At 63.3% G+C, this 52,689-nt stretch carries 63 protein-coding genes (1 of these 63 running past the window's edge); 36 read left to right on the forward strand and 27 right to left on the reverse strand.

The features are described from left to right. Together FN060_RS14240 and FN060_RS14245 are read right to left on the reverse strand one after the other, a co-directional pair. On the reverse strand, nucleotides 1-693 hold a 693-nt coding region (locus tag FN060_RS14240), incomplete at its 3' end, for a CHASE3 domain-containing protein (protein ID WP_185929048.1). 309 nt (nucleotides 694-1,002) lie between these two features. Beyond that, on the reverse strand, nucleotides 1,003-2,961 hold the full coding sequence (locus tag FN060_RS14245) for a methyl-accepting chemotaxis protein (protein ID WP_142588686.1): 1,959 nt from the start codon (nucleotides 2,959-2,961) through the stop codon (nucleotides 1,003-1,005). Nucleotides 2,962-3,246: 285 nt separating this feature from the next. On the opposite strand from FN060_RS14245, the gene FN060_RS14250 reads away from it, so the two are divergent. Both FN060_RS14250 and FN060_RS14255 read left to right on the forward strand, forming a co-directional pair. Then, on the forward strand, nucleotides 3,247-4,077 hold the full coding sequence (locus FN060_RS14250; protein ID WP_142588687.1) for a L,D-transpeptidase: 831 nt from the start codon (nucleotides 3,247-3,249) through the stop codon (nucleotides 4,075-4,077). Nucleotides 4,078-4,222: 145 nt separating this feature from the next. Continuing rightward, nucleotides 4,223-4,948: a L,D-transpeptidase gene (locus FN060_RS14255; RefSeq protein ID WP_142588688.1), complete on the forward strand. Its 726-nt coding sequence runs from the start codon at nucleotides 4,223-4,225 to the stop codon at nucleotides 4,946-4,948. Between the two features lie 14 nt (nucleotides 4,949-4,962). Here the strand turns inward: FN060_RS14255 and FN060_RS14260 are convergent, their stop codons facing one another. Then, complete coding sequence (locus FN060_RS14260; protein WP_142588689.1) at nucleotides 4,963-5,427, reverse strand: MarR family winged helix-turn-helix transcriptional regulator; 465 nt, start codon at nucleotides 5,425-5,427, stop codon at nucleotides 4,963-4,965. 142 nt (nucleotides 5,428-5,569) lie between these two features. Here FN060_RS14260 and FN060_RS14265 point away from each other — a divergent pair, with 142 nt between their 5' ends. From FN060_RS14265 to FN060_RS14275, 3 genes are all read left to right on the forward strand, one after another. Continuing rightward, nucleotides 5,570-5,992 (forward strand): organic hydroperoxide resistance protein, encoded by a 423-nt coding sequence (locus FN060_RS14265; protein ID WP_142588690.1) that lies wholly within the window; start codon nucleotides 5,570-5,572, stop codon nucleotides 5,990-5,992. Between the two features lie 84 nt (nucleotides 5,993-6,076). After that, nucleotides 6,077-6,463, forward strand: coding sequence for an MbcA/ParS/Xre antitoxin family protein (locus tag FN060_RS14270; protein WP_142588691.1), 387 nt, complete (start codon nucleotides 6,077-6,079; stop codon nucleotides 6,461-6,463). Further along, nucleotides 6,423-7,184, forward strand: coding sequence for an RES family NAD+ phosphorylase (locus FN060_RS14275; protein WP_142588692.1), 762 nt, complete (start codon nucleotides 6,423-6,425; stop codon nucleotides 7,182-7,184). The genes FN060_RS14270 and FN060_RS14275 overlap by 41 nt, the downstream gene beginning before the upstream one ends. Here the strand turns inward: FN060_RS14275 and FN060_RS14280 are convergent. Continuing rightward, nucleotides 7,177-7,620, reverse strand: a complete 444-nt coding sequence (locus tag FN060_RS14280) for a MarR family winged helix-turn-helix transcriptional regulator (RefSeq protein ID WP_142588693.1) — start codon at nucleotides 7,618-7,620, stop codon at nucleotides 7,177-7,179. The two genes, FN060_RS14275 and FN060_RS14280, sit on opposite strands and share 8 nt — an antisense overlap. A gap of 51 nt (nucleotides 7,621-7,671) precedes the next feature. Between FN060_RS14280 and FN060_RS14285 the strand changes: the two genes are divergently transcribed. From FN060_RS14285 to FN060_RS14320, 8 genes are all read left to right on the forward strand, one after another. Further along, nucleotides 7,672-8,418, forward strand: coding sequence for a DUF899 domain-containing protein (locus tag FN060_RS14285; protein WP_142588694.1), 747 nt, complete (start codon nucleotides 7,672-7,674; stop codon nucleotides 8,416-8,418). A gap of 45 nt (nucleotides 8,419-8,463) precedes the next feature. Further along, on the forward strand, nucleotides 8,464-8,925 hold the full coding sequence (locus tag FN060_RS14290) for a DUF1579 domain-containing protein (RefSeq protein WP_142588869.1): 462 nt from the start codon (nucleotides 8,464-8,466) through the stop codon (nucleotides 8,923-8,925). Nucleotides 8,926-8,968: 43 nt separating this feature from the next. Further along, nucleotides 8,969-9,781, forward strand: a complete 813-nt coding sequence (locus FN060_RS14295; protein ID WP_142588695.1) for a VOC family protein — start codon at nucleotides 8,969-8,971, stop codon at nucleotides 9,779-9,781. Nucleotides 9,782-9,926: 145 nt separating this feature from the next. Beyond that, nucleotides 9,927-10,256, forward strand: coding sequence for a hypothetical protein (locus tag FN060_RS14300; protein WP_142588696.1), 330 nt, complete (start codon nucleotides 9,927-9,929; stop codon nucleotides 10,254-10,256). 100 nt (nucleotides 10,257-10,356) lie between these two features. Then, a complete protein-coding gene (locus tag FN060_RS14305) occupies nucleotides 10,357-10,596 on the forward strand; it encodes a hypothetical protein (RefSeq protein ID WP_142588697.1) in 240 nt (79 codons plus the stop codon). A gap of 76 nt (nucleotides 10,597-10,672) precedes the next feature. Further along, nucleotides 10,673-11,197: a sigma-70 family RNA polymerase sigma factor gene (locus FN060_RS14310; RefSeq protein WP_142588698.1), complete on the forward strand. Its 525-nt coding sequence runs from the start codon at nucleotides 10,673-10,675 to the stop codon at nucleotides 11,195-11,197. A 54-nt stretch (nucleotides 11,198-11,251) separates the two neighbouring features. Further along, nucleotides 11,252-12,049, forward strand: coding sequence for a potassium channel family protein (locus FN060_RS14315; protein ID WP_142588699.1), 798 nt, complete (start codon nucleotides 11,252-11,254; stop codon nucleotides 12,047-12,049). 80 nt (nucleotides 12,050-12,129) lie between these two features. Further along, a complete protein-coding gene (locus FN060_RS14320) occupies nucleotides 12,130-12,432 on the forward strand; it encodes an alkylphosphonate utilization protein (RefSeq protein WP_052637448.1) in 303 nt (100 codons plus the stop codon). 31 nt (nucleotides 12,433-12,463) lie between these two features. On the opposite strand, the gene FN060_RS14325 is transcribed toward FN060_RS14320, so the two are convergent. After that, complete coding sequence (locus FN060_RS14325) at nucleotides 12,464-14,011, reverse strand: helicase HerA-like C-terminal domain-containing protein (protein ID WP_142588700.1); 1,548 nt, start codon at nucleotides 14,009-14,011, stop codon at nucleotides 12,464-12,466. A gap of 116 nt (nucleotides 14,012-14,127) precedes the next feature. Here FN060_RS14325 and FN060_RS14330 point away from each other — a divergent pair, with 116 nt between their 5' ends. Further along, nucleotides 14,128-15,108, forward strand: a complete 981-nt coding sequence (locus FN060_RS14330; RefSeq protein ID WP_142588701.1) for a YihY/virulence factor BrkB family protein — start codon at nucleotides 14,128-14,130, stop codon at nucleotides 15,106-15,108. A 106-nt stretch (nucleotides 15,109-15,214) separates the two neighbouring features. Further along, on the forward strand, nucleotides 15,215-15,604 hold the full coding sequence (locus tag FN060_RS14335; RefSeq protein WP_052637455.1) for a DUF2780 domain-containing protein: 390 nt from the start codon (nucleotides 15,215-15,217) through the stop codon (nucleotides 15,602-15,604). A gap of 60 nt (nucleotides 15,605-15,664) precedes the next feature. Here FN060_RS14335 and FN060_RS14340 read toward each other — a convergent pair whose 3' ends face one another. Beyond that, entirely contained in the window at nucleotides 15,665-16,489 is an 825-nt protein-coding gene (locus FN060_RS14340; protein WP_142588702.1) for an aldo/keto reductase, read from the reverse strand. A gap of 262 nt (nucleotides 16,490-16,751) precedes the next feature. Between FN060_RS14340 and FN060_RS14345 the strand changes: the two genes are divergently transcribed. Then, a complete protein-coding gene (locus tag FN060_RS14345) occupies nucleotides 16,752-17,081 on the forward strand; it encodes a coiled-coil domain-containing protein (protein WP_142588703.1) in 330 nt (109 codons plus the stop codon). Between the two features lie 19 nt (nucleotides 17,082-17,100). Here FN060_RS14345 and FN060_RS14350 read toward each other — a convergent pair whose 3' ends face one another. Both FN060_RS14350 and FN060_RS14355 read right to left on the reverse strand, forming a co-directional pair. Next, nucleotides 17,101-17,736 carry an exopolysaccharide biosynthesis protein gene (locus FN060_RS14350; RefSeq protein WP_142588704.1) on the reverse strand — a complete coding sequence of 212 codons (636 nt, stop codon included), beginning with the start codon at nucleotides 17,734-17,736 and terminating at the stop codon, nucleotides 17,101-17,103. Then, a complete protein-coding gene (locus FN060_RS14355; protein ID WP_142588705.1) occupies nucleotides 17,733-19,220 on the reverse strand; it encodes a phospholipase D-like domain-containing protein in 1,488 nt (495 codons plus the stop codon). The genes FN060_RS14350 and FN060_RS14355 overlap by 4 nt, the downstream gene beginning before the upstream one ends. A 113-nt stretch (nucleotides 19,221-19,333) precedes the next feature. Between FN060_RS14355 and FN060_RS14360 the strand changes: the two genes are divergently transcribed. From FN060_RS14360 to FN060_RS14370, 3 genes are all read left to right on the forward strand, one after another. Next, complete coding sequence (locus FN060_RS14360) at nucleotides 19,334-19,486, forward strand: hypothetical protein (RefSeq protein ID WP_183949917.1); 153 nt, start codon at nucleotides 19,334-19,336, stop codon at nucleotides 19,484-19,486. A gap of 136 nt (nucleotides 19,487-19,622) precedes the next feature. Next, on the forward strand, nucleotides 19,623-19,781 hold the full coding sequence (locus FN060_RS14365) for a hypothetical protein (protein ID WP_183949919.1): 159 nt from the start codon (nucleotides 19,623-19,625) through the stop codon (nucleotides 19,779-19,781). A gap of 193 nt (nucleotides 19,782-19,974) precedes the next feature. Next, on the forward strand, nucleotides 19,975-20,853 hold the full coding sequence (locus tag FN060_RS14370) for a branched-chain amino acid aminotransferase (protein ID WP_142588706.1): 879 nt from the start codon (nucleotides 19,975-19,977) through the stop codon (nucleotides 20,851-20,853). Nucleotides 20,854-20,881: 28 nt separating this feature from the next. On the opposite strand, the gene FN060_RS14375 is transcribed toward FN060_RS14370, so the two are convergent. Continuing rightward, nucleotides 20,882-21,625 (reverse strand): sulfite exporter TauE/SafE family protein, encoded by a 744-nt coding sequence (locus FN060_RS14375; RefSeq protein ID WP_425312171.1) that lies wholly within the window; start codon nucleotides 21,623-21,625, stop codon nucleotides 20,882-20,884. Between the two features lie 295 nt (nucleotides 21,626-21,920). On the opposite strand from FN060_RS14375, the gene FN060_RS14380 reads away from it, so the two are divergent. Further along, nucleotides 21,921-22,523: a superoxide dismutase gene (locus FN060_RS14380; protein WP_142588707.1), complete on the forward strand. Its 603-nt coding sequence runs from the start codon at nucleotides 21,921-21,923 to the stop codon at nucleotides 22,521-22,523. A 57-nt stretch (nucleotides 22,524-22,580) separates the two neighbouring features. Here FN060_RS14380 and FN060_RS14385 read toward each other — a convergent pair whose 3' ends face one another. Both FN060_RS14385 and FN060_RS14390 read right to left on the reverse strand, forming a co-directional pair. Next, on the reverse strand, nucleotides 22,581-23,195 hold the full coding sequence (locus tag FN060_RS14385; RefSeq protein ID WP_142588708.1) for a DUF2799 domain-containing protein: 615 nt from the start codon (nucleotides 23,193-23,195) through the stop codon (nucleotides 22,581-22,583). Nucleotides 23,196-23,282: 87 nt separating this feature from the next. After that, nucleotides 23,283-23,984: a helix-turn-helix transcriptional regulator gene (locus FN060_RS14390; RefSeq protein ID WP_142588871.1), complete on the reverse strand. Its 702-nt coding sequence runs from the start codon at nucleotides 23,982-23,984 to the stop codon at nucleotides 23,283-23,285. Nucleotides 23,985-24,108: 124 nt separating this feature from the next. Between FN060_RS14390 and FN060_RS14395 the strand changes: the two genes are divergently transcribed. Then, complete coding sequence (locus FN060_RS14395) at nucleotides 24,109-24,738, forward strand: LysE family translocator (RefSeq protein WP_142588709.1); 630 nt, start codon at nucleotides 24,109-24,111, stop codon at nucleotides 24,736-24,738. Here FN060_RS14395 and FN060_RS14400 read toward each other — a convergent pair. Next, nucleotides 24,713-25,918, reverse strand: coding sequence for a glycosyltransferase family 87 protein (locus tag FN060_RS14400; RefSeq protein WP_142588710.1), 1,206 nt, complete (start codon nucleotides 25,916-25,918; stop codon nucleotides 24,713-24,715). The genes FN060_RS14395 and FN060_RS14400 overlap by 26 nt on opposite strands. A 200-nt stretch (nucleotides 25,919-26,118) precedes the next feature. Here FN060_RS14400 and FN060_RS14405 point away from each other — a divergent pair, with 200 nt between their 5' ends. The 3 genes from FN060_RS14405 (at nucleotide 26,119) to FN060_RS14415 (ending at nucleotide 28,161) form a co-directional block, all read left to right on the forward strand. Then, nucleotides 26,119-26,559, forward strand: coding sequence for a c-type cytochrome (locus tag FN060_RS14405; RefSeq protein WP_142588711.1), 441 nt, complete (start codon nucleotides 26,119-26,121; stop codon nucleotides 26,557-26,559). Nucleotides 26,560-26,731: 172 nt separating this feature from the next. Beyond that, nucleotides 26,732-27,175, forward strand: coding sequence for a c-type cytochrome (locus FN060_RS14410; protein WP_077547680.1), 444 nt, complete (start codon nucleotides 26,732-26,734; stop codon nucleotides 27,173-27,175). 68 nt (nucleotides 27,176-27,243) lie between these two features. Further along, entirely contained in the window at nucleotides 27,244-28,161 is a 918-nt protein-coding gene (locus tag FN060_RS14415) for a cytochrome c (protein WP_142588712.1), read from the forward strand. A gap of 19 nt (nucleotides 28,162-28,180) precedes the next feature. Here the strand turns inward: FN060_RS14415 and FN060_RS14420 are convergent, their stop codons facing one another. Next, on the reverse strand, nucleotides 28,181-28,798 hold the full coding sequence (locus tag FN060_RS14420) for a hypothetical protein (RefSeq protein ID WP_142588713.1): 618 nt from the start codon (nucleotides 28,796-28,798) through the stop codon (nucleotides 28,181-28,183). An 87-nt stretch (nucleotides 28,799-28,885) separates the two neighbouring features. After that, nucleotides 28,886-29,725, reverse strand: coding sequence for a universal stress protein (locus FN060_RS14425; protein WP_052637491.1), 840 nt, complete (start codon nucleotides 29,723-29,725; stop codon nucleotides 28,886-28,888). A gap of 127 nt (nucleotides 29,726-29,852) precedes the next feature. On the opposite strand from FN060_RS14425, the gene FN060_RS14430 reads away from it, so the two are divergent. The 3 genes from FN060_RS14430 (at nucleotide 29,853) to FN060_RS14440 (ending at nucleotide 33,843) form a co-directional block, all read left to right on the forward strand. Further along, nucleotides 29,853-30,137, forward strand: coding sequence for a helix-turn-helix domain-containing protein (locus FN060_RS14430; protein WP_142588714.1), 285 nt, complete (start codon nucleotides 29,853-29,855; stop codon nucleotides 30,135-30,137). 13 nt (nucleotides 30,138-30,150) lie between these two features. After that, nucleotides 30,151-32,805, forward strand: coding sequence for a cation-transporting P-type ATPase (locus FN060_RS14435; protein ID WP_142588715.1), 2,655 nt, complete (start codon nucleotides 30,151-30,153; stop codon nucleotides 32,803-32,805). Nucleotides 32,806-32,886: 81 nt separating this feature from the next. After that, nucleotides 32,887-33,843: a cation diffusion facilitator family transporter gene (locus FN060_RS14440; RefSeq protein ID WP_142588716.1), complete on the forward strand. Its 957-nt coding sequence runs from the start codon at nucleotides 32,887-32,889 to the stop codon at nucleotides 33,841-33,843. A gap of 15 nt (nucleotides 33,844-33,858) precedes the next feature. On the opposite strand, the gene FN060_RS14445 is transcribed toward FN060_RS14440, so the two are convergent. After that, nucleotides 33,859-34,428, reverse strand: coding sequence for a DJ-1/PfpI family protein (locus FN060_RS14445; protein ID WP_142588717.1), 570 nt, complete (start codon nucleotides 34,426-34,428; stop codon nucleotides 33,859-33,861). 16 nt (nucleotides 34,429-34,444) lie between these two features. After that, nucleotides 34,445-34,933 (reverse strand): GNAT family N-acetyltransferase, encoded by a 489-nt coding sequence (locus tag FN060_RS14450; RefSeq protein ID WP_142588718.1) that lies wholly within the window; start codon nucleotides 34,931-34,933, stop codon nucleotides 34,445-34,447. Between the two features lie 342 nt (nucleotides 34,934-35,275). Between FN060_RS14450 and FN060_RS23145 the strand changes: the two genes are divergently transcribed. After that, nucleotides 35,276-35,485: a toxin-antitoxin system TumE family protein gene (locus FN060_RS23145; protein ID WP_425312172.1), complete on the forward strand. Its 210-nt coding sequence runs from the start codon at nucleotides 35,276-35,278 to the stop codon at nucleotides 35,483-35,485. Further along, a complete protein-coding gene (locus tag FN060_RS14455; protein WP_142588719.1) occupies nucleotides 35,466-35,825 on the forward strand; it encodes an HVO_A0114 family putative DNA-binding protein in 360 nt (119 codons plus the stop codon). Before FN060_RS23145 ends, FN060_RS14455 begins: the two co-directional genes overlap by 20 nt. Before the next feature lie 7 nt (nucleotides 35,826-35,832). Here FN060_RS14455 and FN060_RS14460 read toward each other — a convergent pair whose 3' ends face one another. After that, a complete protein-coding gene (locus tag FN060_RS14460) occupies nucleotides 35,833-36,246 on the reverse strand; it encodes a MerR family transcriptional regulator (RefSeq protein WP_142588720.1) in 414 nt (137 codons plus the stop codon). Between the two features lie 82 nt (nucleotides 36,247-36,328). Between FN060_RS14460 and FN060_RS14465 the strand changes: the two genes are divergently transcribed. Beyond that, nucleotides 36,329-37,081, forward strand: a complete 753-nt coding sequence (locus FN060_RS14465; RefSeq protein ID WP_142588721.1) for a cation efflux transmembrane domain-containing protein — start codon at nucleotides 36,329-36,331, stop codon at nucleotides 37,079-37,081. A 51-nt stretch (nucleotides 37,082-37,132) separates the two neighbouring features. Here the strand turns inward: FN060_RS14465 and FN060_RS14470 are convergent, their stop codons facing one another. From FN060_RS14470 to FN060_RS14490, 5 genes are all read right to left on the reverse strand, one after another. After that, on the reverse strand, nucleotides 37,133-37,423 hold the full coding sequence (locus tag FN060_RS14470; protein ID WP_077547692.1) for a hypothetical protein: 291 nt from the start codon (nucleotides 37,421-37,423) through the stop codon (nucleotides 37,133-37,135). Nucleotides 37,424-37,592: 169 nt separating this feature from the next. Then, nucleotides 37,593-38,852, reverse strand: coding sequence for a DUF2254 domain-containing protein (locus FN060_RS14475; RefSeq protein ID WP_142588722.1), 1,260 nt, complete (start codon nucleotides 38,850-38,852; stop codon nucleotides 37,593-37,595). Between the two features lie 96 nt (nucleotides 38,853-38,948). Then, nucleotides 38,949-41,072 (reverse strand): S9 family peptidase, encoded by a 2,124-nt coding sequence (locus FN060_RS14480; RefSeq protein ID WP_142588723.1) that lies wholly within the window; start codon nucleotides 41,070-41,072, stop codon nucleotides 38,949-38,951. A 94-nt stretch (nucleotides 41,073-41,166) separates the two neighbouring features. Next, on the reverse strand, nucleotides 41,167-42,327 hold the full coding sequence (locus tag FN060_RS14485) for an AI-2E family transporter (RefSeq protein ID WP_142588724.1): 1,161 nt from the start codon (nucleotides 42,325-42,327) through the stop codon (nucleotides 41,167-41,169). A 56-nt stretch (nucleotides 42,328-42,383) separates the two neighbouring features. Beyond that, nucleotides 42,384-43,244: a VOC family protein gene (locus FN060_RS14490; protein WP_142588725.1), complete on the reverse strand. Its 861-nt coding sequence runs from the start codon at nucleotides 43,242-43,244 to the stop codon at nucleotides 42,384-42,386. 198 nt (nucleotides 43,245-43,442) lie between these two features. Between FN060_RS14490 and FN060_RS14495 the strand changes: the two genes are divergently transcribed. From FN060_RS14495 to trhA, 3 genes are all read left to right on the forward strand, one after another. Further along, nucleotides 43,443-43,853 (forward strand): universal stress protein, encoded by a 411-nt coding sequence (locus FN060_RS14495; RefSeq protein ID WP_142588726.1) that lies wholly within the window; start codon nucleotides 43,443-43,445, stop codon nucleotides 43,851-43,853. 38 nt (nucleotides 43,854-43,891) lie between these two features. Then, nucleotides 43,892-44,212 carry a TraR/DksA family transcriptional regulator gene (locus tag FN060_RS14500; RefSeq protein WP_077547697.1) on the forward strand — a complete coding sequence of 107 codons (321 nt, stop codon included), beginning with the start codon at nucleotides 43,892-43,894 and terminating at the stop codon, nucleotides 44,210-44,212. An 87-nt stretch (nucleotides 44,213-44,299) separates the two neighbouring features. After that, nucleotides 44,300-44,968, forward strand: coding sequence for a PAQR family membrane homeostasis protein TrhA (trhA, locus tag FN060_RS14505; RefSeq protein WP_142588727.1), 669 nt, complete (start codon nucleotides 44,300-44,302; stop codon nucleotides 44,966-44,968). Here the strand turns inward: trhA and FN060_RS14510 are convergent. After that, complete coding sequence (locus tag FN060_RS14510; RefSeq protein ID WP_142588728.1) at nucleotides 44,943-45,449, reverse strand: hypothetical protein; 507 nt, start codon at nucleotides 45,447-45,449, stop codon at nucleotides 44,943-44,945. The two genes, trhA and FN060_RS14510, sit on opposite strands and share 26 nt — an antisense overlap. A 76-nt stretch (nucleotides 45,450-45,525) precedes the next feature. Between FN060_RS14510 and FN060_RS14515 the strand changes: the two genes are divergently transcribed. After that, nucleotides 45,526-46,029, forward strand: a complete 504-nt coding sequence (locus FN060_RS14515; protein ID WP_142588872.1) for a GNAT family N-acetyltransferase — start codon at nucleotides 45,526-45,528, stop codon at nucleotides 46,027-46,029. Between the two features lie 11 nt (nucleotides 46,030-46,040). Here FN060_RS14515 and FN060_RS14520 read toward each other — a convergent pair whose 3' ends face one another. After that, nucleotides 46,041-46,196 (reverse strand): hypothetical protein, encoded by a 156-nt coding sequence (locus tag FN060_RS14520; RefSeq protein ID WP_183949921.1) that lies wholly within the window; start codon nucleotides 46,194-46,196, stop codon nucleotides 46,041-46,043. A gap of 181 nt (nucleotides 46,197-46,377) precedes the next feature. Here FN060_RS14520 and corA point away from each other — a divergent pair, with 181 nt between their 5' ends. Then, nucleotides 46,378-47,343, forward strand: a complete 966-nt coding sequence (gene corA / locus FN060_RS14525; protein ID WP_142588729.1) for a magnesium/cobalt transporter CorA — start codon at nucleotides 46,378-46,380, stop codon at nucleotides 47,341-47,343. 94 nt (nucleotides 47,344-47,437) lie between these two features. Further along, a complete protein-coding gene (locus tag FN060_RS14530; protein ID WP_142588730.1) occupies nucleotides 47,438-49,123 on the forward strand; it encodes an FAD/NAD(P)-binding protein in 1,686 nt (561 codons plus the stop codon). On the opposite strand, the gene FN060_RS14535 is transcribed toward FN060_RS14530, so the two are convergent. The 3 genes from FN060_RS14535 to FN060_RS14545 form a co-directional block, all read right to left on the reverse strand. Next, the gene (locus tag FN060_RS14535) at nucleotides 49,108-49,848 is read right to left on the reverse strand and encodes an MOSC domain-containing protein (RefSeq protein WP_142588731.1); all 741 of its coding nucleotides are present in this window, start codon (nucleotides 49,846-49,848) and stop codon (nucleotides 49,108-49,110) included. The genes FN060_RS14530 and FN060_RS14535 overlap by 16 nt on opposite strands. Before the next feature lie 117 nt (nucleotides 49,849-49,965). Continuing rightward, a complete protein-coding gene (locus FN060_RS14540; protein ID WP_142588732.1) occupies nucleotides 49,966-50,661 on the reverse strand; it encodes an Ntn hydrolase family protein in 696 nt (231 codons plus the stop codon). A 273-nt stretch (nucleotides 50,662-50,934) separates the two neighbouring features. After that, a protein-coding gene (locus FN060_RS14545; RefSeq protein ID WP_142588873.1) for a putative bifunctional diguanylate cyclase/phosphodiesterase crosses the window boundary here: on the reverse strand, nucleotides 50,935-52,689 show its 3' portion. It continues 228 nt past the right edge of the window; 1,755 of the gene's 1,983 nt are visible here — the last part of the coding sequence; its start codon lies beyond the right edge, outside the window; it ends in the stop codon at nucleotides 50,935-50,937.

Here is a 52,689-nt window from a genome sequence, read left to right on the forward strand (position 1 = left end):
ACCAGCAAGCCGCTTCATGGAAGCAGTGATCGCCTGGATTGGGCGGATCATCGTTGCGGACAGCAGGACGAGCGAAGTTGCGATGATCACTACGGTCGCGCCGAGGCCGATGATAATGCTCCAGAAGGTGCGATTAGCGGCGTCGGACGAGGCGGTTGCACGAGCGTCCAGCAATGAAGTTTCTTCATCGGAGATCTGCTTCGCGATCGCGCGGATGGAGTCCATGTACTTCTTGCCTGCGCCAGCGATTTCCATCGCACGAGCCTGCTCGACAGTCGTGGGATCGCGCATCAAGGCGATCTCCTTGCCAAGTACCTCCGTGCCCCAACCCTTGACCAGTGCTTCGAGGTCCGAGAACCGCTTCTGTTGAACGGCGTTGTCGGAGGTGAGGCTCTTGCCGAGTTCGAAGGCCTTCTTGAACTGGAGTTCTCCCGCCTTCTGTGGCTCCAAGAAGGCCTCGTCCCCAGCAAGAAGATAACCGCGCAAGCCGGTTTCCTGGTTCACCATCCCGGCGATCATGTCGTCGACGGCGCGAAGGACCTGGTAAGTATGTTCCGTCCAGCGCGTCGCGTCCTGCTGGGTGTTCGACGAAGTGAGACTGAGAAGGTTCACGATCAATCCTGCGATCAGGATTGAGCTGAAAGCGATGACGAGCTTCGTCATCGTTCGAAGATTTGCTATGAGGCCGAACACCGTATGCTCCTGTGCATGAAGTCAGAGCTTCAGGGAGACGACGGGAGCTTGCTAGGGTCGGCGAGTTGACGTTGCCCAGCTTCTCGGCCCGTCACCTCTGAAGACGAGTTGAACCTTTCCCATTCGCCTTAATTAGACATGAATAATGGAATGGAACTTGTAGCCGGTGATTTCTTGCCGGTGGGAAGGAAAAACGAATCTACGGCGGCATGATCGATGCGAGTACGCCGCAGTCGTAACTTCAAAAGAAGAGGGCGGGCAGCTTGCGCCACCCGCCCTTGTTTTTCATTCAGCTGAGGTCAGCTCGCCTCAGAACTCTTCCCAGCTGTCGTTGCTGACGGCGACGGCAGCGGAGCCTTTGGCAGAGAAGGCGTTGGCGATCTTGCCCATCATGCTGCGGGCGGGTGAGGCGACCGGGGCGGACTTGGCTCCGGCCTTGGCCACCGGTGCCGATGCCCGCTGCGATGCCGGCTGGTAGGAGGCGGCGCCGCCGAGCTGGAACTGGCCGATCAGGCCGCGCAGGCGGCTTGCCTCGTTGGCGAGGGTAGCACCGGCCGCATTGGCTTCTTCCACCATGGCGGCGTTCTGCTGGGTGACCTGATCCATCTGGTTGACGGCGGTGTTGACCTCCGACAAGCCCACCGACTGTTCGCGGGCCGAGGTGGCGATCGCGTCCATGTGCTGGTTGATCGTGACGATATAGCTCTCGATCGTCTTCAGCGCCTCGCCGGTGTCGCTGACCAGCTTCACGCCATTGCCGACCTCGGCAGACGAGTTGCGGATCAGGTCCTTGATCTCCTTGGCAGCGGTTGCCGAACGCTGGGCCAGTTCCCGGACTTCCTGGGCGACGACGGCAAAACCCTTGCCGGCTTCACCAGCACGTGCTGCTTCCACGCCGGCGTTCAGCGCCAGGAGGTTGGTCTGGAAGGCGATGTCGTCGATGACGCCGATGATGTTGGAGATCTGGCTGGAGGACTGCTCGATCTTGCCCATGGCATCGACGGCATTGGCGACGACGGCGCCGGAATGGCGTGCGCTTTCGTTTGCCTGGATCGCCACCGTGCGGGCCTCTTCGGCGCGCTTGGAGGAGTTGGCGACATTGGTGGTGATCTGGTCGAGGGCTGCGGCGGTCTCTTCCAGCGAGGCGGCCTGCTGTTCGGTGCGCTTCGACAGGTCCTCGGCGCTCTGGCTGATCTCGCGCGATCCGCTGTCGATGGAGCTGGTGGATTCCGCCACCGCCGTCATGGTTTCGCGAAGCTGCATGACCGAGCGGTTGAAGTCTTCGCGCAGGCCCTCGAATTCCTCGGCGAAGGACTGCGTCAGCTGGACGCCGAGATTGCCGGCGGACAGCTGCTTCAGGCCATCGGCCAAGCCCGTGGTTGCCTGTGCCATGGCTTCGGCGCGGATGCGCTCCTGCTCGGCCGTGCGGCGGCGCTGTTCTTCCGACTGCGAGCGCTGGGCATTGGCCTCCTGCTCGAGCCGGCGGTTCTCCAGCGCGTTCGCACGGAACACCTCGACGGCCGCCGCCATTTCGCCGATCTCGTCGGTGCGGCCCGCATAGGGGATCGCCGTGTCGGCATCGCCCTTGGCAAGGTTGTTCATGGAGCCGGTGATGGTCTGGATCGGCCGCGCGATGCCGGTAATGGCGAACCAGATGGCGGCGGCGATGACGGTTGCAAGCACGCCGATCGCGATGAAGGAGACAGTCAATGTCGTCGAATAGGCGGATTGTGCGTTGGCATAGGCTTCGGTGGTGTCACTGTTGCTGATCTCCACGAGCCGCGTCGCGCTCTCTGTTGCCTCCGTGGCGCTCTTGACCATCTCATCGCGGAGGATCCGGTTTGCTTCATCGATGTGCCCAGCCAGAGAGGAAGCAAAGACGGTGGCACCGACCCTGTTGTACTCGTCGACGGCTTGCCCGAGCTTCCCAACGATCTCGCTCTCCTCCTTCGACGGGTTGAGCGTGTTGAACTTGGCGATATCTTCCTTAAGCTTGGCAGTCGCTGTTTCGACTGTCTTGGCGGCGGCAGTCTTGCCCTCCGCGTCCGACCGAAGGATATGGCTGCGATAGGCGGTCCGTATGTCGCCGAGCTGAACTTCCATGTCCTTTACCGTGATTGCGGTGGGCATGTTGTCCGTAGCGATCTCCTCGAGATGTGCATTGATCGCGCCGAGCCGGTTGAGGGCAAAGGTCGCGAAGAGCCCGAAGGAAATGCCGATCAGAATCAGGATTCCTGCAAGGGCGGTTTTAACTTTGGGTCGTGTCATGGGAGGTCCATTCAGGGGCGAGAGGGCTCAAGGGCGCTGCGAACGCAGTCAGCCTCGATCGATGCAACTTTAGCGAGCCATGCGTTACGAAAATCAAACGGCGACGCCCTTAGATATCATGGATGAAATTTAGTTAAGGCTGATGTATAGGTAATTCCCTATCTGCCGATCCACCGATCGATGCCGCATCTCGTAACCGATTGCGCGAAAGACTTCCGCCGCCAGCTTCGCACCAGCCGCGGAGGACATGCTCGCCCCGGTCCCATCAGCCGGAATCGAGTCGTCATGTCGCTCCTGCCCCAGTCTCTGCGCCGAATGTTGTCCGCCATCGGCATGTTCGCCACGGCCGCAAGCCTGAGCGGCTGCATCCTGGTCACCGACACGAGCCGCATGAATCCGGATGTCTTCGTGCAGGAGACGGCGCCGGTCTTCCACGTTCCCCCCTATGCGGATCCACCGACAAACCAGCCGCCACCGATGCCGGGCGGCATTCCGCAGAAGCACCAGCTCTATCCGACCTATTTCCACCAGACCTACAGGCCGACCTATGGCATGCCGGTCTCAAACCCGGTGCATCGCACCATGTACGGGGCGTTCAACGATGAGGGCCGGACACTGCCGGCAATCCCCTATTCACGGATCGAGCCGCGCTTCCTGCGCCAGGAAGTCTCCTACCAGACCACCGAGGCGCCCGGCACGATCGTCGTCGACACGAAGCAGCACTATCTCTATCTTGTGCAGCCTGGCGGGAAGGCGATCCGCTATGGCGTCGGCCTTGGCAAGGAGGGCTTCGCCTGGTCGGGCCGCGGCACCATCCAGTGGAAGGCGAAATGGCCGCGCTGGACGCCGCCGGCCGACATGGTCGCCCGCCAGCCGGAACTGCGCCAGTTCGCCGCTGCCGAAGGCGGTGCCAATCCGGGCCTCAACAATCCGCTGGGCGCCCGCGCCCTCTACATCTTCAAGGATGGCAAGGACACGCTCTACCGCGTCCACGGCACGCCCGACTGGCAGTCGGTCGGCAGGGCTACGTCCTCCGGCTGCGTGCGCATGCTGAATCAGGACGTTATCGACCTTTACGATCGCGTACCCGCCTCGGCGCCGATCGTCGTGATCTGATCATCCCGTTCTGGATCGGCTGGTTGGCCTCCCGTAGGGAAGCGTAAACGTTCCCGTGATAGCACAGGCCCATCATGGAACCTTTGCATTCAGGTTGCCGTTGATCGGGCCTAGTCAGAAGAACAAGTCGGGCGGTTTTCCGAACATGAGCATGAATATTACCTATTCCCGCCGGGGCGTCCTGTCGCTTCTTGCGGCGGGCGCGGCCTCGACCCTTGCCGGTTGCGCCTCGAGCGGCTCCGGGTCGTCGGGTGCACGCATCATCTCCGCAACGCCTGCCTCCTTCTCGCCGCCGCCGGTCTCACCCGCGGGTCGTTCGCCCGAGCTGGACGCCATGTATGGCACCGTCGTCGACGGCGGTTACGTCATTCCGGCCGTGCCCTACTGGAACATCAACCCGCGCTACTATCGCCAGCGTGTCCTCGATCCGACCGGCGAACGCCCGGGCACGGTGGTCGTAGACACGGCATCGCGCTTCCTCTACCTCGTCGAGCGTGACGGCAGCGCTATGCGCTACGGCGTCGGCATCGGCCGCGAAGGGTTTGCCTGGGAAGGCGAGGGCGTCATCCAGTGGCGGCAGAAATGGCCGAAGTGGACGCCGCCGGCGGAAATGATCGCGCGCCAGCCGCAGCTTGCAAAATACTCTGCAGAGAACGGCGGCCAGCCACCGGGCCTGGACAATCCGCTCGGCGCCCGCGCGCTCTACATCTTCAAGAACGGCCAGGATACGCTCTACCGCCTGCACGGTTCGCCGGAATGGAACTCGATCGGCAGAGCCGTTTCCTCAGGTTGCGTTCGTCTGATCAACCAGGACGTGATCGACCTCTATGAGCGCGTGCCGCAGAAGGCCCGCATCGTCGTCTGGCAGTAACAGCGAAGGCGCGCCTAGGTGGGCTGCTGCTCCTGCAGCCGGCCCGTCAGGGCGCGCACCCTGTCCCGCAATCCCTCCATCTCCTCCAGGCTGCATTGCGTCGCCTCGGCAATGGCGCGGGTGACGTCGATTGCCTGTGACGCCAGGTCCTGTCCTTTTTGGGTCAGAGAGATGCGCACGAGCCGTTCATCCTGGCTGTCGCGCTTGCGGCTCACGAGGCCGCCCTGTTCCAGCCGTTTTAGGAGCGGTGACAGCGTTCCCGAATCCAGCCCCAACCGGTCGCCGATTGCCCGCACCGACTGGTCGTCCTCCTCCCACAGCACCAGCATGACAAGGTATTGCGGATAGGTGAGGCCGAGCGGCTCCAGCAGCGGCTTGTAGGTGCGGGTCAGTGCATGGGCCGCGCCGTAGATCGCAAAGCACAGCTGCGTCTCCAGCCTGGCTGGCGCCTCGCCTCTGCTCTGTTTCTTTTTCGTCATCGCGTGCCTGATTTTCCGGATCTCTGGCCTATCTCCCAATTATCCACCCAGTCTTGGTGATTATCAATGCGCAAAATTCTATTGCGCGCAATCTAATTGCCTGTTACGGATATTTGTCTCTGAACCTGAAGGAGTGAAGACGATGGCAATTCTCTACACGACCAAAGCTTCTGCCACCGGCGGCCGGTCCGGCCGCGCTGTATCCGAAAATGGCGTCCTCGATGTCACCCTGACTGTCCCCAAGGAACTGGGCGGCGACGGCGCCACCGGCACCAACCCCGAGCAGCTTTTCGCCGCCGGCTATTCCGCCTGCTTCCTCGGCGCATTGAAGAATGTCGCCGGCAAGGAGAAGGTGAAGATACCGGACGATGCCAAGGTCACCGTCTCCGTCGGTATCGGTCCCCGCGATGACGGCACCGGTTTTGGCATTGAGGTCTCCATCACCGTGGACATTCCCGGCATGGACAAGGCGCAGGCCGAGGATTTGGTCGCCAAGGCGCACATCGTCTGCCCCTATAGCCACGCCATGCGCACCTCCACCGAGGTACCCGTTTCGGTGGCCTGACCCTACGGAGGAGGGGGCGGAACATCGCCGCTCCCTTGACCATCCGGCCCAGTGCTACTATCTTTCCTCTGAAAGGATTGCGCCATGGGTTTGCTGGAGAAACAGGTTGGTCGGGTTGAAATCTCGGAGGCGCAGGTGGTCACCAAGGCCACTGTAGTCGCAGCCGAGCGGCTGGGGCTGAATGCTCGCAGCCTCGCCTCGGTTCTCGGCGTGTCTGAAGCTTCCGTCTCGCGCATGAAGCGGCTCGATCATCTCCTGGAGAAGGGAACGAAGCCGTTCGAGCTGGCGCTCTTGCTGATCCGCCTGTTCCGTTCGCTCGATGCCATTACCGGCGGTGACGAAGGGGTAGCCCGCAAGTGGCTGCGCAACACGAACACCGCACTTGGCGGAATACCGGCGGACAGGATCTCCACCATTACCGGCCTCACCGATGTTCTTGCCTATCTGGACGCCCGCCGCGCTCTCGTCTGAGGCGCGACCGGTCGCCGGGGAATTCTGGCGGCTGGTCGAGGCCCAGCATCGCGTCTCGACGATGAAGCTCGTGGAGACGGTGGACGAGCAGGCCCTGCTGGAAAACCTGCTGGAAGAGACGAAGCCGGCCTTCCCGCCCGAATGCGTCGGCCTCGACTACCTGCTCGCCACGCCCTTCCGTTATGGTGCAAGCTATCCGCTCGGATCGCGTTTCCGCCGTGCCGGCCGCACGCTCGGTGTCTTCTATGCAGCAGCGCGGGTCGAGACGGCGATCGCCGAGATGGCCTTCTACCGGATGCTGTTCTTCGCCGAATCGCCGGACACGCCGCTTCCTGCCAATGCCGCCGAATATACCGCCTTCGCGGCATTGGTCGCGACGGAAGCTGGCATCGATCTGACCATCCCGCCGCTCGACAGGGACAGCCATGCCTGGGAGCACCGCACCGATTACGCAGCCTGCCAGGCGCTGGCCGATGCGGCACGCGAGGCGGGCCTAGATGCCATCCTCTACCGATCCGTTCGCGACCCGGCAGGCGGGCTCAACCTGGCGCTTCTGTCCGCCGGGGCATTTGCGGCGCGGGAGCCGGTGGAGCGGCAGACCTGGCGCATGCGGCTGTCGATCACCGGTGTCCAGGCCATTCGCGACTTCCCCCTCCTGCGCATCGGCTTCTCCATGGCAGACTTCGCCGCCGATCCGCGGATTGCCGCACGCCTTACCTGATCGCCGCGAGCGTCTGGCGCAGCGGCGCCATCGAGGACCCCAGCTCACCGTCGAGCTCGCCATGCACCCGCTCCCAGATCGGCAGCGCCTGCGACAGCAGCGCGGTACCCTCCGACGTCAGCCGCATCAGCCGGCTGCGCCGGTCGTCGGGATGGGGAAGGGTCTCCACCAGCCCGCGTCGCTCCAGTATCTTCACGGCCGCCGTCAGCGTCGTCCGGTCCATGGCTAGGACTTCCGCCACCGGCCCCATGGGTGCAGGCTGCGGCCGGTTTAGCGCCATCATCAGCGAGAACTGCCCGTTGTTGAGGCCGAGCGGTTTCAGAGCATTGTCGAAACGGCGGGCAAGCGCTCGGGCCGCGCGCTGTACATGCAGGCACAGGCATGTATCGCGGACGTGGATGGTCGTGGAGAGAGGAATCGGCATGGCGTTTGACATGGATCATATATGTTGATATCAACGTAAATGTCAAGTCAGAGGAGGATGAGCATGAACGCGATCACGTCGCCGGAGAATGCAATCGTGTCCCGGGAGGAGTGGCTGGAAGCCCGCCGCAGGCTCCTTCAGCTGGAGAAGGAGGAAACGCGCCTGCGCGACAAGGTGCGGGCCGAGCGCCGGGCGCTTCCGTGGGTCAGGATGGACAAGGACTATGTCTTCCACGCCCCCGACGGGGAGAAGCGGCTTGCCGACCTCTTCGATGGCCGCAGCCAGCTGATCGTCTACCATTTCATGCTGGGTCCGGACTGGGATGCCGGCTGCACGGGCTGCTCCTTCCACTCAGATCATGTGGACGGTGCGCTTGTCCATCTCAACAACCACGACGTGACCTATGTCGCCGTCTCCCGTGCGCCGATCGAAAAAATCGAGGCCTACAGGAAGCGCATGGGCTGGAAGTTCCCCTGGGTCTCGTCCTTCGGCTCCGACTTCAATTTCGACTTCCACGTCTCGTTTACGCCGGAGGAACTGGGGAGCGGCAGCGTCCGCTACAACTTCACCGAAATCCCGCGCGAACAGGCCCATGACGAACTCCCGGGCCTATCCGCCTTCTACAAGAACGAGAAGGGCGAGATCTTCCACACCTATTCGACCTATGCCCGCGGCGGCGAAGAGCTGATCGGCACGCTGATGATCCTCGATCGGGCGCCGTTCGGCCGAAACGAGGAAACCACGATGAACTTCGTCAAGCGTCATGACGAATACGAGCAGGCGCCCGAAGCTTCATCCTGCTGCCACTAAGCGGGCGCAATATCGGTACCATGCACAGGAGGAATGGCCATGGAAATGGAGATGGCGAAGCCGCAGGCCGAGCACGGTTTCCTGCAGAGGCTCGTCGGCACCTGGGAGGTCAGGGACATGCCCGATGCCGGCACATGGGTCGAGGTGGTCCGGTCGCTGCATGGCATCTGGTTCGTCGCGGAAGGCAATGGCCAGATGCCGGGCGGTGGCGATGCCACCACAGTGCTCACGCTCGGCTACGATCCCGCCAAGGGCAGGTATGTCGGCAGCTGGATCGGGTCCATGATGACCCACATGTGGGTGTACGAAGGCGAGGTGTCTGCCGACGGCAATACCCTCAGCCTCTATACCACCGGGCCTGACTTCGAAAATCCCGGCAGGACCGGGGACTATCGCGAGCAGATCATCATCAAGGATGATGATCATCGCATCTTCAACTCCAGTGCGAAGCAGGCGGACGGAAGCTGGAAGCAGTTCATGGAAGTCAATTACCGGCGCGTGTCCTAGGCGCCCAAATCGCCCGTCGCAAGCCGGGCAGGAGGAGATTGAAATGCTGCAGACTGCATCGGAAACCAGAAGCGAAACCCACGGCAAGTTCATCTGGTGCGAGCTGATGACGTCGGATACGGAGGCGGCCGGCCGCTTCTATTCGTCGGTCCTCGGCTGGTCGCTCAACGCCATGCCGATGGGGGAGGGCGACGCCTACCATCTCTTTCAGATCGGCGAGGGCGACAAATGTCCCGGTATCGGTGGCATGATGAAAATTCCAACTGAGATGGCCGGCAGCATGCCGCCGAACTGGAGCGGCTACGTTGCCGTCGATGACGTCGACCGGACCGCACGGGAGTTCACGGAGAACGGCGGCACCGTGCATCGGCAGCCGGAGGATATTCCGCAGGTGGGTCGCTTCGCCGTGGTCGCCGATCCGCATGGCGCCGTCCTCAACATCATGGCGCCGCTGCCGACGGATGACATGCCGCCGCCCCCGCCGGAGGGTGCGCCGGGCACCGTCGGCTGGCACGAACTCTATGCCGCCGACATGGAAGAGGCCTTCAAGTTCTATAGCCGCATCTTCGGTTGGACGAAGGACAGCGACTTCGACATGGGAGAGATGGGGGCCTACCGGCTCTTCGCCGAACACGGCAAGCAGACCGGCGGGATGATGAAGCGTCCGGAGGAGATCCCCATGCCGTGTTGGGTCTACTACTTCAACGTCGAAAGCGTCGAAGCCGCCATCGGGCGGGTCCGTGCCGGCGGCGGCCAGGTGCTGAACGGGCCGATGGAGGTTCCCGGCGGCAGCTGGATCGCCCAGTGCACCGACCCGCAGGGTGCCTTCTTCTGCCTCGCATCCATGCAGAAATGACTAGAAAGCCGGGGCGAGTTCGCCCCGGCTTTCTCCATCGCTGTTAAAGTTGGGTTCATGGAACTGCTGCTACAGGCGTCGGTTGGACGCTCGTGATAGGATGCAGCTCCCGGACGAAAGGCGATGGATGCGCAGGATCAGGCTGATGGTGATTGGACCGCCACCATATCTTTCTCCGGCCGTCCGCCAGGCGTGGAGCCGCGCCGAGATCGATCTTGAGGGCCCCTATAACTCCAGGGATTTTGCGACCAAGCTTGTCGAGGCATCGTTCGATGGCGCTATCATCGATGTGGAGTACGATGCACCCACTCTCCTGCAGGTGGTTGAGGTCCTGGATGCCTTTGCGGTACCGGCCATCTTCGCCGGCAGCGGCCGTGCGGCCCCAGGAGGAGGCTACTCCCTTTCCGCCAATTCGGAGGCCATGAATGCGATCGTCCGGAGCCTGCTCGGCTCCGAGGCGAGTACAATGCAGTAACATTTGTAATTGCGCCGCATTTCTCGGCTTTTATGGTTGCCTGACAGGCTTTCGGCGCCGGCCATCGGCGGCCGCCCCTCTCGCCTTGCGGAGAATGCCCATGCCGGACCGGTACTTCTATCCCGGGATCCTTGCCTCCGACGACCTCAAGCTGCTTCACGAGACGGTGCGCAACGTGCTGCAGGTCGAAAGTGGCGAAGGCGCGGCGCGGGATCCCGAAGCGGTGGCCAGGATCGTGCTGCGGCTCTACAGGACTGGGCTCACCGAACACGACAAGCTCCTGCAACTCGCTGGGCTGATGGTGGACCGCCAGGCGCTGGTGGGCGGCCCCGTCTTCTGATCACCTTTTCACATCATCACTGTCGGGGAACCAAAGCGCTGTGCGGGGATTGACCCTGGTAACGAGGAGTCAGTCGATGCAGGAAGCAGCAGGTGAAAGCCACCCGCAGACAGAAATCGTGGAATTGATCCCCATGTTGAGGAGTTTCGCGAGGCGCTTCTACAGCAACTCCCATGATGTCGACGATCTGGTGCAGGAAACGGTGCTGCGGGCGCTCGCCAATCTGGACAAGTTCCAGCCGGGCACCAGCCTGAAATCCTGGGCCTTCACCATCATGCGCAATACCTTCTGCACGCGCTACGGCCGCGGCAAGCGGGAATTCGTCGGTGCGGAGGACTGCGCCTCGTTGCAGCGGTCGATCAATGCCCCGCAGGAATGGGCCGTGAGGATCCAGGAATTCGATCGTGCGCTCGCCGGACTTCCGGAGCACTATCGTGACGCTTTCGAGATCGTGTTGATGCGTGGAGAAAGCTATGAATCCGCATCGGCGCTCTGCAACTGCCCCGTCGGGACGATCAAGAGCCGCGTCAACCGCGCCCGCCTCGCCATCCTGAAGACACTGGGGGAGGATGGCGTCAGCGGGACGGTGGACATTCAGTAGCGGCCTCTCTTCGCCAATCTTGATGGAATCATCTCGGCTGCTATGGTCGCGCGTATGACAGCCCATTTATCGGTGACCCGGCCCGCTTACCTGCAGAAATTGCGGCAGTTTCTCGTCAGGGTGGAGCGCGGGCAGGACAGGACGGCGCTACGCCTGCAGGCGGCCTTCGCCGTTGTCGATATCGCGATCCTCGCCTTCTTCCTCTTCGGTCCGTACCTCCGCGCCGGGCCTTCCTACCTCATCATCGACTACATGATCGCGGTCTGGATCAGCATGGAGCTGATTGCGAGGGCACTTGTTGCACCGACTTGGCGCATCTTCTTCCGTCGGTTCATGACCTGGATCGACATCATCATCCTCGCGACGCTGCTTTTTCCCGATGTATTGTTCAACTTCGCCTTCCTCAGAGCCATGCGTCTATGGGCGATCGGGAGTAGTCCGCTGCTGCAGCATGGTCTCCGGCGCGCCGGATATGCACACCTGCTCGATGTCGTCCGGGCGCTGATCAACCTCCTGGTTTTCCTGTTCATCGTGACCGGCTTCGTCTACACGAGCTTCTTCTACAATCGGCCGGGCGAGCAGGGTTTCGTCGATGCTCTCTATTTCACGGTCGCCTCCATTACGACCACCGGCTACGGCGATATCACGCTTCCAGGTACCGCCGGAAAGCTCACCTCGGTGGTGACCATGATCGTCGGAATTTCCCTGTTCGTGCGACTGGCTCAGGCGGTGGTGCGTCCGAACAAGGTCCATTACCCCTGTCCCCAGTGCGGGCTGCAGCGACACGAGCAGGACGCCGTTCACTGCAAGGCCTGTGGGGAAATGCTGAAGATTCCCGACGACGGCGACTGACAGGCGCCTTGGCCATTCAGACTCTGTTTGCTCCTGCTTGGGCAACCGCCTAGAAGCGGTTCAATCAAAGGAGAATGGTCATGGCCGATGCGGATGACGAATATGTTTATGACGAAGCGACCGGCGAGTGGCGCCCCGCGTCCGAAATGGCCGCGGCGGCCGCGCAGGCTGCAGACGTGCGCGACGCCTCCGGCAATGTGCTGAAGGATGGAGATTCCGTCACCCTCATCAAGGACCTGAAGGTCAAGGGTGCCGGCCAGACCCTGAAGCAGGGAACCGTTATCCGCTCGATCCGCCTCACCGATAATCCGGAAGAGATCGACTGCCGCCACGACGCCATCAAGGGCCTCGTGCTGCGCACCGAATTCGTCCGTAAGCGGTGATCGCCATCTCCGCCCGTGCGGCCTGGCGTCGTTAGCGCTTCAGGCTGCCGAGGATGCCACGCACGATTGCGCGGCCGAGCGAACTTGCGACCGAACGGGCAGCACTCTTCATCGCCGCCTCGACGACCGTTTCGCGCTGGCGGGTGGAGGTGCGCCGTCCGGCGGACTTTTTCGTCGGCTCGTCGTCGCCGAAACCGGGCAGGCTCCAGCGGCCCGCGGCGCTCTCGCTCTCCTGCTCCTCGGCTTCGCGTTGCGCGGCCTCTGCTTTTGCCGCCTTTTCCGCGCGCTCCATCAGGATTTCGTAAGCCGACTCCCGATCGATGTCGCGGTCGTACTGGCCGGCGATCGGGCTCCGGTTGATGATGTCCCGCCGCTCGGCATCGGTCAGCGGCCCGATCCGCGACGAGGGCGGCCGGATCAGCGTGCGCTCGACCATGGACGGAGCGCCCTTGCCCTCCAGCGTCGAGACAAGCGCCTCGCCGGTGCCCAGTGCGGTGATCGCCTCCTGCGTGTCGAAGGCCGGATTGGTGCGGAAGGTATCGGCCGCCGTCTTCACAGCCTTCTGCTCGCGCGGCGTATAGGCACGCAGCGCATGCTGTACCCGGTTGCCGAGCTGCGCCAGCACCGCCTCCGGCACGTCGAGCGGGTTCTGCGTCACGAAATAGACCCCGACGCCCTTGGAGCGGATCAGCCGCACCACCTGTTCAACCCGCTCGATCAGAACCTTGGGTGCCTCGTCGAAGAGCAGGTGCGCCTCGTCGAAGAAGAAGACGAGCTTCGGCTTGTCCGGATCGCCGACCTCCGGCAGCTCCTCGAAGAGTTCCGACAGCAGCCACAGCAGGAAGGTCGCGTAGAGCCGCGGATTGTTCATCAGCTTGTCGGCGGCCAGCACCGTGATCATGCCGCGCCCGTCCTGCGTTGTGCGCATCAGGTCGCGGATGTCGAGGGCAGGCTCTCCGAAGAAGTACTCTGCGCCCTGTTGCTCGAGCACCAGGAGAGCCCGCTGCAGCGAGCCCACCGAGGCCTTCGAGACGAAGCCGTAGCGGGTGGAGATCTCCCCGGCATGCTCACCCATGTAGTTGAGGAGCGCCTGCAGGTCCTTGAGATCGAGCAGCGCCATTCCGCCTTCGTCGGCGATCTTGAAGGCGATGTTCAGCACGCCCTCCTGCGCCTCGGTGGCGTTCATCAGGCGAGCCAGAAGGAGCGGCCCCATCTCCGCGACCGTGCTGCGCACGCGATGCCCCTTCTCCCCGTAGAGGTCGAGGAAGATCACAGGCGAGGCGGCGAATTCGTAGTCGGAGAACTGGACTTGCTCGGCGCGCTTCAGGAGGAAGTCCTTCTCTTCGCCGGCTGCGGCGATGCCGGAAAGGTCTCCCTTGATGTCGGAGCAGAATACCGGGATGCCGGCATTGGAGAAGCTCTCGGCGAGAATCTGCAACGTCACCGTCTTGCCCGTTCCCGTCGCCCCGGTGATCAGGCCGTGCCGGTTGCCGAACTTCAGCTCCAGATATTCAGGCTTGTTGAAGGAATCATCGGGATTCCGGCTGCCGCCGAGAAACAGTTTTCCCTCTTCGATCATGCAACTGGCGCTCCCTCGCAGCGTTACGGCTCAAAGGGTTATAGAGGCAGCCGAAGTGCCCGGCAACGGTCGCGCCGGCTGACGTCGGCCAGCCTTGATGTATGTGGAGCGGCTAGATGCAGGAGGACGTGATGGAGGCGGAGAGGCGTGAGCCGGGACGAGGCCGCGAGGCCGAAACGCCCCAACAGATACCCGCCAAGGGCATGAAGGATGTGTTCTGGCGCCTCTATGCTGCCATCAACGAAGATCGCGTCATGCTGGTCGCGGCGGGCGTCACCTACTACCTCCTGCTGGCGCTCTTTCCTGCCATGGCGGCACTGGTCTCGCTCTACGGCTTCTTCGCCAGCCCCAGCCAGATAGCCGAGCGGATCCAGTTCCTGGGCGCCGTCATGCCGGCGGATGCGCTGAACATCTTCCTGGAACAGCTGCGTTCGCTCGCGTCTCAGGACAGCTCCTCCCTCAGCCTGGGCTTGATCGCTGGTCTCGGCATTGCGCTGTGGAGCACCAACAACGGCATGAAGGCGCTGTTTCAGGCGATGAACGTTGCCTATGAGGAGGAGGAGAAGCGCAGCTTCCTGAAGCTCACCGGGATCTCGCTTCTGTTTACGCTCGGGACTCTCATCCTGATCGTGGTGCTGATTGTCGCGGTGGGTGTCGTGCCGGCGGTTCTTTCCTTCCTGTCCCTCGGTAGTTGGGCCGAAACGCTGATCAACACGCTCCGCTGGCCGATCCTGCTTCTCATCATCATGGCCGGCATCACCTTGCTCTACCGCTACGGGCCAAGCCGCGAAGATGCTCGGCTTCGCTGGCTTAGCTGGGGCGTCATCTTTGCGACCGTGTCCTGGCTTCTCGCTGCCGTCGCCGTGTCCTTCTATCTTTCGAACTTTGCCGACTACAACGCCACCTACGGCACTTTGGGCGCCCTGATCGGCTTCATGGTATGGACATGGGTATCGGTCATCATCGTCATCGTCGGTGCGGAACTGAATGCGGAGCTCGAGCATCAGACGGCGCAGGATTCCACGACCGGGCCTGAACAGCCGATGGGTGAGAGAGGCGCCTATATGGCTGACCACGTTGGCAAAGCCTCTTCCTGATCGAGATCGGTTGATCGGCTCCGGGATCTGCGCGATTGGCTCTGGACGCCGATTGCGGTTCCGTATTACCTTGACGTCAACGTCAAACACTTCGAGGAGAAAATTGATGAACGAACTCGTCACGCGCGTGGCCGACAATGTCGGCATCACCCCGGATACGGCCGAGAAGGCCGTCGGCATGATGCTCGGCTTCCTGCAGCGCGAAGCTGATGACGGCGCGGTCGCCCGGATGATTGAAGCTATTCCCGGCGCCCCGGAACTGGTCGCAAAGTTCAACGGCGAGGGGCAGGGCGGCGGTGGTCTGCTCGGCGGCCTGATGGCGAGCTTCGGCGGCGGGGTTATGGCGCTCGGCCAGCAGCTCATGGGACTCGGCCTCGGCATGGGCGAGATCACCTCGCTCGCCAAGGAAACTATCAAGGTCGCCCGCGAACACGCCGGCGACGAGACGGTCGATACCGTGGTCGCCTCCGTCCCGGGGCTCAGCCAGTTCGTCTGATCCGATACTGCTTTCAAACATAGAAAAGCCGCCGGCACCCCCGGCGGCTTTTCTCTTGGCTCAATCCCACTCCGGCGCCAGATGGCCCGGATTGACGATGCGGCCGTCGGGGCGGGCGAGCTTGTGGATCTCCGCCATCTCGCCGTCGCCGAGGGCGAAGTCGAAGATGTCGAAATTCTCGCTGAGCCGGCTCTCCGTCGCAGTCTTCGACAGGGCGATCACGTCCTTCTGCTGCACGGCCCAGCGCAGCGCCACCTGGGCCGCCGTCTTGCCGTGCCGGGCGCCGATGTCGCGCAGCACCGGATCGTGCGGCACCTTGCCGTCCGCCATCAGGTAGTAAGCGGTGATCGACATGCCCGTCTTGCGGGCCTCGCCAATCACCTTGGTCTGGTCGAGATAGGGGTGGTACTCGATCTGGTTGGTGACGATGGGCGCGTCCGAGAGCCGGATCGCCTCGGCCATCAGCGCAGTCGAGAAGTTCGAAATACCGATATTCCTGACTTTGCCGGCCCGGCGCAGCTCGTTCAGTGCGCCGATCCGGTCGGTGAGCGGCATCTCGCTTTGCGGCCAGTGGAGGAGGAGAAGGTCCACATAGTCCGTCTTCAGCTTCGCGAGGCTTTCGTCCACGGAGGTAATGAAGGCGTCGTGCCCCACGCGGTCGACCCAGACCTTCGTTGTCAGGAAGATGTCGGCGCGCGGAATGCCGGAAGAATGGAGCACATCGCCGACGGCCGCCTCGTTCTTGTAGATCTGCGCGGTGTCGACGTGGCGGAAGCCGATCTTCAAGGCTTCCGGCAGGATCCGGTGCACGTCCTCCTCCGGCATGCGGAAGGTCCCGAAGCCGAGGGCGGGGATGTTGGCGCCGTTTGCGCTCACTGAATGCATGGAAGTACTCCTTTGGTGCGCCCGTCGGACCCGGGCGGAAATGCGGCTCCTTCTACATGGGCCGCAGGCGGATCGCTTCAACTGCAGCCGTCCTTCGAGGGGAGGGACATTTGGAGATTTTCCGACAGCAGGAAGGGGTATATAAACCGATTCAAATCATTGCCGGCAGGACGACCCGCCTGCCCATTTCGAATATTGATAAGGACGGCGCCTGCAGTTTGCAGGGATGCCAGTGGCATCGGATCCGTCCGGAGAAAAGCCCATGACGGAAACACCGTTTCAACTGGTTGCCAGCCTGCGCGCGCAAGCCCATTCTGCCAATGCTCCTCCAGCGGCCGATGCGACCGCCGAGATCGACGCCCTGCGGGAGCGATGCGAGGCGCTCGAACGGGAGAATGCGGAACTGCGCCGACAGGCCGCGCGGGGAGACGCCATGCTTCAGGCCGCCTCGTCCTTCCTTGAAGCCTATGGCCGCAAGTACAAGAACCTGGCCGGCGGCGGCATTCGCCCCACCGCGATCCTTCTCAACGAAGTGAAGGTGATGTGGGCGGTCCACAACGACTTCCGCACCTTGACGGAAAGCGAGTTCTGAACCCGGGGGCACTCCGGCCTTAGAGAACGAGCCTGTAGAGCATGTAGACGGTTCCGCCCGCAAGGATTGCGGCCAGGAAGGCCAGCAGGCCGTCGCGTACCATAAGGGCGAGGCCGAACAGGCCGATCGCGCCCATCGGCAGGGTGCTGCCGAAGGGAATGAGTTCCAGCGGCGGGACTGCGGCGGCAAGCGGCAGGCATGCCGCTGCAATGACCTGAATTGCAGGAGGCCGGGTAATCCAGCGCAGGCGCGGCTTCAGCACCTTGTCGATCCACCGCGCAGGCGGCCGCAGGAAGTTCAGCCCGTCCTTCAGCTTGTCTCCCGGTATCTTGCGATTTTCCACGAAGTCCGGCAGCCAGAGGTGCTTCATGCCGAAGGCGATCTGCAGCGAGAACAGGCTGACCACGGCGGCGAGCGCCGTCGGCACACCGGGGATACCCCCGACCGGACTGAGCTCGATCAGCGAGGGGATGACCAGGAACGGGCCGAAGCTGCGTTCGCCGATCTCCTCGCGGATCTGGTGGACGGAGACCTTGTCATGCCGCTTTCCCAGGTGACTGAGGCTCTGCACCAGATCTGAGAGACGTTCGCCGGCCTGTTCGCCTCCGCTGGTGGGACCCGCGTCAGCTTGGTCGGTAGTGGAGCGCGTGCTCATCTCGCCTCCGAATGCTCGGCCTGCAGGAGGGCGGTGCGCGAAAATTTTCGGCGCAGGAGCTTCGGCGTCCGATAGCGCAGACCCGCCGGCCGTTCCGGATCCGCAAGGTCGGATTCGGCCAGCAGTTCCTCGTCGGGCGTTAGCTCCCGCATCGGGACTGGCCGAAGACCGCGCCCATTCTCCCGGTTCAGCATTTCGATGGCCCGGATCAATGAGCCGTCTGCACGTTGCAGGCCTGCCTCCACCTCTTCGAGTGGGCGCCCGAGATGTTCCGCCAGTAGCGCGTTCCGCTCCTCCAGAATGGCAGCGTGAAGATCCGGCTGGTCTTCGCCGGCCTCCAGGATCAGGTCGCATTCCGTATCGTACCCCATGGACCGGTTGTTGAGATTGGCAGAGCCGATCTTCAGGATCCGGTTGTCGGCGATCATCAGCTTCGCATGCACATAGATCGGTGTGCCGGCGGCGTTGACTGGGTGGTAGATGCGGAACCTGTCGTGGATATCCGCCTCGTGGACCAGTTTCATCAGCCGCACTCGCGCTGAATCCATCGCCTTCGCTTCCAGCCAGCCGTCCGCTCCTTTGGGGTTGATGAGAACCACCTCCGGCCCGTTCGGCTCCCTCAGCCGCTTTGCGATCGCCTCTGCGATACGACGGGACGCGAAGTACTGGCTTTCGATGTAGAGGGTTTTGCGGGCCGCGGCGATGATGGCGAGCTTTGCAGTCTCGATCTCGACCACCTGTTTGCGCTCCCCATATTCCGGTGCCGTGCGGGCAATGCCGACGTCGACCTCCCGGTATTCCACGGGCAGATCGTCCGGCCAGGGATCCCAGGACCGATCGCCATTCTCCGGCTTCGGCAGTTCCTCGCCCGTGGCGAGCTGCCAGCGCTGCCGTGCAAGATCCGCCAGCGCTGCAGCGGCGGGGCCGGAACAGCAGCTCGTCGCGTCGTGCCAGGGGTCTTCGGCAAACCCGAAGGGAGAGCGTCGCGCCGGGTCCTTCTCCTTATGGTCCCTGGTATCCCACCGCCCAATCGTCATGTCGATGCCGCCGCAGAAGGCCACCTTGTCGTCGACGACGAGAAGCTTCATGTGATGCGCCGACAAGGCCGGATGCGCGCCATCCAGTTTCAGATGGATGCGGCTGTTGAACAGCCAGCGCAGGATGTAGAAGGGGGTCTCGCCACGGGTGAGGGAGGCGATCAGGCCCACATCCCATTTGAGGATGCGGATGTCGATCTCCTCGTTCCCACGGGCGAGCGAGTTGAGGAAGCGGCCGAGCTTGTCAGGCCTTTGTGCCTCCGGATTTCCCGGCTCCAGGCGGATGCGCGTGTCGAAGTCCCAGCCGATCAGGTAGATCGACCGCTTCGCCTTCAACATCGCCTGCTTAGCATACCGGAAGAAATCGGCCGCATCGACGATGACCGAGAAACGGTCGGCTCGCGCCACGCGCCAGCAGCTTTCGCCCTCCGCCAAAATCGACGCCATCTCTTGCCTTGCCCCACTGTCAGTTTCTGCCTGGAGGCGCCGATTAGGCGGCACCGGTTCTGGAACGATTCTGGCCGGACGCGGTTCCGTCAGCGACGAAGAAGGGACGATCCATGCAATTCGCGCTGCCGGTGATTTTTCTGCTGCTGATCATGGCGGTATTGAGCACGATGCTCGCAAGTGCGCCGGAAACCGGGCCCACCCGCGACATGCTGACGACCTCGGCGATTTCGCGAACGCAGGATGCCGGGCCGGCGCCTCCCTGATTGGCGGTCAGCAAACACGACCGGGGACAACGTCTGGTGCTGCCTTGAGCAGGTCGCATTCCTGGCGTTTCTGTAAAGCCCCGTCTCCGAGAGATGGGTCTGTGGATATGTTTTGCGTTCCGTCCCGGAGTTTCCCATGCGCCTGCCCTTCCTGTTCTTCATGCTCTTTCTGCTCGGCTGCATCCTGAGCATCGTGCTGCTTGACCGGTTCGGGTCCGTGCGCATGCAGGACAGCCTGATCGAGGCCGTCCGGCCGGATCGCAACTCCCTGCTTCCACCGCCCAGCCGCTCCTGACGGCCCTCGCCCCCTTCGCATGATATTTTGTGATCGACCCATTCCGGATCCTGCTGGATTCTGGAAAAGGTCGAACGAAATCAATGCTGCTTCTTGAAAGCAGGCGGACCGGAGGGGCCCGCCCGCGGCAAGATTTGTCTTGACCTCGCCGGTGGTCGGGGCCTTCACTCCCGCCAAACGCAAGGAGACGACGATGCCCGTGAATACCGCACCCCGCACCGCAACCTGGACCTATGTCGAAGGCGAATGGCTGGAAGGCAATCCACCACTGATCGGGCCGACCTCCCATGCGATGTGGCTGGGCTCCACGGTGTTTGACGGGGCACGCTGGTTCGACGGCCTGTCGCCCGACCTCGACCTGCACTGCCAGCGCGTCAACCGCTCCGCCACCAACATGGGCCTGAAGTCCACCATGGAAGCGGGCGAGATCGAGCGGCTGGCGCTGGAAGGCGTGAAGAAGTTTGACGGCAAGACAGCGATCTACATCAAGCCCATGTACTGGGCCGAGCACGGCACGTCCTTCAGCGTCGTGGCGCCCGACCCGGAATCGACCCGCTTCGCGCTCTGCCTCTTCGAGGCGCCGATGCATGCGGCAAAGCCGTCCTCGCTCACCGTCTCTCCCTATCGCCGCCCCAACCCGGAAGTGGCGATGACGGCTGCCAAGACCGGCAGCCTCTATCCCAACAGCGGCCGCATGATCATCGAGGCCCGCTCGCGCGGCTTCGACAATGCACTGGCCCGCGATATGAACGGCAATGTCGCCGAAACGGCCTCCTCCAACATCTTCATGGTCAAGGACGGCGTGGTGATGACGCCGGTCGCCAACGGCACCTTCCTTTCCGGCATCACCCGCGCCCGCGTGATTGGCCTCCTGCGCGAGGCGGGCTATGACGTCCGCGAAGTGACCCTGACGGTCGAGGATTTCCGCAATGCCGACGAGATCTTCACCTCCGGCAACTATTCCAAGATCGTGCCGGTGACGAAGCTCGACGACCGCGACCTCCAGGAAGGCCCCGTCGCCCGCAAGGCGCTCGACCTCTACATGGACTGGGCCCGCTCCACGGCAGCCTGAGGCTGCCCTGACGGTTCCGCCGCGCGGCCTAGAGCAGCCGGGCGGCGGCGGTGCCGATGATGATCAGCGAGACGGCGATCATCAGCGGCTTCACCGGCAGTCGCTTGAGGACGAGTGCGCCGAAGGGAGCGGCCATCACGCCGCCGATGATGAGGCCGATGGCCGCGGAAAGCTCCGACCAGCCGAGCGCCAGGATGAAGGTGGCCGAAATCACCGTCGTCACGGCAAACTCGGTGAGGTTGGTGGAGCCGATCACCTTCTTCAGGTCATGGCCGCGGCCGAGCAGCGTGCTCGTCACGATCGGCCCCCATCCCCCGCCGCCCATGGCGTCCAGCAGGCCGCCCAGCCCGCCGACATAGGGGACGATCCAGTCTCGCACATCGCGCGGCCATTTTGGCCGGAAGGCGCGGAACAGGATGAAGCAGCCGATGCCGATCAGGTAGAGCGAGATGAAGGGCGCGATCACCGAGCCCTCGATGCTGGAGAGCACATAGGCGCCGATCGCCCCGCCCAGCATGCCGGCCGGCGCCAGCCGCGCCACGAGCCGCCAGTCCACATTGCGATGATAGGCGTGCGAGAGGCCGGAGGCGGCCGTGGTGAAGCATTCGGTCACATGCACCATGGCGCTGGCGACGGCCGGTGGCACCCCGAGCGACAGCAGGAGCGTCGTCGTCAGGACGCCGAAGGCGAGGCCCAGCGCGCCGTCGATGATCTGCGCGACGAAGCCGACGGCGATGAAGAGAAGGAGATCGGTGCTCAGGATGTCGGGCATGCCATCTCCACGAAAGGGAAGCTTGCCGCAACATGCCGCAATGCAGCGCCGCTTCGCAAGCGCCCACCGGTATCATTCACGCAAGCGCCATCTCGTCGTGATCCGCCGCTGGCGGCCATGGTGCGGACCCCACACCGGCCGCACTCCGCCGACATTTCCTCCTTCGCGCCGGTTGCAGCATGTCTTGCCTCTGGCGGCCCGATTTTTGGCAAGCGGGGCGTTGCCTCCCGTCCGCTTGGAACCTATGTTCCGGCTCGACGCTGTTCACGGTTTTTTGCCGAAAAGGAGTAAGATCATGGCCTTTGTACTTCCCGAACTCCCCTACGCCTACGACGCGCTGGCGCCCTATATGTCGGCGGAGACGCTGGAATACCACCACGACAAGCACCACAAGGCCTATGTGGACACCGGCAACAAGCTGGCCTCCGAGGCAGGCATGGGAGATCTTCCAGTCGAGGATGTGATCCGCAAGTCCTACGGCACGCACCAGACGCTCTTCAACAATGCCGGCCAGCACTACAACCACATCCACTTCTGGAACTGGATGAAGAAGGATGGCGGCGGCACCAAGCTGCCGGGCAAGCTGCAAGCCGCGATCGACAGCGATCTCGGCGGTTACGACAAGTTCAAGTCGGATTTCGTTGCGGCCGGCACCACCCAGTTCGGCTCGGGTTGGGCATGGCTTTCGGTGAAGAACGGCAAGCTGGAAATCTCCAAGACCCCGAACGGCGAGAACCCGCTGGTTCACGGTGCTAACCCGATCCTCGGCGTCGATGTCTGGGAGCACTCCTACTACATCGACTACCGCAACGCCCGCCCGAAGTATCTCGAAGCCTTCGTCGACAACCTGATCAACTGGGACTACGTGCTCGAGCGCTACGAAGCCGCCACGAAGTAGTTTCGCCCGGTCAGAACGGAAAAGGGCTCCGGTTACCGCCGGAGCCCTTTTTCATGGTCAGTAGCCCTGCGAAAACTGCGCCATCGGGTTCTGGCGGAAGAAGGCGACGTCCCGCTCAGCCTCGCTCAGCTCATAGCCCAGGTCGTCGGCCTCGCGGCGCGCACGGCGCCGGTCACGCTCCAGGTCGTCGATCCTGTCGCGGATGGCGCGGCGATCCTTGTCGGCCGCCTTCTTCATCTCGTCGTACAGCCGGTCGGCTTCGTATTCGCTCGAGCTGACGCTGGAGTTCAGCGAATTGATCCGCGAGCGCAAGTCGTGCACGCGCTTGCCAAGGCTGTAGCCGCGCATGAAGTCGGTCGCCAGTTCCGGCGGGCAGACATTGTGGTAGGTCCGCCCGGCCTCTCCCGTCGAGGCGCCATTCAGCGGCGTGCAGTAACGCTTGATGCCGGCCTGGTAGCCTTCGTACCAGCGCGTCTGGTCGGGCACGGCGCCGCTCTTGGAGCAGGAGCGCACGTGGTCGGCAAAGCGGGTCTGAGGATCGTAGCCGGCCGCGCCGTCGGTATCGCCGACAACCGCCCAGTCCGCCACGCGGCACTCTTCCTTCGACATGGTATTGCAGGAGGCAAGCGACACCAGCACGGCCGCCATGCCCATTATCGGCAGGTAACGCATCTGAAATTCCCCGGTTTGAAAGTCCCCGCCGGTCAATAAGCATAGATTTGCTTGCGCTTCCAGTGCTCCACGCCGAAGGAATATCGGTTAGACTTGGCCAACCTTGGCGTTACTTTGCCAGCCATCCATCCAGAGCCTACGCAAGCCGTCGCCTTCGCCGCGGAAGAACTGTGGCCCGGCTTCGCAATTCTCCCCGCGGTCGGCGCGGAAGTTGCGGATCGCCTGCCGCAACTCGCACCAGGCGACGATGTTGGCCGTCTGCGAATAGTAGATGAGCGCGATCGGCCGGATCGTCCGCTCGGTCAGCCGGCCGAGTTCGTCCCGGTAGTCGAGCTGCAGCGTCTGCTCGTCGCGGATTGCCCGGCGTACCATGGCAAGGTCGACCGCCTCCGGCGCGGGCGCGACGCTGCCCCAGGCATGCAGCGCATTGGCGCTGAAGGTCGCCGCAAGCGGTGGCGGCACGGCGGCGGCGATCTTGCGGTTGACCTGCTTGGCAGCCTGCCTCAGCCCCGTGTCTCCCGTCCGCTCCAGGAGCGCCAGCGACAGCACGATCGCCTCCGTCTCCTCTACCGTCAGCATCAGCGGCGGCAGCGTGAAGCCCGGCCTCAGGATGTAGCCGATGCCGCGCCCACCCTCGACCGGCACCCGCATCGCCTGCAGTTCCGCGATGTCGCGATAGATGGATCGCGGCGTCACCTCCAGCTGTGCAGCGATCTGTGCCGCCGTCACCGGCTGGCGGGCAAGCCTCAGGATCTGGATGATCTCGAACAGCCGCGAGGCCTTGCGCATCTCTTCCTCCCACATGGCAACTGACAGAACGCTGTCAGTTGCCATGCCGTATACCGCCCCAGATCCAATGGAAAAACAAGCCGCTCGACCCTCGAGGGCAATGCGGCCGAGATGGGCAACTGACATGACCTATGGCGAGAACCTCTGGCTTTTCTTCACCCTGCTGTTCGGCATCATCATCGTTCCGGGCATGGACATGATCTTCGTGCTAGCCAATTCGCTCTCCCGTGGCCGCCCCGCCGGCATGGCCGCGACCGCGGGCATCATGGCGGGCGGCGCCGTGCACTCGCTCTACGGAGCGCTTGGCGTTGGTTTGCTGGCAAGCTTCATTCCGGTCCTGTTCACGCCGCTCCTGATAGCGGGTTCGCTCTACATGGCCTGGATCGGCTACACGCTGATGCGCAGCTCGATCGTGATCGACGGCGTCGGTCCGGCGCAGGCAGCAAGCCACGCCCAGGCCTTCCGCCGCGGCGCCATCACCTGCCTGATGAACCCGAAGGCCTATCTCTTCATGCTCGCGATCTACCCGCAGTTCCTGCGGCCGGAGTTCGGTCCGCTCCTGCCGCAGGCGCTGGTCATGGGGCTGATGACAGCCGCAACCCAGCTTGCCGTCTATGGCGGCCTGGCGCTGGCGGCGGGCAGGGCGCGGCAGGCGATCGTCGGGAACGCCACGGCCACGATCTGGATCGGCCGCGGCGCCGGCATCCTTCTCGTCGCCGTATCCCTGGTCACCCTCGCGGAGGGGCTGCGTTGACCGCCTTCCTCTCGGGCAGGGGCACCACGGCGGCAGCCCATCCGAGCAGCAGCACAGCCGGGGCGATCGGTAGGCCGGCCAGCGAGAAGGGAAGGGCAAGGACGGGCAAGAGGCAGACTGCGGCCAGCATGAGCATGCGCCACCTTCGGCCTTGTCCCTGCGGAAGCATCCGTTCCCGCGCATTCTCGGCTGCAGCTAGGACACAGAGCGCGCCAAGATCGTATAGCAGCGAATAGGGCGCGATGCAGAAGGTCGCGAACAGCAGGGAGAGGCTGCGCGCCTCCGGTGTCTCCAGCCGCCAGGCAAGGTAGAGAAACGCTACAATGGCAAGGGCGGCAACGGGAAGATGAAGCGCCATCGCAGTCGCGGCGTCGAGGTCGAGGCTGCGGGCCGCACCGTAGACTGAAGGCATGAGATGCAGGAAGAAGCCGCCGAAATCGGTCATGACGATCGTCTGGTAGGGCAGATTGTGGCCGACATACCCGGTCCAGGTATCCACACCGAACAGGAGAGCCGACAAGGCCATCGAAAGGCCGGCCGACAAGGCGGCTGCGGCGATCGTCTGCCAGCGGCGTTCCAGGAGCAGCAGGATCGGTAGGAGCAGGCCGAGCTGCGGCTTGATCGTCAGGAGCCCGATCGCGACGCCTGCAAGGAGCGGCCGGCGAAACCGCAGCGACAGGCCGTAGAGCATCAGCGCGGCCGTCAGGAAACCGTTCTGCGACAGATGCAGGTTGCAGACGATGAACGGCAGCAGCAGGAGCCAATAGCCGCGCGCTTCGGGCGCCCGGGCAAGGCTCGCGGCATGCAGGAACAGCGCCAGCGTCGCCAACTGGAAGACGATCCCGCTCGCAACATAGGGAAGAAGGCCGAAGGGCAGGACCAGCAGCAGGTAATGGGGCGGATAGCTCCAGTTGTGCCAGGGATAATCCTGGCCAAAGACCTCCTGCATCCGGGCAAAATAGATGTCCTGGCCGCTGAAGAGGTCGAGGACGTGCCCCTCCATCGCAAGCTTGGACGCGATCCAGTAATTGGCGAAATCGCGGTTGGTCCAGAAGAGCGAGGAGAGGTCCTGGCCGCTGCCGTAGAGCCAGAACAGGAGCCCGATCGCGCAGGTCGCCAGGCAAGCGAAGAGGCGCAGCTCCACATCGGCGCGCTGTCCGGCCCAAGCCTTTCCGGTCATGGCATCGATCCCCGTTCGCCCCGCAGGATGCCATTCACCGGTGAACAAAACGCTGCAAGGGAGCGGATAGGCTCGGCCAAGATTGTCATTGCATTTTTCCCGGTGAAATCACTGGCTTGTTACTTTGTTCCAGCCGCCGAAGCGGCCATGTTGCGGCGCATCATCAACGCCGCGCCGCGGCGTAACAAGGAGATCACTGCATGCGTCTCAAGTCCCTCGCTCTCGCCGTTGCAATCGGCTGTCTCGGTATGTCCGTTGCCGTTGCCCAGGAACCGCAGGTCGTGCGGCAGGAGCAGATGAAGGCGATCGGCCAGTCGATGGGCGCGCTCGGTGCGATCGCCAAGGGCGAGAAGCCCTATGACGCAGCCGTTGTGCAGACCGCGCTTGAGGGCATCAGCACGAATGCCAAGGCATTCCCGGACCAGTTCCCGGCCGGTACGGAGACGGGTGCCGAAACCGAGGCCGCTCCGGTAATATGGGAAAATATGGCAGACTTCGCCGCCAAGGCGGAAAAGCTTGGCGCTGCAGCCGACACGCTTCTCGCCTCTGTTCCCGCCGATCAGGCCGGCGTCGGTGCGGCCATGAAGACGCTGGGCGCCACCTGCGGCGACTGCCACGAAATCTATCGCGTCAAGCGCTGACGCTGGCGCGGCGGAGGCGGCGGGCCTGCCGCCTCCCTCTCTGTGGGTTTCTCGCGCCCGCTCCCCAAGCGGTAACCCATCACCGCCTTGTTACTTTTCCCCTTTCGCCGCAAGGAGCATCGTGCCCGTCGTCAACAGCCGGCGGTGCCGGCACTTCGGGAGGAGTATGCGAATGCTGTCGAGGTCCTGTCTTATTGCCGCTGCCGTCTGTCTCGGTCTTTCTCCAGCCCTTGCCCAGGAGGAGCCGCAGGTCGTGCGGCAGGAACTGATGAAGGAGATCGGCCAGTCGGTCGGTGCCATGGGGGCGATCGCCAAGGGCGAGAAACCCTACGACGCGGCGGTGGTCGAGCAGTCGCTGACGGTGATCAGCACGAACATCCAGGCCTTCCCGGACCAGTTCCCGCCGGGAACGGAGAGCGGCCATGAGACGGAGGCGCTGCCGTCGATCTGGGAGCAGCCGGAGGAATTCCGGGCCAGTGCCGAGAAGCTTCACGCGGAAGCGCAGGCGCAGCTCGCCTCCCTGCCGGCGGACCAGGCAGCCGTTGGTGCGGCCATGCGGAATCTCGGGGCCATTTGCTCGGACTGTCACGAGACATTCCGGGCAAAGAAGCAGTAGTAAGTGAACCGGTGCCGGCGGTGGGTTCGTGCCGCCGGCACCGGCCAAATTGATCGGAGAGAATGCGAATGGCCTTGCGGTGGAGACGGGTGCTGGGCGCCGGAGCGGCGGTGGTTGTGGTCGGCGCCGCGGTCGCCTGGTTCCTGACGAAGCCGGATCCGCTTCCGGATCAGACCTGGGCCAATCTCGGGGAGCCCGATCTCGCCCGCGGCGAGATGCTGTTCTGGGCAGGCGGCTGCACCGGCTGTCATGCAGCCAAGGGCGCGACGGGCGACGACGTCAGGATCATGTCCGGAGGCCTGGCGCTCACAAGTCCCTTCGGTACCTTCCACGTACCGAACATCTCGCCCGATCCGCAGGCCGGCATCGGCAGCTGGAGCCTGGCGGAGTTCGGAAACGCTATGCTGCGGGGCGTCGGCCGGGAAGGGGAGCACCTCTATCCGTCGTTTCCCTATACCTCCTATGCGCGCATGAGCCCGCAGGACGTCAACGATCTCTTCGGTTTCATGAAGACGCTGCCGGCCAGCAGCAATGTCGCGCCGCCGCACGACCTTTCCTTCCCCTTCAACATGCGCCTTGCGCTCGGCGGCTGGAAGTTCCTCTTCTTCGATGACGGCCCGCGTATCGAGCTTGCCTCCGCCAACGAAAAGCTGCAACGGGGCCAGTTCCTCGTCGAGGGTCCTGGCCATTGCGGCGAATGCCATACACCCCGCAATGCCTTGGGTGGTCTCCAGACGGCCCAATGGCTGGGCGGCGGTCCCAATCCCGAAGGTGAGGGCCGTATCCCGAACATCACGCCCGGTTCGCAATCGGTCGGCTCCTGGAGCGAGGCCGATCTCGTCAGCTATTTCCAGACCGGCTTCACGCCTGACTACGATTCGGTCGGCGGTTCCATGGTGGAGGTGCAGAAGAACCTGTCCCACCTGCCGCAGGAGGATCTGGAGGCGATCGCCGCTTACTTGAAGGCCGTCCCGGCCCGGCAGTAGTCAGGTTCGGCGGAAAAGCCTACGCGGGCATCAACCGCGGGCGCCGAAAGAGCATTCTCGTTCCCAGCGTTAGCAGCGCCATCACTGTCCCGCTGGCGAGGAGGATGACGATGAGGCTCGGCCGGTGCTCGATGAAGTCGTGCCAGTCGGGCCCGACCGGCGAGGCCGTGTTGAAGTCGGTTGCGCTGAAGATGCAGAGCACCAGCGACGACCCTTCCTCGACCATTTCAATGTCAACCGCGTCGAACAGTGACCTGGAGCGATCCTGCCAAAAGGGCAGGTCGCGCATGCGCACCAGCATGGCGCGATCGGCGGCCAGATAGGCGTGGCTGCACTCGTTCATCGGGCTTGCCTCGTCCTGGATGCTGAACGGCATCAGGCCCCATAGGCACCGGGCAAACTGCGTGCGGCTGAACGCCAGCAGTTTACGGATCTCTGCATCCTTCACCGCAACCCAGGAGGCGAGCGCGTGGATCTCCTCCCTGTGCCTCGCCACCACCTCCATCTGGCCGTGGCTGAGCGACGGGATCGATATGCCCGATGTGTCGCGTGGCGCACGCAGACTGTGGGCCGCGGTCTCCGATACCGGAACGGACAGCAGCATCATGGACAACAGCAGGCGACGCAGCACGAGCATTCGCGGAAACTCCCTCGGTGGAGGGAGTAGCACACGGCAAGGTTCAACCACCAGCGATTCTCTTCTGCCTGCTGATGGCTCTTCGCCCTAGTGGGAGAGCAGGACCGGCATGCGCAGGTCCCGGAAGACTCCCTTGGTAGCGCCGCCGAGGATGAAGTCACGAATACGCGAATGCCCGAAGCCGCCCATGACAAGAAGGTCTGCGCCGGCCTCGGCTGCAGAAGCCTGAAGGGCTTCCGCGATCGGTCGGCCATCCAGCGGGACGCTTTTCGCCTGGGCGTCGAGGCCGCGCAACTGCAGCGACGAGGCAAGGGCCGGTGCGATGTCCCCGCGCTCCAGCTGTTTCTCATCCTGGATCGTGAGCACGGTGAGGCGCGCGTCATCGGTCAGCAGCGGCATGGCATCCGCGAGCGCCCGGGCGGCAACGCGCGTCCCATCCCACGCAATAGCGACATGGTTGATCTTCTCGGGGATCGCCGACGGAGGCACGAGGATCGCCGGGCGGCCGGACCCGAAGACGACCGCCTGGGCAAGGTCCTGGATCGTCAGCTTGTCCTTCGCCCAGGGAAGCAGGGAAAGGTCATAGTATCGCGCCTGGATGGCGGCGGCGTCGAGGGTGAGGCCTGCTGCCAGCTTTCGGGTGGTGCATTCCGCCTTCACGGCTGTGCCAGCTTGCTGCCTGACAAGATCTTCCAGGCGGCGGCATTGAACGACGCTGTTTTCCTCGGTGGTGCGGATCATTTCGGGCAGGTCGAGGAGAACGCCTCCTAGGGCCGAGGATGCGCGCGGGATTTCCACTGAGAAGGTCTTCGCGTGAAGCTCGAGCCCCAGCGCGACTGCAACCGCCACAGCTGCCGAGACTGAATCGTCGGGGGCAATGTCCGGATAGGTGATCAGGGGCATGTAGGCGAGGCGGGCGCGGGTCATCTCTCTTCCTTTCATCCAAGTCCGGAACAGGTGACCACAAGCTTGCCTGGTCTCCCTTGATCCAGATCAACCATTTTCGGTGATCCGTCGCTATCTTGCGCCATAGGACAGAAAACGGTGCCATGCGATGCCACAGGATCGATATCAGACGGTGCAGGAAGTGGCTGATCGCCTGAGGGTCAGCGAGGCGACGGTTCGCCATTGGATCAGGGACGGCGATCTTCGGGCAATCGATATCGGCAAGGGGTGGCGGGTATCGGATGCGGATCTCGAGGATTTTCTCCGGCGTCACGAAACGCGGCCTCGGGAGACAAGCTCGCAGGATCAACTGCGGTGTCCGGGGCCGGAGCTTTCGACGATGCCCGACCGAAGCAGCATTGATGCTTCGCCCCCAACGAGACGGAGTACATAGAGGAGAAGGACGAATGCCGATCGAACAAAGCACTCTTTCGAACGCCCATGCGCGCACCGCGGAAGAATGCCTTGCCGCTCTGGATGCCGGGCCAGGTGGTCTTGCCGCGGCCGAGGCAGAGCGTCGGCTGGCTGTCTTCGGTCCCAACCGGCTTCCGGCGGCGGAAGGACGTAGCGCCTTGCGCCGCTTTCTCGGCCAGTTCCACAATGTGCTGATCTACGTCCTCCTCGGTGCAGCCGTCGTCACGGCTGCCCTCCAGCACTGGATCGATACCGGTGTGATCCTTGCGGTCGTGCTTGCCAATGCCGTGATCGGCTTCATCCAGGAAGGCAAGGCGGAGCAGGCGATGACGGCCATCCGCAACATGCTGGCGCCGCATGCCGCGGTCCTGCGGGACGGTCGCCGTGTGACGGTGGACGGCGCGGATCTCGTGCCGGGCGACGTCGTGCTGCTGGAGGCGGGCGACAAGGTTCCCGCCGACATGCGCCTGCTCGAGGCACGTGGCCTTGCCGCCCAGGAAGCGGTGCTGACGGGTGAATCGGTTCCGGTCGACAAGGCGGTGGGGCCGGTCGCGGACGATGCGGCGCTCGGCGACCGCCGGTCCATGCTGTGGTCCGGCACGCTCGTCACCAAGGGTACCGCGCGGGGCGTGATTGTCTCCACGGGGCGGGCGACGGAAATCGGCCGGATCGGCGGGCTTCTCTCCGACGTGCAGGAGATCACCACGCCGCTCGTGCAGCAGATGGATCATTTCGCGCGGTGGCTCACATTCCTGATCCTCGTCGTTGCTGGCCTGCTCCTCGTCTACGGCTACTACGTGGGCCACCACGCATTCTCGGAAATGTTCATGGTCGTAGTCGGTATTGCCGTCGCCGCAATACCGGAAGGGCTCCCTGCCGTCATGACGATCACGCTCGCCATAGGCGTGCAGGCAATGGCCCGGCGCAACGCGATCGTGCGCCGTCTGCCGGCGATCGAGGCGATCGGTTCGGTTTCCGTGATCTGCACCGACAAGACCGGTACGCTCACGCGAAACGAGATGGTGGTGGCAGCCGTCGAGACACCCGACGGCGCATTCGAGGTCTCCGGCGAAGGCTATGCCCCTGAGGGCGAGGTGACGCCAACGGGCGACCTCCAACGCCTTGCGGCCGCCGCTGCCCATTGCAACGATGCGGCGCTCACCTTCCGGGACGACCAGTGGACGGTCGAGGGCGATCCCATGGAGGGAGCTCTTCTGGCATTTGCCGGCAAGGTCCACCATCCGCGCGATGCGCGGCGGATCGATGCGATTCCCTTCGACAGCCGCCACCGCTACATGGCCGTCCTCAGCGAAAGCGCGGACGGGCGGATCACCCATGTGAAGGGAGCGCCCGAGCGCGTGCTGCGGATGTGTGCGGGGCTCGACTACGAGTACTGGCACGAGCGTGCCGATGCGATGGCGCTGCGCGGGCTTCGCGTCTTGGCGCTTGCCGAGCGACGGGAGGAAGCCGACGAGATCGATGAGGCGAGCCTTTCCGGCAGCCTCAGCTTCCTCGGCCTCGTCGGGCTGATCGATCCGCCCCGGCAGGAATCCATAGCCGCCGTCGCCGAATGCCGTGCAGCCGGTATCCGCGTCAAGATGATCACCGGTGACCACGCGGGAACCGCCATGGCGATTGCCCGCCAGATCGGGCTAGAGAATTCCGGCCGCGTTCTGACCGGCGCCGATATCGACAGGCTCGACGACGCCCAGCTTGCCCTTGAGGTGCTGTCGGTCGATATCTTTGCCCGTACCAGCCCGGAGCACAAGCTCCGGCTGGTAACGGCGCTGCAGGCGCACGGTCTCTCCGTCGCGATGACAGGCGACGGCGTCAACGACGCGCCGGCTCTCAAGCGCGCCGATGCCGGTATCGCGATGGGATTGAAAGGATCGGAGGCTGCCAAGGAAGCCGGCGACCTGGTGCTGGCGGACGACAATTTCGCGACCATCGCCGCGGCCGTGCGCGAAGGCCGCACGGTCTATGACAACCTCAGGAAGGTCATCACCTGGACGCTCCCGACCAATGCCGGCGAGGCGGCGACGGTGATCCTTGCGCTGCTCGCAGGCTTCGCCCTGCCGGTGACGGCGGTTCAGATACTCTGGGTGAACCTGATAACGGCGGTCACGCTTGGTCTCGCTCTCGCGTTCGAGCCCACGGAAGCCGGCACCATGAAGCGCCCGCCGCGGCCGCGCGACACGCCGATCATGTCCGGGTTCCTGGTCTGGCAGGTGGCACTGGTCGCCGTCCTCTTCCTCGCGGCCGTTTTGGGTGTCTTCACCTATGCGCTTGATCGTGGCTATCCGCTTCCGCTCGCCCAGACCATGGCGATGAACATGCTCGTGGTGCTGGAAATCTTCCACCTCTTCTTCATCCGCAACATGCACGGCACCTCCCTGACATGGTCTGCGGTGCGCGGCACGCCCGTCGTCTGGCTGGTGGTCGTCATCGTCGTGGTGGCGCAGTTCGCCGTCACCTACCTGCCGCCCCTGCAGGCGATCCTCGGCACACAGTCGATTCCGATGGCGGATGGCTTCCTCATCGTTGCGGTTGGAGCCGTTTCCTTCACCATCACCGAGATCGAAAAGCAGATCCGGCTGGGTCTGATGAAGCGGAGCTCGGGCAAGCAGACAGCCACTGATGGCGTATGATGCGGTTCGCATCTTCGAGCCTGAGGTGTAGCGTCGGAATCAGGTGTCCGCGTTTCTGTTGAAAGCCGCGAAGGAGGCTGGATGGCCCATCATCATCACCACGGCGGCGAGGCCGGCGACCGCCGGATGATCTGGGCGATCGGCGTCAACCTTGCCCTCACTTTCGCGCAGATCGCCGGTGGCATCCTCTCCGGCAGCCTGTCGCTGATCGCTGACGCCCTCCACAATTTCAGCGATGCAGCCTCGCTGGTCATCGCCGCCTTTGCGCGGCGTATAGCCCGCAGGCCCTCCGACGCGACGATGACCTTCGGCTATGTCCGGGCGGAGGTGGTGGCGGCGCTCATCAACTACACGACGCTGATCGTGATCGGCCTCTACCTCATCTACGAGGCGGTAATGCGCTTCATCACGCCCGAGCCGATCGAGGGCTGGATCGTCGTCGGCGTGGCGGTCGTGGCGCTGCTGGTCGATCTGGTGACGGCGATCCTGACCTACACCATGTCGAAGGAGAGCATGAACATCCGCGCCGCCTTCGTCCATAATGTGGCCGATGCGCTGGGGTCTGTCGGCGTCATCATCGCCGGTACGCTCATTCTCGTCTATGACTGGCAGATCGTTGATCCGATCGTCACGCTCGCGATCGCCGGCTACATCCTCTGGCAGGCTTTCACCGAGATCGGCGGCGCGATCCGTATGCTGATGCTCGGCACGCCTCCTGAGGTCGACGTAACGCAACTGATCGACAGGCTTTGCGGCATAGAGGGGGTGGCGGACATCCACCACGTCCACGTCTTCGCCATCGACGAGAGGCTGACGGCGATGGAGGCTCATGTGGTGGTGGCAGAGGACCACGGCGAGACGGCGGACGCCGTCAGGAACCGTCTGAAGCAGATCGCCGACGCGGAATTCGGCATTGCCCATTCCACGCTTGAACTGACCATTGGCAGGTCATGCTGCGAGGCAGGCGAGGCGAAGGTCATCGGTCACCGCACCGGGCGATCAGCGGGGACGGATGGCTCGAACGGCCATCAACACTGACCGTCGTCGTCGCGGCTAGCTGCGATGCTCCCGCGAGAAGGCGGCAATCTCCGCTTCCGCCTCCGCTCCCCAAAGGTCGAGCGCCTTGAGGATCTCGATCGTGAACGTCACGGGCGAACTGCCGGGCGCGGTAACGACGCCCGCATGCGAGACCGCCTGCGGCTGGTCGCGGTAGAGCGCCTCGCCGCGATAGGCCGCCTGCCGCTTGTGCGACGCGAGTGAGTTTCCGGTATGGGCGACACTGTTCAGGATGCCCGTGGCCGCAAGCGCGCTCGCGGCCGCGCAGATGCCCGCCACGACCTTCCCGGCAGCGTGGAATGCCTGCACATGCGCGGTGAAATCGGGAGCTTCCTCCGTTTCCCAGGCGAGGCCGCCCGGGATCACCAGCGCGTCGAAGACGGCCGGGTCGAGCACATCGTAGGCAAGATCCGGCGTGATCCTCATGCCGCCCATCGAAGCGACGGCGTCGCCGTCCGGGGAGGCGGTCACGACATCCGCCTGGAGATAGCTGCGTGCCACCGCCATCAGCAGCGCGCATTCCCAATCTGCAAAATGCGGCGTCAGTGCAATGGCGATGCGGGTCATCTCGGTTTCCTCAGGATCAGGCGATTGCCTGCATGTAGCGCATGCCGGTCACCGGGCGCGGGCGGAAGTCCAACTGCTCGTAGAAGCGGTGGGCGGCGAAATTACCGGTGGCGGCGCTGACGGAAAGATAATCGCAGCCGGCAGTGCGGGCAATCTCGCGGGCCCGCGAAACGAGATGGTGGCCGATGCCGTTGCCGCGCTGGCCGTCGCGGACGAAAAGGTGGTGAAGATCCATGCCGCGCGTGCCGGTATCGGCCCTGTAGAGCGGCACGAGGATGGCGTATCCCATCAGTCCGTCGCCGCTATCGGCTACCAGCGCCTGGATCCAGGGCATCGGGCCGAACAGGTCCCGCTCCAGCTTGTCTGGCGTCATTCCGGCAGCATCGCCATGATGGGCAGCGAGAAGCGCGATCATCTCGTTGAGTTCGGGAAGATCATGGCGCTTGGCGGCGCGGATGGTGACGACCGCCGGGCGGGGAAGGGTGATTTCGGTATCTTCGGTCATTTCAGCTTCCTCTGGGTATTTGTGCCGTCAGGAGGAGCCGTCTTGAAACAACAAAGCCGCCTGACGGCGGCTTGTTGACATTGTGATCTGTCGAGCCGCCCGTTACCGGTAGGCCCAAAAATACGTGCAGCAGATGGGTGCGCGTGTGTTGATCATGGCGAAGTTAGATGCGCCGGTTTTCAGAGGTTGTCAATCACATCTTTTCTTAAGGGCGGTGATGGAGTAAATTACATCGGCAGACATGGAGAGGCTATGGCGAAGGCGGTGTTGATCCACTAGTCGCGTGCCTATGTTCGCGATGGAGCCTTCATTGAAATCCTCATATGGCGGGTCCCGGAGCCCGTGAGGGAAAGCCGCCACCTCTACAAGTACAGTCTCGCCTTAATTTCCGCTGGCGAGTGCGTGCTGCGTTTCGACAACGAGGCAGGAAAAGGGGATCATCGGCATCTCGGGGATCAGCAGATGCCCTATATGTTCAGATCAATAGATAGGTTGATTGCCGATTTCCATGCTGCAGTGACGGGATGGCTAGATGACAACGCTGACCGTTAAGATCGAAAGCCTTGAAGACACAATGGCCCGCGCGGTTTCCGTGGTGAGCCAGTGGGATTCCGCGGTTATGGAAGATCCCGCCGTCACTCTATCGTTTCCCTCCTGGGAGGTCATGCACCGTGTTCTTGCGCCCAAGCGTCTGGATATCCTCAAGGTGCTTGTGGGGCAGGGGCCGCTAAGTATTCGGGAGGTTGCGCGTCGGCTGGGACGCGACTTCGAGGGCGTTCACACGGATGTCGATACGCTGGTTCAAAATGGTGTCGTGGACAAGACGAAAGGGGGAATCGTGTTCCCGTACGAGCGAGTTCACTTTGACTTCGACATTAGAGCGGCCGCCTGATCGATTCTCAATGCTCCGCCTCGCACATGCCGTGGTCGGAAAGCGCCCGGATCACGTAGCAGTCCTCGACCGAATCTCCGCTGCAGTGGGAGACGATTCGCTCCAGCTCCTGTTCCAGCTTGGTGAGCTTGACAATCTTCTCCCGCACCGCAGCCAGGTGTTCCTCGGCAATGCGGTCAGCGCCGGCGCAGGGTGCGTCCGGGTGGCGGCTGAGCGCGATCAGGTCGCGGATGGCGGGAATGTCGAAGCCGAGATCCCGCGCATGTCGGATGAAGGCCAGGCGCTCGAGGTCGGTCTTCTCGTACCGCCGTTGATTCCCCTCCGACCGGTGCGCGGCGCTGATCAACCCCATCTGTTCGTAATAGCGGATGGTCGGCACCTTCACCCCGGTCCGCCGCGAAAGATCACCGATCGAAAACATTCTTGAGATTCCTCTTGAAGCTATAGTAGCTAGAGGGATTAGCTATGCCGTCACCGACATCGAGACAAGAGAAGGTGACATCATGAGTGCATCCTGCGGCCATCACCACGGCACGTTCGAGGGGCTTTCGCCCGACTACAAACGACGGCTCTGGGCCGTCATCGCCATCAACGCAACGATGTTCGCGGTCGAGATGACGGCCGGCCAGATGGCGCGCTCGCAGGCGCTGCAGGCGGATGCGCTGGATTTCTTCGCCGATGCCGTGACCTACGGGATCTCGCTCGCCGTCATCGGCGCCTCGATCCGCGTCCGCACCACCGCCGCTGCGGCCAAGGGAATCAGCCTCTTCCTGATGGGGCTCTGGGTCTTCGGCTCGACGATCTGGCGGTTCTTCTACAATGGCGTCCCGGAGGCCCCGATCATGGGCGTGATCGGCCTCCTTGCGCTTGCCGCCAATCTCCTGAGCGTCCTCTTGCTGGTGAACTACAAGGATGGCGACGCCAATGTCCGCTCGGTCTGGCTCTGCTCCCGCAACGATGCAATCGGCAATGTCATCGTCATGATCGCCGCACTCGGTGTCTGGGGGACGGCCACGGCATGGCCCGACCTCGCGGTCGCCGCCATCATGGCAGGCCTCTTCCTGTCCTCCTCGGTCCAGATCCTGCAGCAGTCCTGGCGGGAATGGCAATCAGGCGGCGCGGTGTCGCTCGATCCTCATGCGGGTCAAAGCCATGATGCGGAAAGCGGGATGAACAGGGAGGCAGGTGCATGTGGCGCCGCGTCCGCTTGCTGCGGTGACAGCCATTCGACGGCCAACAGTGAGGTGCATCGATGAAGAAGCGATGCGGCCCTCCGGGCCGCTATCGTCTACCCGCAGGCAGGAAGATCAGAATTCGCCGAACTCGCGGTAACGCTCCGCCACCCATTCCTCGCCACGCGGCGAAACGCTGGAGGGGCGCGATGTCTCGGGCTCGGCCCGGGCGGTCTTGCTTCCATCGCCGACGATCCAGAGCGCGTTGGCGAGGGAGGTGGAAAGCAGCGTGCTGCTCTCGACCGTCGAAGCACTCAATCTCGTCGGCGCTTCATTCTCGCGCAGTGCCGATTCCTCGGACCGGCGCTCGACGTCGGAGGACCGGCTCTGATAGTTATAGCTGCTGAGGCCACTCTCGATCTTCATGGAAGACCCCTAGGTTCAATCGTTAATAAATGGTTAACGTTGGAACCTTGCGCGAACCTTGCCTCGAACGCGGGTAGGGCGAATCAGGCCCTTGACAGATTCGTGAATAGCAGCATGCGCTGATTTGCGTCCGTGGGTTGTGCAATGCACTCGTCAGTCGGCGTGGCGCTCAGAGGCCCGTCTCCGCCACAAGACGCTCCCGATCGAGTTCGAATTCCAGCTTCTCCAGCGATCGTCTCTGCGCGATCGCCGCGAGCCGTCGCGCGGCAGGCCGCATCTCCGGATGCGCGGCCGCGGCAACTGCCGCCAGCGCCTTCTGCAGGCGGATGGACACTTCAACCAGACCGGCCCCGTCGCGCGATATCGGCATGAAGGCTGCGTCGATGAGATCGTCTTCCCGCAGCTGTGGAAGGTGGACGTGCGGGTAGGAGATATCCCGGTCCTCCCGGTCCCGCTCCTCCTTGCCATCCGGAACCAGCACCCGCACCAGCGTGGCGAGAACGTCGATCGCGGTTCCGGGATCGTTGATGCCGGGGGAGAGGGCGCGCGAGCCGATCTCGGACAGGGCGATCAGCCCGAAGCGTGGGTCCTGGTCGTAGGACCGGCGCGCGCCGAGCGTGAAGGCCGCCCGGATCCCTGCCGTCAGCGCCGCATCATAGGTGGCACTTGCATCGTGCAGGACGACGGAGGCGATGGGTGTGGAGGGATCGCAATGCCCGCCGGGCCGCCGTCGCACATAGATGTCCAGGTCACCCTTCTCGGCAATGGCCGAAAGGGCCTTCACATCGAGATGCTGCAGGTAGCCGACGCTGTCATGCTGAATCTCGATTGCCCCGTCAGGCACGTCCTGAAGCAAGGGAACGCAGCCGAGATAGGGCGTGCGCCGGTGGGCCCGGTAGGCCCGCGCGACGGCTTTCTCCACCCGGGTGATCGTCTCGCCGACCCGCCCGAGGCCCGCAAGATGGTCGATCCATTGCAGGAGGGTGACGACGATCAGCACCACCACGACCAGCGTCGCGATGAAAAGGATGAACCTCCCGCCCGCTCCATAGAGCTCGGTGTTGAGCGCGATCAGTCCGACGAGAGAGAAGAGAAAGCTGCCGAGAAAGGTGGAAAGCGCCCGCTGCGCAGTCGTATCCTCAAGAAGCAGGGAGGTCGCGCGCGGCGTGGTGCTGGTTGAGGCGGCGGTCGTGGCGGAGACGAGGGTGGTCATGGAGAAGGTCGTCACCGCCAGCATGCTGGAGGCGATGATCGACAGGATGGAATCGACTGCATCGGCACCGACCTTTCGCGGCAGGTCGGAGGGCATGTACGGATCGGCGAGGATCGCCGCCACGGCCACCGCAACACCCACGAGGCAATAGATTGCCGCGCGGACCCAGAGCCGCCGCAGGTAGCGCACGAGGATCCACCACCGCCTCGAAATCATGTCCGTCCCCACCGCTCAGTTTCAACGTCAATTCGGCAAGGGGTACCGAAGTTCCATCCGCCTCATGGAGCGCAACCGGGCTATGGGCAGCGGTGCCTACATCTTCCCGGCCACCTTGATGGCGAAGGCATATTCGAAGGCGATCTCCTCCAGCCGCTGGAATCGCCCGGACTTGCCGCCGTGGCCGGCCGCCATGTTGGTCTTCAGCAGGTAGGGGCCGGCGTCCGGCGCCTTCTCGCGCAACCTGGCGATCCACTTTGTCGGCTCCCAGTAGGTGACGCGCGGGTCGGTCAGGCCGGAAAGCGCCAGGATCGGCGGATAGGGCTTGGCGCCGACATTGTCATAGGGACTGTAGGCTGCGATCCACTGGTACTCCTCTTCCGACTCCAGCGGATTACCCCATTCCGGCCATTCCGGCGGCGTGAGCGGCAGCGTGTCGTCGAGCATGGTATTGAGCACGTCGACGAAGGGAACGGCAGCGATAATGCCGGCGAACTTCTCCGGCGCCATGTTGGCGATCGCCCCCATCAGCATCCCGCCCGCCGATCCGCCCTCGGCGATGATGTTCTCGTAGGAGGTGAAGCTTTCCTTCACCAGGTGGTCCGCCGCTGCGATGAAATCCCTGAATGTGTTCTGCTTCTTCTCCATCTTGCCGTCTTCGTACCAGGCGAATCCCTTGTCCTTGCCGCCGCGGATATGGGCGATGGCATAGACGAAGCCGCGGTCGGCGAGCGACAGTGCATTGGTGGAGAAACTCGCGGGGATCGTTATCCCATAGGCGCCATAGCCGTAGAGCAGGCAGGGCGCCGTACCGTCAAGGGCCACGTCCTTGCGGTAGAGCAGCGAGACCGGCACCAGCTCACCGTCATGCGCCGGCGCCATCACCCGGCGGGTGACGTAGTCGTCCGGATTATGCCCGGACGGCACTTCCTGCGTCTTCAAAAGCACCCGCTCGCGCGTCGACATATTGTAGTCGAAGAGCTGGGAGGGCGTCGTCATCGACGAATAGGAGAAGCGGATGACGTCGGTCTCGTATTCCGCCGCACCCTGCAGCCCAAGCGAATAAGCCTCCTCGGCGAAGGATATGGCATGCTCCTCGCCACTCTGCCGGTCGCGAATGACGATCTGCGGCAGCCCGTCCTTGCGCTGCAGCCAGACGAGGTGCCGGGCAAAGGCCATGTGGCTGATGATCAGCCGCCCAGGCTGGTGCGCCACGACCTCGCGCCAGTTCGCCTTGCCCGGCGCCTCAACGGGCGCTTCCATGATCTTGAAATCCTTGGCGCCGCCGTCGTTTGTAAGGATGTAGAAGACGTCGCCGCCCTCCGTCATCGAATATTCGATGCCCTCGACCCGCTCGGCCACCAGCATCGGCTCCGCCATCAGGTCCTTGGTCGAGAGGAGGCGATATTCCGAGGTCTCGTGGTCGTGCACGTCGATATAGATGAAGTCGTCCAGCAGCGACCCGCCGACGCCCATGAAGAAGCCCGGATCCTTTTCCTCGTAGACCAGCCGGTCTTGGGACTGGGGCTGGCCTACAATGTGGTGGAAGACCTTGGATGGACGGTGATTCTCGTCCTGCAGCGTATAGAAGAAGCTCTTGCCGTCAGGTGCCCAGACGCCGCCGCCACCGGTGTTCTCGATCACGTCCGGGAGGTCTTCGCCGCTTTCCAGATCGCGGATCCTCAACGTGAAATATTCCGACCCCTTGTCGTCGTAGCCCCAGATGCCGAAGCGGTGGTCGGTCGTGTGGTCGAGACCTGCCAGTCGGAAATAGTCCTTGCCGCTGCCCTCCTTGTCGCCGTCGAGCAGCAGCTTGCGGCTCGCTTCATCCCTGTGGTCGGCGTCGCGGGGGATGCGGAAGTAGCGCGGCTGCTCGCCGCCGGTCACATAGGCGGTGCCATAGGCGAAGGGGCCGTCCTTCATCGGCACGGAAGAATCATCCTCCTTGATCCGGCCCTTCATCTCGGCAAACAGCGTCTTCTGCAGCGCCACCGTGTCGGCCATGGCGGCCTCCATATAGGCGTTTTCCGCTTCCAGGTGCCGCCGCAGTTCCGGTTCGAGCAGGCTCGGATCCTTGAACATCGCCTGCCAGTTCTCGGCCCGCATCCAGGCATAGTCGTCGCTGCGGGCGATCCCGTGGCGCGTGTCCGAAACGGGTTTCTTTTCAGCGGCGGGTGGGGAGGGCAGGTTCTGGAAGACGGGCTTGCGGGAGACGGCCAAGGAAGCACTCCGGTTTTTGGAAACGGAGTGCCACAGATAGGTGGCGGGTCGCCGGGAGGCAAGCGTCGGCGTGAGCTTGCCGGGTCGCCCTTAACTACCCCGGGAGGTGCGGTACCGTGCGGCGTTCCGGAAACAGTTCGTTGGCGATCGTCATGACGATCAGCGACAGCGGCAGGGCGAGCATGGCGCCGACTGCGCCCCACATCCAGGTCCAGAAGATGATGGCAATGAACACCAGGAAGGGGTTGATCTCCCACTGGCGGCCCATGATGGCGGGAAAGATCAGGTTCTCCATGATCAGGTGCACGATGAAGAAGACGAAGGCGGGCATCAGGCCAATAATCAGCGTGTCATGCGTCAGCACCCCGCCGAGCGCCACGGAGAAGGTCATCAGCGTAATGCCGAGATAGGGGATGAAGCTTGAGATGAAGGCGAAGATCCCCCACATCGCCGGTGCAGCCAGCCCGCCGAAATAGGCGATCAGGGTCATCGATATGCCGAGGCCGAGATAGAGCATGCTTGCAGTAGCAAAATAATAGCCGAGCACCTCCTCCATCGAGTTCAGGACACGGATGGCGATCAGCCGCTGCCTGCGCTGCGGGAAGGCCATGATGACCGTGCGCCTCAGCCTGACGCGGCCATAGAGGAAGAGCAGCAGCGCCGCGAAGAAGATCATCGCCTGGATGACGGCGGGAGCCAGGCTGGCGCTCAGGATCGCCAGTACGCTGCTACTGTTTTCCAGCAGCTTTTCCATCGACATCGGCCCCGTCTCGAAGGTCGCTGCGCTGATGTTCAGCCATTCCATCCGCTCCAGATAGGGAAGCATCCGGTCTATCGTCTGTTCAACGAGGGCCGGGCCGCTGTTGATGAAGAAGGCGACCGGCTCGGCCAGCGCATAGACGATCAGGAACATGACGGCGGCCACGGCAGACGACAGCGTGATCGCGATACCGAAGCGCGGGATGCCGAGTTCCCCCAGCCGTTCTGCGGCCATGCCGAGGATGATGCCCACCACGATTGCCAGCGTGATCGGGATCAGGACGAGCTTCATGTAGGAGATGAGGGCCAGACCGGCGAGACAGAAGAGGCCGATCAGCGCCCAGCTGGCGGCCACCTCGAGGGCGGCGCGGCCGAGCGGCGAGAATTCGGTGGGATCGGCTTCGTCCTCGAGCTTGGCGCTTTCGGCCTTTGCGACCACAAGGTCTGCTGCTGTCCTGATCGGCCTGCGGCCACTGCCGCTGTCTGAAGTCGCCATGTGTCGAGTCCCCGGTGCGCGCCGTCAACGCGCGGCGCGAATACCGGTTCCGGACGTTACGCCGAAAGGGTGATGCCGATGTTCCACGGATCGCTGATCCCCCAGCCTTTGTCCGTTTGCTGCATCGGGATTTGCTTCTCCCGGAGGCTGGCAAGCGTTGATTCAAAGGCGGCGATATCATTGTAGTGCAGCCGGTAGCCGGCGAGCCCTCTCATGTTTTTCTGCCTGGGTTCCGCCTTGCGGCTGTTCCAGATGTTGGCGGCGACATGATGATGATAGCCGCCCGTTGCCATGAAGCTCGCGCCCGGATAATGCGCCATCACCTTGAGGCCGAGAATGTCGCGGTAGAAGCCCTCTGCCTGCGCGACATCTCCTACCTGCAGGTGGATATGGCCGACCGCCGTGCCATCCGCCATTCCCGCAAACGGCTTGTGGGGCGTCTCCGCAAGCAGCGCCCGTAGATCCAGCCGCTCCGTCGCCATCTCGACCGTCCCGTCGTCGTGGTAGGTCCACTCGTCCGGGCGGCGGTCACGATAGATCTCTATGCCGTTGCCTTCCGGGTCGGAAAGATAGAGTGCCTCGCTCACCAGGTGGTCGGACGCCCCTTCGAGCCGCACGTTCTGTTCGCCGGCATGGGAAAGCCAGTGTGCCAGGTCGGCGCGTGTCGGCAGAAGGAACGCGATGTGGAACAGGCCCGCCGCCGACCGCGGCGCGGGGGCCGCGTCGCGGCTTTCGGTGAGTGTCAGCAGCGGTCGGCCGCCGACGCCCAGCACATCCTCTCCGGCGTGCTGCTCGATCGGCGAGAGGCCGATCACTCGCTGGTAGAAGGAAGAGACGGTGGACAGATCGCCGACCGTCAGTTCGACGTGGTCGACGAAGGCGGATGTGGTCAGTGCAAAGGACGAACCTTCGGTCATGGGAATTCTCCTGCGCGCGAGGCTTGTTCGCACCAATATGGCGGCTCAGGGTCGTTCAATAAAGATCGCCGATGCTGGACAGGACGTTCATTGAAAGTTGACAATGCTTCTGTCGAACTTGATCCCGATCAATGCAGGGTCGACGAAAAGGCGAAGATTGGGACGCACTGGAAGAACGCGGGACCGAAGGAGCCCATCATGTACAGCAAGATCATCGTCGCGGTCGACGTCGCAGCCATCGAGAAAGCCGAACGGATCGTCCCGCGAGCGGTGCAACTGCGTCGCGAGGGTGGCAAGATCCTCCTCGTCGGTGTGGTGGAAGACCTGCCCGGCTATGTGCTCGCCGAAGTGCCGGCCAGCATCTCGCTGGATGCCCGGCGTGATGCGGAGGCGAAGCTGGATGAACTTCGCAAGCGGCACGGGCTCGATGCCGAGCTGGAAGTGCGCCAGGGGGCGCCGGCGAGGGAGCTTCTGGCCGCGGCAGCAGAGCACAAGGCCGACCTCATCATCCTGGCCTCGCACCGTCCGGACCTCTCCAACTATTTCCTCGGCGCCACGGCCGACCGCGTGGTTCGTCACGCCCAGTGCTCGGTGCTCGTGGACCGCTGAGCCCGCATCACATGAGAATGAGAGAAGGATACTGATTGATGGACATCGCCAGGTACAAGGCCATTCTGACGGAGCGCAAGCGGGAACTCGATACCCGCCTGCACAAGATCGAAGAGGACTTCGAGCAGCCGCGCAATCCCGATGATGACGACCGCGCTGTCGAACGCAACAATGACGAGGTCCTGGAAGAACTCGGCGAAGCTGGCCAGAAGGAGCTCGCCGCGATCGATGCCGCACTCGGCCGGATTGCGGCGGGTACCTTCGGAACCTGCGTGAAGTGTGGCGACCCGATTTCCGAGGAGCGACTCGACGTCGTTCCGCATACGCCGTTCTGCAAGACCTGCGCGGCCGCTCTTTGACAGGTTGAAATTCTTTTTGAATCAACAGCCTCTTGCCTCGCGGCGCCTGTGCGATCATTTTTGTCGGACTGGTGCCGGGAGGATTGCATGAGCGAGTTGTTCAACTTTGGACGGAAATACGATTTCAACGAGATTGTCGCCGATGGTATCGTCCATGGGATCGGCATCGTGCTGGCGCTGATCGGCGTCACGGCGCTGATCTTCTATGCGACCCTCTGGGCCAGCCTCGGCGAGATCGCAGCCGCCTGGGTTTACGGGCTGGGCCTGCTTCTCTGTCTGTCGATCTCGTTTACCTACAATATCTGGCCGCATTCCCGCACCAAGTGGATCCTGCGCCGTCTCGACCATTCGGCCATCTTCATATTGATCGCGGCGACCTATACCCCCTTTCTTGTGCGCGGGACCCACGACCCGCTGATCCTCTTCATGCTCGTCGCGATCTGGCTGACTGCGATCGGCGGGATAACCCTGAAATGCCTGTTTCCCGGCCGATACGACCGGCTGGCGATCCTCCTCTACCTCGCCATGGGATGGAGCGGCGTCATCGTCGCCGTGCCGATCTCGCAATACCTCCCGACCATCACCGTCTGGCTGATCGTCGCCGGCGGTATCATCTATTCGCTGGGCGTCATCTTCCACGTCTGGGAGCGGCTGCGCTTCCAGAACGCCATCTGGCACGCTTTCGTGGTCGCTGCCTCCGCCGTGCATTACGGCGCGGTGATCACCAGTTTCAGTCTGTCGGGTACGGGATTCTAGCCGTGTCTCCGGCACAGGCACCGGTTGCCTGCAGGCTTGCCGCCATGTGCTTGAAGATGGGGCGGAGCAGTTTCACGTCCCAGCGGTGATAGTCGTACTCGAAGAAAGCCGCGGCACCGTCGCAGATCTCGATTCCGTGGACGTACCGGATGATCCCGTCCCCGGACATGTCGAAGGTAGCCGTGCGCGGCTCGATGTTCTCGTAATTCACCCGCCAGCCCTCGGCGACCGCGGCGTCGAGCCGGCCTCTCGCTTCTTCCTCGAATGCCCGTCCCATCAGGATCGTGCCATGGACCCGTAACTGACCGTGCTCGACGGAATAGGTCACTCCGTCCCCGCTGTCGGAGAGAACGGGCTGTTCGGCACCGGGAGGGACGTGGAGACGATAGCCGTGCCGCTCGTTCTCGTAGGTTCGCCACTGCGCCTCGGCGGTGCTGGCAAGCACGAGCATCATGCCTGCCGCCAGTAAGGATCTGTGCATGTTTCTCCCCAATGGACACTCCGCCGATGCCGGTATAGGGACGGTCATCGACCACCTTACCGGGGCTACAGCATCCATGCCGCTCATCCGCGACGCCAGCGAAGCCGATCTTCCCGCCATCATGGATATCTACAACGACGCCGTGGCCAACACCACGGCGATCTGGAACGACACGCAGGTGGATCTCGTCAATCGCCGCGACTGGTTCCGGGCGCGCCAGGCGCGCAATTTCCCGGTCCTGGTGGCTGATGTCGGCGGCACTGTCGCGGGCTACGCCTCCTATGGGGACTGGCGGGCCTTTGACGGATTTCGCCATTCCGTTGAACATTCTGTCTATGTCCACAAGGACCATCGTGGAGCAGGCCTCGGTCGCGACCTGATGCAGGCGCTGGTCCGGGTCGCCGGCGAGCGGGACATCCATGTGATGATCGGCTGCGTGGAGGCCGGCAATGCAGCGTCGATCCGGCTCCACGAGAGCCTGGGCTTCCGCAATGTCGGGACCTTTTCCGAGGTCGGCACGAAATTCGGCCGGTGGCTCGATCTCACCTGCCTCGAACTGCGCGTGCCCCCCGCAGTATGATTGAGCAGGGTCTAGCCGGGTTCTCCGCCGACATACTGGAAATAGGCCCACGTGGCGACGAGGGCGGCCACGACGCCAAGCAGGGTGAGGAGTTTCCGCAGGCCCGGGTTCGGCTTTTTCGGTTCCGGCGGCTTCGGCGGCTTCTTGAACTGGACGACGTTGGACATCTTGCTCCCTGCAGCTATCGCTCCCCTCTTACGCGGCAGAAGTTAAGGCTTGTCTGATGCAATTCCCAGCGGGAATTGCAGGAACGGCCGCCTGCCTCCCCCGGTGAAATGGCGGGCTTGGAGCGGCTGTGCACTTGTCCTATCTTCCCGCCCTCGTCCATTCCCGCCTGCAAGGATCATCATGCCAGTCATAGCATCGTTCGTGTACCGCAATGGCAGACGAGGTGAGCCGGTAACCGTCAATGGAACGCCTCCGCTGCTGGAGGGGCACGACTTCGCCTGGATCGGGCTTCATGAGCCGGTCCCGAGCGAGATCGAGGGACTGGCTGCAACCTACGGCCTCCACCAGCTCGCCGTGGAGGACGCCCTGAAGGCTCACCAGGTGCCGAAGGTGGAAGTGTATGGCGACCAGTTGTTCGTGATCGCCAAGACCGCCCATCTGGACGGCGACAAGATCCGCTATGGCGAGACCGCCATCTTTGTCGGTCGGCAGCACATCATCACGGTGCGGCACGGCTCCGCCCGCGCCCACACCGATCTGCGGTCGCAACTCGAGGCATCGCCCCAGCTTCTCTCGCAGGGCCCGGACTACGTCCTCCACGCCATCCTCGACTTCATCGTCGACGGCTATCTGCCGGTGGTGCAGGAAATCGAGGACAAGGTGCTGAAGATGGAAAAGCACATGCTCGCCTCCTTCCTGGAGCGCGAGCAGATCCGCCGCCTGTTCAGGCTGCGACGGCAACTGATCCTCTTCGGGCGCATCCTGGGGCCGATGTCGGACGTCACCAGCAAGCTCGTCCATCTCGATCTGCCCTGTATCGACGAGAACGTCAGGCCGTTCTTCCGCGATGTGCATGATCATGTCAGTCGGGTGGAAGGGATGGTCGGCGGCTTGCGCGAAGTCATCACCTCCGTCTTCGAAGCCTCCAACCTCCTGGAGCAGCAGCGGCAGGGCGCGATCACCCGCCAGCTCGCCGCCTGGGCCGCGATCCTCGCCGTACCCACCGCGATCGCCGGCATCTACGGCATGAACTTCGAGAACATGCCTGAACTGTCGACCCGCTACGGCTACTATGTGGTGATCGCCGTCATCGCCGCGCTCTGCGGAATCCTGTACTACCGCTTCAAGCGGACCGGCTGGCTCTGACGGGGAGGGAGAAGGGGCCGGAACAAGCAGCCTCGCCGCACATTGTAGGGAGCCAGAGGGCATCCTGCTCTCCGGGTGGCGGGGTAGGACAGTGATGGCTCCCAGAATTGCAGTGATCGGGTGTGGTCCAACGGGCCTCTATACCCTCAAGAATCTCGTTAGCTCGGCGACGCCGCTTGCGATTACGGTCTACGAGGCGGAAGCCGAGCCGGGCAAGGGAACGCCCTACCATCCCGACATCAACGACCCGGCCATGCTGTCCAATATTCCCAGCATCGAGTTCCCGGCCCTGATCGAGACCCTGGTGCAGTGGCTCGAGCGGCAATCCGACGAGGATCTGGCGCGCTATTCCATCCCTCGCGAGGCGATTGACGAACGGGAATTCTATCCCCGCGTCGTCCTTGGCGAATACATGCGCTCGCAGTTCCTGCGGATTGTCGCGGCGGGGAAGGAGAACGGCCACCAGATCGAGGTGCTGGAGCGCCACAGGGTCATCGACATCGCTCTGCAGCCCCAGGACATCCGCCTGACTGTGCAGCGCGGTGACGGTGCGAAATTCGATGCCGTCTTCGACCATGTCGTTATGGCGACCGGCCATAATTGGCCTGAGCGAACCGAAATCCGACCCGGCTATTTCGTCTCGCCCTGGCCTGCAACGGCGCTCGCGGGGATCGGCAACGGCCCGGTCGGAATCCTGGGGACTTCGCTCAGCGCCATCGACGCGCTGATGACGGTTGCGACCGCCCGCGGCGCCTTCTGCTTCGATGCGGCGGGCGAGCTTCAATACCAGCCGGCGGCCGGTACCGAGGACTTCCACGTGACCATGATGTCCCGCAAGGGCTTGCTGCCGGAAGCAGATTTCTACTGCCCCTTGCCCTATCTGAAGCCACAGGCCTGCACCGAGCAGGCCATCGACGCGCTGATCGCCACTGGCCGTCACGACCTCCTTGACGATGTCTTCGAACTCTTTCGCGCAGAAATCGTCGCGGCCGATCCGGATTATGCAGCCAGGATCGGTCTTTCGCAGCTGGAGCTTGAGACGTTCGCGCCAGCCTATTACGCAGAGCGGACCGAGAGCGACCCCTTCGTCTGGGCGGCCAGGAATCTGGCTGAGACGGAATACAATCGTGAACAACGCCACACTGTTCCGTGGCGCTATGCCATCCTCATCACCCACGAGATCATAGCGCGCGTCGTGCCACATCTCGACGAGCGCAACCTCCGGCGCTTCCATCGCCATTTCAAGAGCATCTTCGTCGATGATTATGCGACGGTGCCGCTGATGTCGATCCGGCGGCTGCTCGCGCTGCGGCGCGCCGGCAAGCTGGATATTCTCAAGCTTGGCAAGGACTATGAGATCGTGGAGCGGGAGCATGGCGCGGCAGTGATCGTCGGGGGCAAGGCGATAGACTTCGATGCCTTCATCGACGCGACCGGCCAGGAAACGCTCTCCGCCACCGATCTGCCATTCCCGACGCTTGTCGCGCAGGGCGGTGTGCGTAAGTCGACAACCCCGAAGGCGCAGGCGCTTGTGATGGGCAATGAGCCGGCGGATGTCGTGCGTACCGGAGGACTGGACGTGGACGAATATTATCGTCCAAATTTGGCCGAGCCGCTCAGCAACAGGCTTTACTGCGCGGCGATCGCCTTCCTCCTGCACAAGCAGCCCTTCGTGCAGGGCATTACCAGCGCCTGCGAGATTGGTGAAACGGTCGCCTCGGCCATCCTCGCCGACGTTGAGCAGGGCGAGCGACCGGCCCTGCTTCAGCTTCCGGCATAGACGGGGTCACCGGCCCGGATCACGGCCTTTTCCTGCGGTGTTGCGTAGACGCCGAGGTTTCGGCTTGCGTGGCGCATGATGGTGCGCAGGATGGCCGGATCCTCGCTTATCCCCGGCTGGGCAGTAAGGGTCATGCCGCAACGCCGCGTTGGTTCCGTTACTTCGATCTGGACATCTCCAATTCTGAGCCTTTGGCCGACCCAAGTTGTCTCGACGAACCCCTCTTCTTCGTGCGTCTCGATCAGCAGAGTGGGTCGGAAACGCCGCCGGTCAATGGCAGGGAAGCCGCCCGCCTCGGTTAGGCGACGAAGGGAAGCGGTCGTCAGGAGGTGCATGGGCAGGGGCGTGTAGCGGTTAGAGACGATCGGCAGCCGCAGTTCCACGCCATTGCCGCCCGGCCGGTAGGCACCGACGCCGGCAGGAAAGCCGAAATGGGCGGCAAGCGGGTCCATGATCGCTGGATCGTCCACCCGGATGGCAGACCCATCCGGAAATCTGATGAAGGGAATGCCGTTTTCTCCGCTTTGAGCTGAAAGGAACAGGGCCGGCCGCCAGCGAGGCTCCTGTTCTGGCGACGCCGTGCGTCCCGTCGTGCCGTCGAAGAGCCCGAACAACCTGTCACCGGAGACGCCCTCGGCCGACACCTCGACATGCTCGACCTGCTCGCCGCCGAGCGAACTTACCGGATACCGCCAGACTTCCAGAACTCTCCCGATCTCGATCATCGTTACCTCATCCGCTCGCTGCGGTCAGGTAAGCCGCGGAGAGCGCTTGAGTTCCACGAGAGGGTCCGGAGCGATCGACCCGGATCGGGACAAGCTCACTCTGGCGATGCGGCAGGGTCAGTCGAATAGCTTCGCGATCACAGCCTGTTCGGCTTCCTCCCACTTGCGGACCACCTCGCCAACCTCCTCGATCTCCTCGTCGCTGAGATGGTGGGCGCCTTTCGCATCGATCCGGCACAGGCTGAACGGCTTGCCGACGCTGGCGGAGGTGAGGTCGAGCGCGTGCAGCACGCGCAGGACCGCTGCGCAGCCGAAACGCACCGACCGCTGGCCGAGGCGAAAGTGGGAGAGCAGCGAACCGGCCTGCTGGGCCATGGCTGCACCGCTGCCGATGGCGTGAAAGCCGATATCGGCATAATGCCCAATCATGCCGGAGGGTGTGATTTCGATGATCCACGGCTCGCCGTCCCGCCATCCGGCGGCCATCACATAAGCCGATGGCGTGCCTCCGCCTTCCCCTCCCGGCACGTCGGGAATGAAGGTATCGTAGTGATGGCGAAGGATGGGCAGAACCTGTGCCTGCAACGCACGACCGATATCGGGTGCTTCCAGGATCGCCGCGCTCTTCTCGTTGAAACAGCGTTTTACATCCGTTAGCACGGATCGCGCGCCACTGCCGCCCCAGGCCGCCGTATCGCCCAGGGGGTGAAGCTTCTCCGCGGGATATGTCATGCCGCGCCCCTTGTCGGTGATCTGCGAGTCCGAGCCGATCACCACTCCATCTTCGCATACGGTGGCAAGCACGACAGTCATCTAGCAGTCCTTTCAAGCTATAGGTATCTTGGACATTCCTGTCGGAGCCGCATCGGTGGTGGCCCGTACATTCATGCCGCGACGATCAAGCAATACGGCGGGTCGCATTGTCAGCCCCACCTATACGCCTTCGGCCCCCGGAGCGTTCCATTTGACCACCCGTTTGCGCAGCAATGGTGCCTACAGGCCCTTCATCGGCGGTCGCGGACGGATGCTGTGGGAGGATAGCGTTTCACTGCTTGTACGCCACAGGCTTGGGCGCTGCCGCAAAAACTACGCGGACGAGAGCCCGGCAGCGGCCGGAGACGGGAGCCAGCCCAAATTTCCGAAGCGCCTTGCCGGTTCCGGCCGGCCAACGTGATAGCCCTGGATTTGGTCGATCCCGTACTGTCGCATCAGCGTCTCCTGCTCCTCGGTCTCCACGCCTTCGACGAGGATCCTGAGGCCGCGATGGCGCAGGAGGCTGATGATGTCGCGCATCATCCTTCGTCCGCGCTCCGTCTCGCAGTCGTGAAGGAAGGAGCGGTCGATCTTGACGGTGTCGAACTCGATCATCCGCAGCCACGACAGCCCGGCAAACCCGGTGCCGAAATCGTCAAGCCAAATCTGGACGCCCAGTCTCTTCAGCTCGCTGATGCAGCGAACCACGTCCGTGTCCACGTCCAGTTCGACGCCCTCGGTGATCTCGAACGCAAGGCGCGTCCCGACTAGGCCGTATTCCGCCAAGGTCGCTGCCACGTAGGTTGAAAACCCGGGCATCTTCAGTTCGCTTGGGGAGACATTGACGCTGGCGACCTTGACCTTGTTGGTGGCCAGCATTTCCTTGCAGACCGTGCGGATGGCCCAGCGACCGAGTTCGATGATCGCGCCTGTTCTTTCCGCGACCGGGATGAAGGTCCCCGGCATGATCGACGTGCCGTCGGGCATCTTCATGCGCATCAGGGCTTCTGCACCGTCCAGGGCGCCCGTCTGGACGTTGCGGATCGGCTGGTAGACGAGGGAGACGAGGCGCTGCTCGAGCGCGATCCGCAGGATGGCTGCGATATTCTCGCTCTCGTCGCCGTGCTGCGGATCTTCGGGATCGAAGACCTTCAGGCAGTTGCGGCCATTTGCCTTGGCGGCATAGAGGGCCCGGTCAGCCTCGTGGATGATCTTCTCCAGCTGTTTGGTCTGGGCGCGGGTATTGGACACGCCGACACTGACGGTGACCACGGAGGTGCCGTCGCGCCGGCAGGTGTGAGGCCATGCCATCGCATGGACCGCGGCGCACAGATCCTCTGCAAGCCGGATCGACTGATCGGCGTTGGCTATTCGCAGGATAAGGATGAACTCTTCACCCCCGTAGCGGCCGATCACGGCGCCATGGGAGGCGGCAATTTCTGCGAGTCTCTTGGACACCGCGATCAGGCAGCGATCGCCCTCCTGATGTCCGTAGAAATCATTGTAGCGCTTGAAGAAGTCCACATCGACGAGCAGCACCGAAAAACATTGGTCCCGGCCTTGCCAGTCTTGCCAATGGAGACGCAATTGCTGGTCGATAGCGCGGCGGTTCTCCAGGCCCGTCAGCGAATCCGTGTGCGAAAGCTCAAGCAGTGCCTTGCCCCGCTCATCGGCTGCCTCCTGCTGCAGGCGCGCTTCATAGGCATTCAGGAAGACCTTGTAGCGTTCCCGGTTCAGCTGGAGGTTCACGTAACTGGTGAAGATGAAGCACGAGATGCAGAATGCGCCCAGGATCAGCTTGTGGAGGAGCAGCATCGGTTCGAAGAGGTAGAGCGCACCGATGAAGATCAAAAGGTTCGTCGCTGACGACGCGAGGGCGAGCGGAAAGCGGAAGCTGAAGAACAGGTTGACGCTCATCATGAAGATGGCGCCGAATGCCATGTAATACGAAAATGCGTCGAGGGCGCCGGTCATGTTGGCTGTGACAAGCCATACGACGTAACCCGCAAGCACCGACAGTGCAGCCCAGAGGTCGAGCGCGTCGGCCGAGACCTTGAGGCGCAGGATAAGCTCCAGAACGCAAAGCGC

It is taken from the genome of Pseudorhizobium halotolerans, assembly GCF_902153235.2.
Taxonomy (GTDB): Bacteria; Pseudomonadota; Alphaproteobacteria; order Rhizobiales; family Rhizobiaceae; genus Neorhizobium; species Neorhizobium flavum.

Excerpts from the sequence above, each read along its gene's own strand:
- FN060_RS14260 (WP_142588689.1), bottom strand. The coding sequence starts at position 5,427 with ATGACGAAAAAGAAACAGAGCAGAGGCGAGGCGCCAGCCAGGCTGGAG.
- FN060_RS14420 (WP_142588713.1), bottom strand. The coding sequence starts at position 28,798 with ATGCTCGTGCTGCGTCGCCTGCTGTTGTCCATGATGCTGCTGTCCGTT.
- FN060_RS14515 (WP_142588872.1), top strand. The coding sequence starts at position 45,526 with ATGCCGCTCATCCGCGACGCCAGCGAAGCCGATCTTCCCGCCATCATG.
- FN060_RS14340 (WP_142588702.1), bottom strand. The coding sequence starts at position 16,489 with ATGCATTCAGTGAGCGCAAACGGCGCCAACATCCCCGCCCTCGGCTTC.
- FN060_RS14330 (WP_142588701.1), top strand. The coding sequence starts at position 14,128 with ATGCAGGAGGACGTGATGGAGGCGGAGAGGCGTGAGCCGGGACGAGGC.
- FN060_RS14475 (WP_142588722.1), bottom strand. The coding sequence starts at position 38,852 with ATGATTTCGAGGCGGTGGTGGATCCTCGTGCGCTACCTGCGGCGGCTC.
- FN060_RS14245 (WP_142588686.1), bottom strand. The coding sequence starts at position 2,961 with ATGACACGACCCAAAGTTAAAACCGCCCTTGCAGGAATCCTGATTCTG.
- FN060_RS14495 (WP_142588726.1), top strand. The coding sequence starts at position 43,443 with ATGTACAGCAAGATCATCGTCGCGGTCGACGTCGCAGCCATCGAGAAA.
- FN060_RS14455 (WP_142588719.1), top strand. The coding sequence starts at position 35,466 with ATGACAACGCTGACCGTTAAGATCGAAAGCCTTGAAGACACAATGGCC.
- FN060_RS14290 (WP_142588869.1), top strand. The coding sequence starts at position 8,464 with ATGGAGATGGCGAAGCCGCAGGCCGAGCACGGTTTCCTGCAGAGGCTC.
- FN060_RS14390 (WP_142588871.1), bottom strand. The coding sequence starts at position 23,984 with ATGCGCAAGGCCTCGCGGCTGTTCGAGATCATCCAGATCCTGAGGCTT.
- FN060_RS14445 (WP_142588717.1), bottom strand. The coding sequence starts at position 34,428 with ATGACCCGCATCGCCATTGCACTGACGCCGCATTTTGCAGATTGGGAA.
- FN060_RS14335 (WP_052637455.1), top strand. The coding sequence starts at position 15,215 with ATGAACGAACTCGTCACGCGCGTGGCCGACAATGTCGGCATCACCCCG.
- FN060_RS14365 (WP_183949919.1), top strand. The coding sequence starts at position 19,623 with ATGCGCCTGCCCTTCCTGTTCTTCATGCTCTTTCTGCTCGGCTGCATC.
- FN060_RS14400 (WP_142588710.1), bottom strand. The coding sequence starts at position 25,918 with ATGACCGGAAAGGCTTGGGCCGGACAGCGCGCCGATGTGGAGCTGCGC.
- FN060_RS14385 (WP_142588708.1), bottom strand. The coding sequence starts at position 23,195 with ATGCGTTACCTGCCGATAATGGGCATGGCGGCCGTGCTGGTGTCGCTT.
- FN060_RS14425 (WP_052637491.1), bottom strand. The coding sequence starts at position 29,725 with ATGACCCGCGCCCGCCTCGCCTACATGCCCCTGATCACCTATCCGGAC.
- FN060_RS14255 (WP_142588688.1), top strand. The coding sequence starts at position 4,223 with ATGAGCATGAATATTACCTATTCCCGCCGGGGCGTCCTGTCGCTTCTT.
- FN060_RS14490 (WP_142588725.1), bottom strand. The coding sequence starts at position 43,244 with ATGACCGAAGGTTCGTCCTTTGCACTGACCACATCCGCCTTCGTCGAC.
- FN060_RS14250 (WP_142588687.1), top strand. The coding sequence starts at position 3,247 with ATGTCGCTCCTGCCCCAGTCTCTGCGCCGAATGTTGTCCGCCATCGGC.
- FN060_RS14275 (WP_142588692.1), top strand. The coding sequence starts at position 6,423 with ATGTTCTTGCCTATCTGGACGCCCGCCGCGCTCTCGTCTGAGGCGCGA.
- FN060_RS14325 (WP_142588700.1), bottom strand. The coding sequence starts at position 14,011 with ATGATCGAAGAGGGAAAACTGTTTCTCGGCGGCAGCCGGAATCCCGAT.
- FN060_RS14465 (WP_142588721.1), top strand. The coding sequence starts at position 36,329 with ATGAGTGCATCCTGCGGCCATCACCACGGCACGTTCGAGGGGCTTTCG.
- FN060_RS14535 (WP_142588731.1), bottom strand. The coding sequence starts at position 49,848 with ATGATCGAGATCGGGAGAGTTCTGGAAGTCTGGCGGTATCCGGTAAGT.
- FN060_RS14345 (WP_142588703.1), top strand. The coding sequence starts at position 16,752 with ATGACGGAAACACCGTTTCAACTGGTTGCCAGCCTGCGCGCGCAAGCC.
- FN060_RS14460 (WP_142588720.1), bottom strand. The coding sequence starts at position 36,246 with ATGTTTTCGATCGGTGATCTTTCGCGGCGGACCGGGGTGAAGGTGCCG.
- FN060_RS14280 (WP_142588693.1), bottom strand. The coding sequence starts at position 7,620 with ATGTCAAACGCCATGCCGATTCCTCTCTCCACGACCATCCACGTCCGC.
- FN060_RS14440 (WP_142588716.1), top strand. The coding sequence starts at position 32,887 with ATGGCCCATCATCATCACCACGGCGGCGAGGCCGGCGACCGCCGGATG.
- FN060_RS14540 (WP_142588732.1), bottom strand. The coding sequence starts at position 50,661 with ATGACTGTCGTGCTTGCCACCGTATGCGAAGATGGAGTGGTGATCGGC.
- FN060_RS14395 (WP_142588709.1), top strand. The coding sequence starts at position 24,109 with ATGACCTATGGCGAGAACCTCTGGCTTTTCTTCACCCTGCTGTTCGGC.
- FN060_RS14355 (WP_142588705.1), bottom strand. The coding sequence starts at position 19,220 with ATGGCGTCGATTTTGGCGGAGGGCGAAAGCTGCTGGCGCGTGGCGCGA.
- FN060_RS14295 (WP_142588695.1), top strand. The coding sequence starts at position 8,969 with ATGCTGCAGACTGCATCGGAAACCAGAAGCGAAACCCACGGCAAGTTC.
- FN060_RS14470 (WP_077547692.1), bottom strand. The coding sequence starts at position 37,423 with ATGAAGATCGAGAGTGGCCTCAGCAGCTATAACTATCAGAGCCGGTCC.
- corA (WP_142588729.1), top strand. The coding sequence starts at position 46,378 with ATGCCAGTCATAGCATCGTTCGTGTACCGCAATGGCAGACGAGGTGAG.
- FN060_RS14485 (WP_142588724.1), bottom strand. The coding sequence starts at position 42,327 with ATGGCGACTTCAGACAGCGGCAGTGGCCGCAGGCCGATCAGGACAGCA.
- FN060_RS14430 (WP_142588714.1), top strand. The coding sequence starts at position 29,853 with ATGCCACAGGATCGATATCAGACGGTGCAGGAAGTGGCTGATCGCCTG.
- FN060_RS14415 (WP_142588712.1), top strand. The coding sequence starts at position 27,244 with ATGGCCTTGCGGTGGAGACGGGTGCTGGGCGCCGGAGCGGCGGTGGTT.
- FN060_RS14380 (WP_142588707.1), top strand. The coding sequence starts at position 21,921 with ATGGCCTTTGTACTTCCCGAACTCCCCTACGCCTACGACGCGCTGGCG.
- FN060_RS14370 (WP_142588706.1), top strand. The coding sequence starts at position 19,975 with ATGCCCGTGAATACCGCACCCCGCACCGCAACCTGGACCTATGTCGAA.
- FN060_RS14360 (WP_183949917.1), top strand. The coding sequence starts at position 19,334 with ATGCAATTCGCGCTGCCGGTGATTTTTCTGCTGCTGATCATGGCGGTA.
- FN060_RS14405 (WP_142588711.1), top strand. The coding sequence starts at position 26,119 with ATGCGTCTCAAGTCCCTCGCTCTCGCCGTTGCAATCGGCTGTCTCGGT.
- FN060_RS14315 (WP_142588699.1), top strand. The coding sequence starts at position 11,252 with ATGACAGCCCATTTATCGGTGACCCGGCCCGCTTACCTGCAGAAATTG.
- trhA (WP_142588727.1), top strand. The coding sequence starts at position 44,300 with ATGAGCGAGTTGTTCAACTTTGGACGGAAATACGATTTCAACGAGATT.
- FN060_RS14320 (WP_052637448.1), top strand. The coding sequence starts at position 12,130 with ATGGCCGATGCGGATGACGAATATGTTTATGACGAAGCGACCGGCGAG.
- FN060_RS14375 (WP_425312171.1), bottom strand. The coding sequence starts at position 21,625 with ATGCCCGACATCCTGAGCACCGATCTCCTTCTCTTCATCGCCGTCGGC.
- FN060_RS14500 (WP_077547697.1), top strand. The coding sequence starts at position 43,892 with ATGGACATCGCCAGGTACAAGGCCATTCTGACGGAGCGCAAGCGGGAA.
- FN060_RS14450 (WP_142588718.1), bottom strand. The coding sequence starts at position 34,933 with ATGACCGAAGATACCGAAATCACCCTTCCCCGCCCGGCGGTCGTCACC.
- FN060_RS14300 (WP_142588696.1), top strand. The coding sequence starts at position 9,927 with ATGGTGATTGGACCGCCACCATATCTTTCTCCGGCCGTCCGCCAGGCG.
- FN060_RS14305 (WP_142588697.1), top strand. The coding sequence starts at position 10,357 with ATGCCGGACCGGTACTTCTATCCCGGGATCCTTGCCTCCGACGACCTC.
- FN060_RS14520 (WP_183949921.1), bottom strand. The coding sequence starts at position 46,196 with ATGTCCAACGTCGTCCAGTTCAAGAAGCCGCCGAAGCCGCCGGAACCG.
- FN060_RS14270 (WP_142588691.1), top strand. The coding sequence starts at position 6,077 with ATGGGTTTGCTGGAGAAACAGGTTGGTCGGGTTGAAATCTCGGAGGCG.
- FN060_RS14530 (WP_142588730.1), top strand. The coding sequence starts at position 47,438 with ATGGCTCCCAGAATTGCAGTGATCGGGTGTGGTCCAACGGGCCTCTAT.
- FN060_RS14510 (WP_142588728.1), bottom strand. The coding sequence starts at position 45,449 with ATGCACAGATCCTTACTGGCGGCAGGCATGATGCTCGTGCTTGCCAGC.
- FN060_RS14265 (WP_142588690.1), top strand. The coding sequence starts at position 5,570 with ATGGCAATTCTCTACACGACCAAAGCTTCTGCCACCGGCGGCCGGTCC.
- FN060_RS14350 (WP_142588704.1), bottom strand. The coding sequence starts at position 17,736 with ATGAGCACGCGCTCCACTACCGACCAAGCTGACGCGGGTCCCACCAGC.
- FN060_RS14285 (WP_142588694.1), top strand. The coding sequence starts at position 7,672 with ATGAACGCGATCACGTCGCCGGAGAATGCAATCGTGTCCCGGGAGGAG.
- FN060_RS14435 (WP_142588715.1), top strand. The coding sequence starts at position 30,151 with ATGCCGATCGAACAAAGCACTCTTTCGAACGCCCATGCGCGCACCGCG.
- FN060_RS14410 (WP_077547680.1), top strand. The coding sequence starts at position 26,732 with ATGCTGTCGAGGTCCTGTCTTATTGCCGCTGCCGTCTGTCTCGGTCTT.
- FN060_RS14310 (WP_142588698.1), top strand. The coding sequence starts at position 10,673 with ATGCAGGAAGCAGCAGGTGAAAGCCACCCGCAGACAGAAATCGTGGAA.